We start from the raw sequence: 55,055 nt of genomic DNA, 5'->3' as shown, positions 1-55,055 counted from the left end.
CTTGACTCGTTCCGCGTTGGACTCCGAGGTCGCCTTGTCGGTCACGGTCGCCACGATATAGCCGCTGCCGTCCTCGTTCATCGCGCTCATGAAATGCTGCATGCCGGGCAGGCCAAGAATCTCTGCCTTCAACTCGTTCATCTTGGCCGTAGCCGCCTCGCGGGATCCGGGTTTCATCTTGTATGGCGTGATACGTGCGTACATCTCTCCCCCCATGTCCGGGCCGTTCTGGCCCAAGGCATCATTATACCACATTTCGCGCACGACGGCTGTTACCTCGGTCACACCGACGGCCCAACTCCCGCGGGAACAATTTCGAATTGGTTGACGTTACCTGCCCGTACCGACCGAGACAGCAACAACCCCGGAGACATCCCATGGAATATGGAATTTTTGGTCTCATCATCCTGATTGCAGACCTCTACGCCATTTACAAAACCCTCACGTCCGCCGCGTCGACCGGCGCCAAGGTGGTCTGGACGCTGGTCATCCTGATCCTGCCGGTGCTGGGCTTCCTCGCCTGGCTGCTGTTCGGCCCCAAGGGCCGCGCCGCGCACGTCTGAACGGCTGACCACTGATCGCACACGGGGCCGGTTTCGGCCCCGTTCCGCTTTGCAACCCCCGGTGCCGCGCCTATGGTGAGCCAGACCAGCAGCCGCAACAGCACAGGGGCCCCGCCGCCATGCTCACCGCCTTTGATCACGTCAACATCCGCACCGCCAATCTCGACGAGATGATCGCCTGGTATGGCGAGATCCTCGGCCTGCATCCCGGCAAACGTCCGCCCTTTTCCTTTCCCGGCGCCTGGCTCTACCTCGGCGACCGGGCCGTGGTCCATCTCGTCGGCAAGACGGCACCGCCCGACCCTGGCGATGATCTCGGCCTCGAGCATTTCGCCTTTCGGGCGCAGGGCATGGACCGCTTCACCAGGTTGCTGACCGAGCGGGGCATTGCCCACAGCATCGACCCGGTGCCCGGCATCCCGGTCACCCAGATCAACCTGCATGACCCGGACGGCAATCACATCCATATCGATTTCGATACCTCTGCCGAAACCCCGTAAACCGATCCTTAATTCTGCCCAAATCCCCTGTTAGTCGGACCAGCAAGTTTGCGAGGATATTTTCATGGCTGTCATTTCGATCGATCCAGACACATTGTCCATTGATGCCAAGGCGGCGCAGGCCGCGGGCAAAGCGGCGTCAGAGAGCTATCGCACCCGCAAACCCTATCCGCATGGCAGCTTTACCGATTTTCTGCCCGAAGAGGTGCTGGACCGGGTGATCGCCGAGCTCAAGACCCTGCCCGAGGCCGAAGACAGCTTCAATCGCCCGCAGGAAAAGCTCAAGACCTCTTACCTGCCCGAGCGTCTGCCGCCCTATACGCGGCAGCTGTTCTACGCCCTCAATTCCCGCCCCTTCGTGCGCTATCTCGAAGAGCTGACCGGCATCAACGGCCTGATCCCAGACCCGTATTTCTCGGGCGGCGGGGTGCATGTGGTGGCCAACGGCGGGCATCTCGATATCCATGCCGACTTCAATCACAACTCCAAGCTCAATCTGGAACGGCGGCTGAATATCCTGATCTATCTGAACAAGGACTGGAAAGCCGAATACGGCGGCTCCTTCGAAATCTGGAACGAGGACATGAGCCGGAAAGTCGAAAGCTATGTGCCGGAATACAACCGGATGTGTTGTTTCAATACCGGGTCCGACACCTGGCACGGCAATCCCGAAACGGTCAATCACCCGCGCGGAGAGCCGCGCATGTCGCTGGCGCTTTATTACTACACCGCCACCTGGGACCACACCAAACGCAGCCATACCACGCTGTTCCGCCCCCGCCCCGGCACCCATGACCAGGCCGACCGCGAGGTGCGCCGGCTCGAACTGTTGCAGGACATGCTGCCGCCGATCCTGTTCCGCAGGGTGATCGGCCCCTTGCGGCGGCTGGGGTTCTGAGCGCAGCCCGCTCCGCCGCGACGGCCGGCGTCAGTTGCCGTCGCCGACCTCTTGCACGATATCGATGACCTGCCGCGCCCATTCGCCGATGATCGGGATGAACTCGATCTGGCTCAGCGTCCAGATCAGCACCGACAACAGCAATGTCGCGCCGACGACGGTGCCCAGCCCCATCATCAGCCCCCGCGCCAGCGAATGCCAGAGCATGGTCCAGAACTTGTCATGAATGCGAAAGAAACGGTGGCCGTTGAGCTTTTCAACTTCCCGGCGCAAGGCTCTGATTTCACTGACGAGATCATCTGACATGTGGCGCAAGCTAGCCCGCCGACCGGGCTTTCGCCAGTGCCACGCCGTATTTTTTCCGCGTCACGCGGCGGAACACGGGCCAAAATCCTGCGCGGCGCATCATTCCTGCGGGCATTTCGCGACCGCCGTGCTAGCTTGCGCCGCATGAAGATTGCCCTTTTGCTTCGTCTGTTCTGGAGCGCGCTCGGATGCCTGGCCATCGCGCTTGGCGTATTGGGGATTTTCCTGCCGCTGCTGCCGACCACCGTGTTCCTGCTGCTCGCGGCCTTCTGCTTTGCCCGCTCGTCGCCCCGGCTGCACGCCTGGCTGGTCGAACATCCCACGCTCGGCCCGCCGATCCTCAACTGGCGCGATTACCGCGCGATTTCGCAGCGCGCCAAGGTGCTGGCCGTCTCGACCATGGGGGTGGTGCTCCTGGCCGGGCTGGTCCTCGGCCTCAGCGCCTGGCTGGTGACATTGCAGGCCGTGGTGCTCGCCGGTGCCGCGCTTTTCATCGTCACCCGGCCGACGCCGCCGATCGGCTGAGCCAACGTGAGGAGCGACCCTCAGCCGAAGGTTGCCGCAACGTCGTACATCACCGGCTCGAAGCTGCGGCAGAGGTCGTGGATCTGGCGGTTGCGCTGGCGCATCTCGTCAGAGCGCAGCATGGCAAGGAAATCCTCGCGGTTCTGCCATTGGGAGTAATTGGCAATCCGGGTCTGCGCGTCGTTCACATGCAGGCCGGCGGCGACAAAGCCGGGCTGCTTCGAGATGAAATTCTCGTAGGCGTCCTGCAACGCATCGAGCAGATCCTGACAGGTGCCGGGGGTCATCTCGAAGGTGGTGATCACGGTCTGAAGCTTGGCGTCGGCTTTGATCTCGGGCATGGGAACTCCTCCTCTGGTTCCACCCTGCCACGCGGCTGCGGCCAGTCAAAGCCCCATTGACGCCGAATTCAGACGTTGGGTTCGCCCTGCAACCCCAAGACCTTGCGCATTCCGGTCCAATAGCCCGGCAGCCGTGGCGGCCGTTGCAGATGCGGCAGTGCCTCGTCGGCCCAGCGCGGCATTTCGCGGGTCATGAAATCCCGGCCCCAGGCGAGAAAGGCCTCGCCATGCTCGGGGCGCAGGCGGCAGGCCGAACCGACCAGGCCGACCAGCGTTTCGGGCGGCAAATACCATTCGTCCTGAATGCCGGTGACGCGGCCGCGCAGCAGAGGCCCCACCCTGCGCATCAGCGCGCTTTCCGAAAAGATCAGCAGCATGCGGCCCATCTCGGGACGGGAATAATGGATCAGCGGCGGAAAGGTGTCGAAAAAGCTGGCCTGACCCCCGGCAACCGCGAAATTGCGGATCGAGGGGTGAAAACCGATGCGGGTCTCGAACTGGTCGGCATTGTTCCAGAACCGGGCGATGACCTGCCCCGCCGCCTCCATCAACTCGAGCGCCGCATCGCGCGGCGCGGCCTGCATCTGCGGCCGCATCATGCTCTCGGCCGGCAGCGCCTCCTGCACGATCACCGGCACCTCGAGATTTCCCTCGGGCAGCAGGTGAAACTCGGTTTCCGGCACCGGCACGCCGGTCTTGTGCAGCGCGGCCACATAATCGGCGTGGCACGTGGCCAGCCGCGCCATCAGCGCCCGGTCGGTCGATCCGCGATAGACCTTGATCACCCGGTCGGAAAAGGGCCCCTGCGTGGGCCGGAACGGCGCGCAGAAATAGCCCAGTTTCGAGATCGGCTGTCCGCGCGACGCGCTGTCGTCGCGGATCAGCCGGGCCAGTTCGGTCAAATCGGTCATGTGTCACCCTGCCATGTGCCCCCGCGTGATAACGCAGCCACCGCCCCTTGGCCAGCAGCGGCAGGGCGGCATTAACCGCATGTTTACCATGCTCCTGCACTCTGATCGGCGGGGAGCGTGACGCGCGAGGATCATCGATGTTTCGTCTGGCCGCCATTTTCATGATGCTGGCCGGCATGGCCACGGCGGGGGCCTGGCCACGGGACAAGGGCAGCTGGTTTCTGGCCACTTCGACCGAGATCAGCGACTTAGAGGTCGCGCGCCGCCCGGGCGAGCTGTCGATCTTCAACAATCTCTACATGGAATACGGGCTGACCCGTTCGCTCACCCTCGGGCTCGATATCGGCCATAGCGTCGGCTCCGATCCCGATTACCGGGTCTTTGTCCGGGCGCCGGTGCTCAGCCGCCAGGGCACCTATCTGTCGCTCGAGGCCAGTCTCGGGCGGGTCGACGATCTGAATTACAGCGCCATCGGCTTCGGTTACGGCCGCGGGTTCACGCTCGGGCCGAATTCCGGCTGGTTCGGCCTCGACACCCGGCTGGTTCGGGCCGAGGGGCCCGGCGCCGAACATCTGCGCCAGAGCAAGCTGGATGTCACCGCAGGGCTGACCTTTGCCGGCGGCCTTCAGGCCATGGCGCAGGTCTTTCACACCCAGATCAGCGACACGCCCTACACCAGCCTTGCCCCCAGCATCGTCATCCCGGTCGGCCGGCGGGCCAAGATCCAGGGCGGGCTGGTGTTCGATCTTCGGACCCCGGCCCTGCCCGGCGTGAAAATCGGCCTCTGGCGCGAGTTCTGACCGATCACACTGGGAATTGCCATGTGGCGCCAATTGGTTAGACTGGCACGACCTGCCAGAATGGATACGCCTCATGCCCCAGTCCTGCTGTCTGCGCTCGCTCGTCCCGCTCATTGCGGCCCTTGGCCTCTGGCTCACCCTTATCGGCCCGGCCGCGGCCTTGCAGCTCCGGCTGGTCAACGCCGACCCCGAAGGCTGCAACGCCCGCGCCACCGGCCCGATCGAGCCGGGCGACAGCGCGCGGATCGCGCGGCTCCTGCCGGGGGGCTCGGAAGGCGCCCAATATTTCGACGCCGCGCCCCGGCTCTGTTTCAACAGCGCCGGCGGCGATTTCATCGAAGCAGTCGAGATCGCCGAATACCTGCGCCACACCGGCATTTCCAGCCATGTGGCCGAGGGCGAAAGCTGTCTTGGCCCCTGTGCGCTGGCCTTTCTCGGCGGCACCCGCGCCAGTTTCGAAGGCGGGGTGGTGCGTGCCCTCGACCGCTCGATCCATGCCGCGGCCAGGCTGGGCTTTCGAGCGCCGGGGCTGGAACTGCCCGACGACGACTTGACCGAAGACGCCGTGCAACAGGCGTTTCAACAGGCACAGCAGGCCACGGCAGCGATTTTCGGCAGCCTCAACATCCTCAGCATCAGCCGCGATTTCGCGCTTGCCGTGTTTTCCGTGCCGGGCGACTACCTGCATGTCGACACCGTGGCGCGCAGCATCGATGCCGGCATCCGCGTCGAGGGCCTGCGCCCCCTGCCCGACCAGATGAGCCAGGACCAGCTGCGCGAGATCTGCGAACGGATCGGCCCCGAGATGCGCCCCGACCACTTTGACCGCCCCGAAAGCACCCGGGTGTTCCAGGCCACCGCCGGCATGATGCTTGCCCCCGCCGCCACCGGCGCGCGGCGCGGCGCCTGGCTGACCGGCTATCGGGCCGAGGGAGAGCTCTACTGGACGGTCTGCGAGGTGCGCTGGTTTCAACCGCGCTCCGGCACCGGCGGCGTTTCGGCCCGGGTGTTGCAACAGGCGGCCTGGAACGGCCAGAGCGAGGCGCCCAACGACGCCCCGCCCACCGCCGCCGAGATCGAACGGCTGACCGAACAGGCCACCGGCCCCTTCACCTTCTTCGAACCGATCGTGATCTTTCCCGGCGCCTCCAAGCTGACCGATCTGGCCGGCGACGGAGAAGAGCTTCCGCCCGCCGCCGCCAATGCGCTCTGCGCCCCGGCCGCCGAGCGTTATCAGGTGGTCAACGTCAACGAATTCGCCACCCTGCGCACCGAACCCAACTTCAGCGCCGAGATCGTCGCCGAGGCGCCCAAGGGCAGTTTCGTGGCCCCGGTCAGCCGGGACGAAGACGCCTATCTTATCACCTCCGAGAGCTGCCGCGCGGCCTGCGATCACGCAACCCGCGACGGGCTCAGCGCCACCGATTTCCAGGCCGCCGCCGACTGCCGAAATTCCAACGACGTCTGGTGGCGCATGGTGATGCCCGATGGCGCCGCCGGCTGGATGTCGGCGCGCTACCTCAGCGTGCGGTAGCGCGGCCGCCACGGTCGGGGGCGCGGCGGCGTCAGACGTCCATCCGCATGGTCACGCTGACCTTGCCGCGCACGGCGGTCTGCCAGAACAGATCGATCCGGTCATTGGCCGCGCCCTGCCGCACCTTGGTATAGGGCATACCCCATTGCGCCACATTGGCGCTGTTCTCGATCTTGTCGGTAGCGACCACCGACACCACCCCCCGCGCCTCGCCACCAAAGGCCAGCACACTCGCGCCCGAGATCTGCCAGGTCGCGGCGGCCGAGGATTGGGTATGCGAAACGGTGACCGGATTCTCGGTGGTCTTGAAGACGTTGTTGAAGGTGTTGTCGGTGAAATAGACGTTCTTCATGTTGCCGTAGTTCATGTCGGCATGGGTGGTGTCCACCTTCTCGGCCTGCTGGATCACCGCGCCGACGCCGCGAAACAGGTTACCGGTCACGTTGATGCCATTGAAGAAATGGCCGGTGCCATACGGCTTGACGACGATCCAGGCAAAGGAAGGCAGCACCTCGCCGCAGAGAAAGACGTTGTTGGTGATCGACAGCCCGGCAAAACCGAACCCGCCGGCGAAATCCGGCGCCACCTCGCGCTCGTTGGTCCATTCGATAAAGCAATTGTCGACGTAATTGCCCACCACCGTCGTGTTGCACGAGCGCAATGCCAGCACCAGCCCCGCCATGCGTACGCCATTGGGCTGACCGTCGCCCTGAAAGAAGTGATTGCCCTGCACCACCGCGTTCGAGCCGGAGAGGATGCAGAAATGCCGGAACTGGCTGGCGCGGTTGTTGCGCAGCTTGACGTCATTGGCATTGGTATTGATCGCGATCGAAATCCGGTTCTGCGCCGGTTCGCTGCCCTCGGACGACAGGAACTGGCAGCGGTCCACCAGCATCCCCTGGCAGCCATAGCCGATCGAGGTGATACCGCGTTGCCTGGGTCGGGTAAAAAAACAATCGCGCACCTGGAACACCGTGCCGGTCTTGGCCAGCATGATGCCCGAGGCCTTGTTGTTGCACTGGAACTCGATGTCCGAGAAGGAAAAGCTGGTGAGCTTTTCGAAGCCGCTGAAATCGATCAGATATTTGAACCGGGTAAAGGTCAGGGTCTGGGTTCCGGTCGCCGCCCCCATCGGCTGCGACAGGGTGATCTCGCCGGCCGAGACATTCTTGGATCGAACATAGGTTTCGCGCGCCACGCCCGCGCCGGTGATCAGCGCGCCGACCGGAATATTGGCCACATTGGCCACATTGGTCAGCTTGTCGTCATCACCTGCGGAATAGGTCGCCTGGCTGGTAAAGACATCCGGCTCCCAGACGGCATCGCCGGTGGCATAGAACTGGCCATTGGCGATGTGGCGGCGCTGGGCATAGGTGTCCTTGTTGTTCACCGCGGCCTGCATGTCGATCGGCTCGGAAATCGAAATCCGCCGCCCCCCCATGTCGAGACTTTCGTGATCGGCGTTGTTGAGCAGCGACTGAAACGCCTTCTTGAAGCCCAGCTCCTCATTGCCGAAAGCGTCTATGTAGGTGCCGAGGTCGAAATCCTTGGTCAGCGACAGCACCGCGCTCTCGGGCATGGTGACCGTGCCCTCGAAGCGGATGCGCGAATTTATCGTGACGTCGTTGTTCAGCCGATAGCTGCCGGCGGAGACCAGGATCTCGCGCCCGTCCGCCGCATCGTCGGCCGCCTCGAAGGCGGCGCTGTCATCGGTGTTGCCGTCGCCGATGGCACCGAAATCGCGCACATCCACCATGGCCAGCTGCTTGCCGTGAAAGACCGAGGTGACATCCTCGATCACCAGATCGTCGATCCGCACCAGCCCGCCGTTCGGCCCAGTCAGGTCAAGACCGAGATGCGCAAAGACCGGTGCCGTCCCCCAGATCATGTCGACGCCGGTGCGGTTGCCCGGCCCGAGGATGGCCGAAACCTCGGTGATCTCGCCGTAATTGGTCAGCGTCACCGCCGGCCCGCTCACAATCACCCCGCTCACCTGGCTGCCGTTCGACAGCGCCGGATACCCCGCGATGCGCACATTCGGCAGGTTGCCCGAGATCGCCTTGACCCGCGCCGTGACCCGCAGGTAGCAGCCCGGCAGCATCGGCGTCTGCCCCATATAGCGCAGCTTTTGCGTCGAATCGGATTTCTGGATCTCGAGACAGCCGCCGAAATCCTGATCCGACGGCACAAAGGCGGCATTGGCGGCGCTGGCATAGGTGTCATCGCCCGGCCGGCCGTTCTCGCTCGACCAGACGTCAAGCCCGGCGGCGAAGGCCGTCGGCATGAAGACCACGCCCTCGGTAATCGCTTTGTTCATGATGGTCCCTTTCCCACATCGCGCCCAGGTCGCGCATGTCACACGTCAGGGCAGGCAGGCCGCCCGCCGATGGGAAAGAGAGGTATCAACTGCGGCTTAACGCCGGCTGAGAGCACCGTGCGCCACCGGCGCAACGGCCCCCGCGTGGTCAGACCGCGATATCGGGCGCATCGAGGATCTGCACGCCGCCGATCTTCCAGCCGCTCTCGCCGGGCACCATCCGGTAGCCGAGGTAGTGCCGCTGTCCGGCCTGATCGATGATTTCGACCCTCTGCCAGAGCGCGCCGCCGATCTCGGCGAGTTCGAGGTAGGTCACCTCGCCCGGCATCCAGACCATCGGATAACCGCGCCGCGCCATCAGGCCAAAGACTTCGGGCGAGCCGAACATGCCCTTGATCGTCGGGCTGGCGTAGGAAAAGGCGCGGTCGATGTCCTGCGCCTCGAAAGCCTCGAGTTGGCCGCCAATCACGGCCTCGATCTCGGGATTTCTGGGCTGTGGTTCCTGCGCTTGCGCAGGTCCGAAGGCCAGAACGAAAGCCAGAACGGCAAGACAGTGACGCAGCATGACGGGCACCTTTCGCGGGGTTGATCCACAAAAGATAGTCCGAAACGCCTGCGCTTCAAACTGCGCCGGCCCCGAGAGGGCTCAGCCCAGCTCGCCCTTGAGGCCCTTGTCGATCAGCGCGACGGTTTCTTCGACGCCATAGAGCGCGACAAAGCCGCCGAACCGCGGGCCCTGCGAGGCACCCAAAAGCACCTCGTAGATCGCCTTGAACCAGTCGCGCAGCGGCTCGAATTCATGCACCTTGCCAACCGCAAAGACGATCGATTGCAGGAACTCCTCGTCGGCGAAATCCGCCTCCGGCAGCGGCTCGTCCTTGCCGACGATGGCGTTCTTGCGGGCAATCAGATCGCGGGCGTAATCGCCGTCCTGCAACGCTTTCGCCAGGTCTTCCAGCGCCGCCCGTTCCTGATCGGTGGGCGCGCGGAACACCTTGGCGGGCTTCACGAAATCCTGGAAATACCGCACCGCGTGACCGGCCGCCTGATCCATGCCGGGATGGGTCTCGGCGGTGGCATCGGGGGCGTATTTGCGGATGAAGCCCCAGAGCGTTTCCTTGTCCTCGGCACTCGATGCGCTGGCCAGGTTCAAGAGCATCGAGAACGAAACCACCATATCCGAGGCCGGCACCGCGCCGCCGTGAATGTGATAGACCGGATTGTTCAGCCGCTGCGCCGCATCCTGCGTGGCATAGGCGCGCAGCTGCTGGTGATACTCGTCCACCGCCTTGGGGATCACGTCAAAATACAGCCGCTTGGCGGTCTTCGGCTTGAGATACATGAAATAGCTCAGGCTCTCGGTCGAGGCATAGGTCAGCCACTCGTCAATGGAGATCCCGTTGCCCGAAGATTTCGAGATCTTCTGCCCCTGATCGTCGAGGAACAGCTCATAGGTGAAATGCTCGGGCGGGCGCTGGCCGAGAATGCGGCAGATGCCGTCATAGATCGGCGTGTTGGTCGAATGGTCCTTGCCGTACATCTCGAAATCGACGCCCAGCGCCGCCCAGCGCGCGCCGAAATCTGGCTTCCACTGCAATTTCACATTGCCGCCGGTGACCGGAAGGGTCCACTCGCGCCCGTCCTCGTCGTCAAAGGTGATCTCACCCTTGGCCGCATCCACGTGTTTCATCGGCACATAGAGCACGCGGCCGGTCTCGGGATGGATCGGCAGGAAAATCGAATAGGTCTGCCGCCGCTCTTCGCGCAGGCTCTTCAGCATCACCTTCATCACGTCGTCATAGCGTTCGCAGGCGCGCAGCAGCACCTCGTCGAACTGGCCGGAGCGGTAGAACTCGGTGGCCGAATAGAACTCGTACTCGAAGCCGAAGGTATCGAGAAACCGGCACAGCATGGCGTTGTTGTGATCGCCGAAACTATCATGCGTGCCAAAGGGATCGGGCACCGAGGTCAGCGGCTTTTGCAGATGCTCGGCCAGCGCCTCCTGGTTGGGCACATTGCCCGGCACCTTGCGCATGCCGTCGAGATCGTCGGAAAAACAGATCAGCCGCGTCGGAATGTCGGAAATCACCTCGAAGGCGCGGCGGATCATCGTCGTCCGCAGCACCTCGCCAAAGGTGCCGATATGCGGCAGACCCGAGGGACCATAGCCGGTCTCGAACAGCACATAGCCCTTTTCCGGCGGCGCCTTTTCATAGCGTTTGAGCACGCGGCGCGCTTCTTCAAAAGGCCAGGCTTTCGAGGTCATGGCGGCATCGCGCAGGTCAGACATAGTTCAGGCATCTCCGGTAGGGCCGCGCGCCCCATGCGCACAGGCCGCCTCTCCCTATTGCGGGTGGCGCGCGGGGTCAATATTCTGCACTGCAACAGGAGGCCCCAATGTCGGAAGAAATCACCCATTCGCTCAGCGCCCAAGACTGTCTTGTCGGCCTGATGATCGCCATCTCGGCCTCGGATGAGAACATCCACACCGCCCAGCTCGTCAAGATCGAGACCGCGGTCAACAATCTGCCGGTCTTTGCCGATTACGACGTCGACCGGATGAATGTCGTGGCCCGCACGGTATTCGACCTGTTCGAACAGGAAGACGGGCTCGACGCGCTGTTCGGCCTGATCCGGGAAAACCTGCCGGAACGGCTGTTCGAGACCGCTTATGCGCTGTCCTGCGACGTGGCCGCGGCCGACGGCATGCTGCACGAGGCCGAGCTGCGCCTGCTGGAAGAAATTCGTTACGAATTGAACATCGACCGGCTGCACGCCGCGGCCATCGAACGCGGCGCGCGGGCGCGGCACATGACACTCTGAGCCCGCCTAGCTGTTGACGAAAGCCTGGCCCCAGCGCTGCAACAGCCTTTGTTGCAGCTTTCTCGATCGGGCGATCCAGGCGCGTCCACCTTCCGGCCGCTCGCGCTGCGCCATGGTCAGCGCGTCGCGCCGTTCGGTATCGGCGGTAAAGATCGCAAAGGCCAGCTCGCTGCCGTCAATCGCCGTGGAATAGCCGGCCAGCGCCGAGACAAAGTTCAGTGTGCCGGTCTTGGCATCCACCTCCACCGGGTGATCGTCGATGATCTGGCGCTTCTCGTTGCGCAAGGGGATCGGCTTCAGAAGCGACCGCAGCGGCCCGGCAGTGCGCGCCGCGCGCAGCGTCAGCACCATGTCGGCCGCCGTCATCCGGCTCTGCCCGCCCAACCCGGAATGATCGACCAGGCTGACATCGGGGCTCACGCCATATTCGTCGCGCAGCCACTGCGTCATCGCCTGCGCCGAGGCCACCAGGCCATCGGCCTCCGCGCCGCGCGCCCTGGTCGCGGCAAGCCCCACGACCTCGGCGGTGAGGTTAGTGGAATACTCCAGCATGTCACTCAGGATCTCGGTGAGCGGCGCACTTGTCACCTCGGCCAGCGCGGCGCCCTCGGGCGCATCCCGCGTCACCTTCGGCGCCTTCAGAACGATGCCGTGGCTGCGCGCGAGGATCTGGAACACCTCACCGGCGTAGATCTCGGGCTTGCGCACCGGCAACCAGCGTGCGCCCTCCTTGCCCAGCGCCCCGCGGGCGACCGTCCAAGTGTCAATGCCATCCTCGTCGACGTAGGTATAGACCGGCGTGCTGCGATCCTCGACACTCATCCGGGCGACCGCAACATCGGGCCTGTGGCGACCGCTGCGGGCGTCCATGCTCACTTCGTAGCCATCGCCTGCCCGCACCCATTGAAAATACACGCGGTTGAAATTCAGGTTCAGCCCGGAAATCGCCGGGCTATAGGCCACATGCGCCGGCTGTTCGACATCGATCCTGTCTGCAAACGGCAAATAGCCGCCCCAGACCAGGAAATCACCGGTCACTTCGCGGATACCGGCCGCCTCGAGCGCCGCGGCCAAATCAGCCAGTTCGTCGGTGCCCAGCGTCGGATCGCCGCCGCCCGCAAGGATCAGATCGCCGGACAGCACGCCGTCGGAAACCGTGCCATTTGCATGGACGGTGGTGGCAAACCTGTGCTCCTCGCCCAGAGCGTCGAGCGCGTAAAGCGCGGTCACCGCTTTGGCCACGCTGGCCGGTGGCAGGCCCACATCGGCCTGGCCCTCTTCCTGCATCTGCCCGGTGCCGACATCCATCACCGCATATCCCACCTGGCCCGAGATCTTGGCCTCGCGGACCAGCTGTTCGGCGCTGGGAAAGGTCTTGACGATCGGCTTGGTGCTGCCCGGCCGGGCCACCGGCCGCAATGACCGGCTGGGTGGCGATGCCTGGGCGGCGGTGGCGACAAATCCGAGCGCCGCGCCAAGAAACATGCGTCTGGAAAATGCTTTCGTCATGCGATGATTTAACCTCAGCCCTGAATGACAGACAAGCGCGCGTTGGCGACCGATGCCGGCATTATGACGGTCCGCTCGCAGATTGCCGACACATCGTCGTGAACCGGGCAACCGCACCCCACTTGGCCGTGCCTCTGCCCGGCCCCGGCCGTCACCGCTTCGCGTCGTTGCGCCAATTGCCGGTGGCGCGGATCGCGCTGGAACTTTCGTCGCGCATCGGAACATTGACGAAACACCACGCCGGGGCCTCGGCTTCGGCTAGCCTGCGCGACTCCCGGCCACGGATACGGGCGCCGGCATAGACCCGCGCGGCCTTGGAGTTGCGCGCCCGGATGCGGTCTCCGGGCCGGGCAAGAATGCCGATCGGCACGGTCTCGACGATCCGCTGCCAATCCTGCCATTGCGGCAGTTGCACGAGGTTGTCGGCCCCCATCAGCCATACGAATTTCACACCTCGGTAATCCCGTCTCAGCGCGTCCAACGTTTCGGCGGTATATCTGGTTCCCGCCCGTGCCTCGTAATCGCTGACCTCCACCTTGGGATGCTGCATGATCCGCCGCGCGGCGGCCATGCGCTCGTCCAGCGGCGCCGGCCCATGCGCCTTGAGCGGATTGCCGGGGCTGAGCAGCCACCACACGCGATCCAGCCCGAACCGCCGGAGCGCCTCGCGGGTGATATGCACATGGCCTTGGTGCGGCGGATCGAAGGACCCGCCCAGCAATCCGATGGTCTGGCCGCGCCGCAGGGCCGGAAAAGGGGTCACCACGTCAGTCCTCTGGTCAAAACGCGCTCATGTCAGGGAAGTGACACAGGTTTGTCAATCGATTGGCCGCAGCGCATCGCCCAGGGCGACCGGTCCGGGCTGCAAGACCCGGGCCGTCATGCCGCCATGTCCGCGCACCGCCGCATAACCGCCGGGGCCGAAGGCCGCCTCCATCCGGCTGCATGGCGCACAGGGACCGGTGATCTCGAGCAGCGCCCCGCCCAGCGCCACCGCCCGCCCCCGCAGCCCGGCGAGGTTGATACCCGAGACCACGAGATTGCGCCGCAGCGCCTCCGCCGGCACCGCGTCGCGGCCGAGGAACGCCCCGATCACCGCCAGATGCTCGGCCTGGACCAGCGTGACCGCCCGTTTGCCGGCCCGCCCGTGATCGCCGGCGAGCCCGGCTTCGGTCACTTCGACGGTCTCCAGCGCCCGCATCGCGCCGCGCCGCTCCGGCCGGACGCCGATCCACTCGACCCGCCCGGTCTGCGCATATCGCGCGATCAGTTCCGCCATCCGCTCCATCTCGCCCTCCTTGCCCGCCGCACCCAGGGACGGCCGATGCGTGGCCCGGCCCTGCGCGCGGCCCGATTTCGCCAATGCCAATTGCACCTCGCCCCGTGCCCCGTTATCTAGCCCTGCAAGCAAACCAAGGGGCGAGCAATGGCGGCTTATCAGTACGTGTACCACATGGACGGCGTGTCCAAGACCTATCCGGGCGGCAAGAAATGCTTCGAGAACATCCGTCTCAGCTTTCTTCCCGGGGTCAAGATTGGTGTGGTCGGCGTCAACGGCGCCGGTAAATCCACCCTGCTCAAGATCATGGCCGGGCTCGACAAGGATTTCACCGGCGAGGCCTGGGCCGCCGAGGGCGCCAAGGTGGGATATCTGCCGCAGGAGCCCGAGCTCGACCCGTCGCTCGACGTGCGCGGCAACGTGATGCTGGGCGTGGCGGGGAAAAAGGCCATCCTCGACAAGTACAACGAGCTGGCGATGAACTACTCGGACGAGACCGCCGACGAGATGGCCGCGCTGCAAGACCAGATCGACAGCGAGAACCTCTGGGACCTGGACAGCCAGATCGACGTCGCCATGGAGGCGCTGCGCTGCCCGCCGGACGATGCCGACGTGACCACGCTGTCGGGTGGTGAAAAACGCCGCGTCGCGCTCTGCAAGCTGCTGCTGGAAGCGCCCGAGATGCTGCTGCTCGACGAACCGACCAACCACCTCGACGCCGAGACCATCGCCTGGCTGCAACAGCACCTGATCGACTACAAGGGCACGATCCTGATCGTCACCCACGACCGTTATTTCCTTGACGACATCACCGGCTGGATCCTCGAGCTCGACCGTGGCCGCGGCATCCCCTACGAGGGCAATTACTCGGCCTGGCTGGAGCAGAAGGCCAAGCGCCTGGCCCAGGAGGCCCGCGAGGACAAGGCCAAACAGAAAACGCTCGAGCGCGAGCTGGAATGGATGCGTCAGGGCGCCAAGGCGCGGCAAGCCAAGTCCAAGGCGCGGATTCAGGCGTATGAAGAGATGGCGGGCCAGTCTGAGCGCGAAAAGATCACCCGCGCCCAGATCGTCATCCCCAACGGCCCGCGCCTCGGCGGCAAGGTGATCGAGGTCGAGGGGCTGAAAAAGGCCATGGGCGACAAGCTCCTGATCGAAGACCTCACCTTTTCGCTGCCGCCCGGCGGCATCGTCGGGGTGATCGGCCCCAACGGCGCCGGCAAATCGACGCTGTTCAAGATGCTGACCGGCGCGGAAACGCCCGACGTGGGGGAAATCACCTATGGCGACACAGTCGATCTGTCTTATGTCGATCAGTCACGCGACGATCTGAAGGCAGACGACACCGTCTGGGAGGCGATCACCGGCGGCGCCGAGATCATCCAGCTGGGCGATGCCCAGGTGAACTCCCGCGCCTATTGCTCCTCGTTCAACTTCAAGGGCGGCGACCAGCAGAAGAAGGTGGGCCTGCTCTCGGGCGGGGAACGCAACCGTGTCCACATGGCGCGGCTTCTGAAAGAAGGCGGCAACGTGCTGCTGCTCGACGAACCGACCAACGACCTCGACGTCGAGACGCTGCGGGCGCTGGAAGACGCGCTGGTGGATTTCGCCGGCTGCGCGGTGGTGATTTCGCACGACCGTTTTTTCCTCGACCGGATCTGCACCCATATCCTGGCCTTCGAGGGCGAGGCGCATGTGGAATGGTTCCAGGGCAACTTCGAGGACTACGAAGAAGACAAGAAACGCCGGCTGGGCGCCGATGCGCTGGAACCGAAACGTTTGAAACACAAGAAGTTTTCGCGGTAAAAATAGAAACGTCTTTGTGGAAACGCAGGGCGCCCCCGTTTCTGTTGCGTCCACTTTTCCTTGACGGGCGCGTGTCGGAACCGCGTAGGGCGCGCATTTATTGCGCACCGCTTCGGCCAACCAAACACCGGTGCGCAGTGAATGCGCACCCTACGTGACGTCGTGACCCATCCGGCGCGCGCGATGCACCGACGAAAACGGCCAATCCAGCGGATCGGTCAACCACCCGTGCTTGACCGGGTTCATATGACAATAACCGACCGCCGCCGCGCAATCCCGTGGCCCGCGAAGGTGATGCTCCCAGAACCGCCGTTGCCAGATGCCCCGTTCCCGCCGGGCCCTGTGGCTGCTCCGACGAGACCCGAGCGGCACCTCTCGTGAAAACCGCGCCTTGATCAGGCTCCACCGGGTTGAGAATTCGCAATCCCCTGCTGGCAATGTCCAGACCGCATGCAGGTGATCCGGCAACACCACCCACGCGTCGATCCGGAATGGGCGGTCTTCCCGCGTCCTGCGCACAGCCTCGCGCAGCACCGTGATGTGGTCGGTCAGGATCGTCCCCCTCCGCTCTGCCACCGCCACGGTAAAGAATACGGTCGCGCCGGAAATCTTCGGTCGGATGTAATTCGGCATCCGCCAAGCCTGGCCCCGACCGGGTTAATGGAGGGTGAACACCCTACGGCACTTCACGCGGCCGTCCCTCGCCATCGATCGCCACGAAGGTAAAGATCGCCTCCGTCACCTTTTCGCGCCCGCCGATGCGTTCGCGGCGGACCCAGGCCTCGACGTCTATCGCCATCGAGCTCCGACCGACCCGGGTGATCTGGCAATAGACGCAGAGCACGTCGCCCACCTTGACCGGCCGGATGAATTTCATCGCGTCCACCGCAATGGTCGCCACCCTACCTTGGGCCTTTTCGCCGGCGACGATGCCCGCCGCGATGTCCATCTGGCTCAGCACCCAGCCACCGAAGATGTCGCCCGACACATTGGTATCCGCCGGCATCGCCAGCGTTCGCAGGGTCAGCTCGCCGTCCGGCCCCTCTGTCGTCTCTGTCATGTCGTCCTGCCCCTGCTGGCTGCTTTGTCGGCCAAGGCTACACCACGCCGCCGCCCCTGCCCAGCACCGGCGCGCCGGCCCCCGGTCTGCCGGCGGAACCAAAGGCCGGAACCGCGCGTTCGCCTCAGACCGGGACGGGACGCAAAGCCCCCGCCCCCTTGACCCGCCACCCCGGAGACCCGCGCCATGCTCTATACCATTCTCGTCATCCTCCTGATCCTTGCCCTGATCGGCGCGCTGCCGCGTTGGGGCCATTCCCGCAGCTGGGGCTACGGCCCCTCGGGCATCCTCGGCGTCGTGCTGGTGGTGCTGATCGTGCTGCTCTTGATGGGCCAGGTCTGAGGCCTGTCATCCTTCCGAAAGGCCGAGGCCGCCCCGGGCGGCCTCTCCCGCCCCTTTACCCCGAAGCCCTCTGCGCCTAGGCTGACCCACAGGGAGCCCGACCATGAGGACACCATATCGCATGTTCGACAATGATTACCCCCTGCTCAGCACCGCCAGTCTGACAGCGCTCATCCTGCACGCCGCCGCCAAGGGGCCGGTGACCCTCGACAGCTGTTCCGACCGGCTCGACGCGCTGTTTCGCCAGGCCGGCAAACCGCCCGGCCTGCCCGAGGACGAAAGAAGGGTCAAACTCGCCCGCCAGCTCGACCACCTGCGCATCGCGCGCATTCTCGAGGCCGGAGAAGACGGCGCCCTGCACCTGACGGATCGCGGCCGGCAGGCGTTCGAGGATTACCCCGACGGGCTCGACCAGACCGTGCTGGTGAAATACCGCGAGTTCGCCGAGCACCTGCAAAAGACGGCACATCATTCCGCCGGCATGGACCCGCGGATGGGCTCTTATGACGAAGGCTACATTGCCCGGCAGGAGGGCATCTCGTTCCAGGCCAACCCCTATTCCGAGAACACCGTCGACCATCAATCCTGGGAAAACGGCTGGATGCAGGCGCAGGAACAGGACACCCGCGCCGCGCCGCTGCGGCCGGCCTCGGAGCGCTGAGCCTCAGGGCGCCGCCAGAAGCGCCACCGCATACATGCCGAGGCCAAAGACCGTATGGCCGACGAGGCCCATCAGCCGCACCTTCCAGGGGTTCGGCGTGCGGGCGGCGGCCCACCCGAGCCCCATACCGGGCTGCAACAGGAACCAGCCGGCTCCGACGGTGACAATCGCGAAAATCCACAGCGGCAGGAAGCTCGGCGCATCCAGCCAGGCCGCGCCGGCGAGCAGCGCGAAGATCACGCCATAAGCGATCCCCACGAAATAATGCACACCCCAGCCCAGCGCCTCTTCGCGGCGCACCGGAGCAACCGCGCCGATATCGTCGTGAAAGACCTGCCCGGCCGGAAGCTGTGCCGCCCAGCGGCCGATCCGCCCCCAGGCCGGGCGCGGCTGTCCAAAGCCGCGGGCCAGAACCTCGGACCAGATGTCCATCGCCAACGTGCCGCCCAGCCCCATGACGATACCGGCCCAGATCAATTCACTCATCACTGTCACTCCTGCCTTGCGCGCCGCGACGCTCGCAGAAGCCGCCGCGACCTGCAAGAAAAAGCGACCGGCGGGTCAGCCGATCCAGTGCAGGATCTGTTCTGACTTCATCATGCCCGACTGGCGCGCCGCCTCGCGGCCCCGATGAAACCGGATCATCGTCGGAATGCCACGAATGTTGTAGGCCCCGGCCGCCTGCGCCTCGTCCTGGGTGTTCAACTTGACCAGCCGCGCCCGGGTGCCGGCCTGGCCGGCCGCGCGGTCGAACTCGGGGGCCATCATCTTGCAGGGCCCGCACCAGGGCGCCCAGAAATCCACGACCAGCGGCACCTCGTCATGGCGCGCCGCCTTTCGCAGGGTGGCCAGGTCGATCGCCACCGCCTTGCCCGGCATCAGACGGGCGCCGCAGGTGCCGCATTTCGGCCCGGCGTCAAGCCGCGCCTCGGGCACCTTGTTCACCTGTCCGCAGTCGAGGCATGTCAGTTTCCGTGCCGTCATATCACCAACCTGTCCTTGATTTCGTGCTTGCGCCTATCTGGGGGCAGCGCGCTCTGGCGGCAAGCCCCGGCCGGCCCGTGCCCGAAATTGCACCGAAGGTGCCGCATTGCCGCCCCAATTTCCGCGCCTACTTGGTCCGATCCAGAGGGACAGGAGACCGTTATGGCCAGTATCGCACTCATCTGCGGCAGTACGCTCGGGGCGTTGACCGGTCTGCTCGGCTGGCTGGTCTTCGGAATGAGCGCCACCATGGCGCTCGAGCTTTACCTCGCGCTCGGCCTGATCGTTCCCGCCGTCGCAACCCTCGCGGCCCGGCCTCGCCGGCAGAGCGAGGACGCTGCCGGCACCGGCCCCCTCACCGCCTGAGACCCAAACGTTGCCCCCGGCCCACGCCGGCCCGGAGTAACGGATTCCTGACTCCCGCTTGCCGGGGGCCTGCCATATGATTCCGTTGCTCATCGCTGGAGGGACATATGAGGATTTCACGCCGCGCCTTTTTCGGCACTGCCGCCGCTGCCCTGGCCCTGCCGTCGCTTGCCCGGGCCCAGGTCCGACTCGATCCGAAATTCGCACCGCAATATGTGCGCGTCCGGGCCGACATGGCGCCGGGCCAGATCGTGGTGTTGCAGAAATCGCGCTTTCTCTACTTCATCGAAGACCCCGGCCGAGCGCTGCGCTACGGCATCAGCGTTGGGCGCACCGGGCTGGAATTTTCGGGCACCGGCGTGATCCAGGCCAAGAAGAAATGGCCGACGTGGCGCCCCACCGACGCGATGATCGAACGCGAGCCGCAGACCTATGGCCGCTTCAAGGGCAACGATTACGTCCAGCCCGGCGAGCCGGGCAATCCGCTGGGCGCGAGGGCAATGTACCTGTTCCAGAACGGCGTGAACACCTTTGCCGCCATCCACGGCACCGACAATCTCGCCTCGATCGGCAAGGCAGCCTCGAACGGCTGTTTCCGCATGGCCAATGACCACGTGATGGATCTCTATCCGCGCATCCCCCTCGGCACCACGGTCACCGTGCTCTGATCCGGGGCGCCGCGTGGTTTCGTTTTGCCCCTTGACCATGGGCAGGCCAGCGGGGAAAGAGCGCGCATGTTGTTCGATGTTATCGTCATCGGCGCGGGCCCTGCCGGCGCCGCCGCCGCCCGCACCGCTGCCAGCGCCGGGCTGCGCACCGCCTTGGTCGACAAGGCGCGCTTTCCGCGTGACAAGCTCTGCGGCGGCGGTTTCACCGGCCGCGCGGCGCGGTACTATCGCGAAATTTTCGAGACCGATCTGCCCGAGACCTTTGACAGCAAATCTGCGGTAACCCTTTATGGTTTCGGCGAAAAGCTTGGCGTGATCGAAAATATCCCGCCGGTCTACCTGACCATGCGCCTGTCGCTCGACGCCCATCTGGTGGCGCTTGCCCTGGCCGCCGGCGCGGAGGATTTCACCGGCACGCGGATTGCCGAACTGGCGCCCGAGGCCGGCCGCGTGACGCTGGCCGATGGCACCCGGCTCGAGGCGCCGGTGGTGATCGGCGCCGATGGTGTCACCAGCGCCACCGCCCGCGCGCTTTTTGGCCGGCCGTTCGACCCGGCCCGCATCGGCTTTGCGCTCGAGGCCGAGGGCCCCGCCCTGCCCGCCGACGCCCCGCTGCGCATCGACATGGGGGCGGCGAACTGGGGTTACGGCTGGTCGTTCCCGAAAAGTGGCAGCCACACGGTGGGCGTGGGCGGCGTGCACAGCCGCAATCCCGATCTCAAGACGATCATGCGCGCCTATATGGCCGATCTGGACGTGCCGGCCGAAACCCGCGTCAAGGGCCAGTACCTGCCCTTCGGCAAGGCCCGCCGCGCACCCGGGCGCGACAACGTGCTGCTGGCCGGCGATGCCGCCTGGCTGGTCGATCCGGTCACCGGCGAAGGCATCGCCTATGCGATGAAATCCGGCCAGCTTGCCGCCCTCGCGGCGCGCGACGCGCTGGCCCGTCACGAGCCGGATGCGGCGCTGCGGCTCTACCGCCAGCGGCTGCGGCCGATTCTCACCGCCATGCGCCACGCCAACATGGTGCGCCTGCTGCTCTACTGGGGGCCGTTCAAGACCGGATTCGTCCGGGCGGTGCGCAAGTCCGGTCATCTGCGCCACGATTACATGCGGCTTCTGGGCGGCGAGATCGAATATCCCGACCTGATGCGCGCGCTGGTGCGGCGATTGCCCAACTATCTGATGCGCGCACTCGGCAGCGCGAAAGTTCAAGGCGATTCCCCTTGAAACCCTTGCGATCGCGCCGGAACTGAGCCGCCTCCGTCATCGTCTGCTCGGCCTCAGGCGGTCCGCCTCGGGCGCAGCACACCCGGGGCCGCGCCGGTGTTTCATCTCGACATCGACCGGCCCGCCTGCCCCGGCGTGACCTTGCCGACGCCCCGGCAGATTGCGAAGAATTCCCCTTGAAATGGCGCCCGCTTCCCCGCATATCTTTCTTGCGAAGTTATCTATCGACCGCTGCTCCTCTACGGCTCAGTCCTTCGATCTGCACTGACTAAGCCGACCTGCCGCAATTCCGCGGGCAGTAACACTAGGAGTAGACACATGGCCACTGGCACTGTGAAATGGTTCAACACCACCAAAGGCTTTGGTTTCATCGCACCCGACGGCGGCAGCAAAGACGTGTTCGTGCACATCTCGGCCGTTGAGCGCTCGGGCCTGACCGGCCTCGCCGACAACCAGAAAGTCACCTTCGACATCAAGCCGGGCCGTGACGGCCGCGAAGCCGCCGAGAACATCGCGCTGGCCTAAGGCTTCTGCCTCGAAGAAATGGAAAGGCCCCGCCATCCGGTGGGGCTTTTTGCTTTCCAAGCTCAGGACTCGCCCGGAACCTCCGCGATCAGCCGTTCCACATGCGGGCCGATCCCCTCGACAATCCGCGCCACACCCTCCGCATTGGGATGGATGCCGTCGCCCTGCATCAGATCCGCGGCGCCCGAGGGATCGCCCCCGTCGGGCAGCAGGATGTCAAGGAACGCCGGCGCCTCCAGCGCGCCATGCTCGGCCGCCAGATCGGCATAGATGCCGTCGAACGCCGCCTTGTAGTCGGGCCCGTAATTGCCGGGCGCCCGCATCGGCACAAGCAGCACCGGCATCTCGCGCGCCGCCGCCACCCTGAGAATCCCGTCGAGGTTGTCCCGCGACACCGCCGGATCGAGCCCGCGAAGCACGTCGTTGCCCCCCAGCGCCACGATCATCGCGTCCACCCCGGGGCTCAGGCTCCATTCAACCCGCGCCAGGCCGCCGGCGGTTGTGTCGCCCGACACGCCGCCGTTTATCAGCGTAACATCATGGCCTTGCGCCTCCAGCCAATCCTGCATCTGCGGCACAAACCCCTCATCGGCCATCAGCCCGTAGCCCTGGATCAGACTGTCGCCCAGCGCCAGGATCTCGAGTTCTTCCGCCGCCGCCGGCGCCGCCAGCGTCAAAACAATTGCGCACGCCTTGCTCAACCGCGCGCATACCCCATATGTGAAAAGCTGATACATTGCCCGAAAGGCCCTTTGCATGATTGATCCCGTCCTGTCGCTTAAAGATGTGCATCTGGCGCTCGATGGCAATGCCGGCAGGGTCGAGATCCTGCATGGTATTTCGCTTGATGTCGCCAAAGGCGCCTCGATCGGCCTCATCGGCCCCTCGGGCTCGGGCAAATCCTCGCTGCTGATGCTGATGGGCGGGCTGGAGCGCGCCACCGGCGGCAGCGTCACGGCCCTGGGCGAAGATTTCGGCGCGATGAACGAGGATGCCCTGGCGCGTTTCCGGCGCGATCACATGGGCGTGGTGTTTCAGAGCTTTCATCTGATCCCGACAATGACGGCGCTGGAAAACGTCGCCACGCCGCTGGAGCTGGCCGGCCACCGCGACGCCTTTGAGCGCGCCGAGGCCGAGCTCGAGACCGTGGGCCTCGGCCATCGCGCCGGCCATTATCCCGCACAGATGTCCGGCGGCGAACAGCAGCGGGTGGCGCTGGCCCGGGCCTCGGCGCCACGGCCGCACATCCTGCTGGCGGATGAGCCCACCGGCAACCTCGACGAGGCCAATGGCGGCGCGATCATGGATCTGCTGTTCCATCTCCGCGACCGCCATGGCGCGACACTTGTGCTGGTCACTCATGCCCCTTCGCTGGCCGCGCGTTGTGACCGCGTGGTGCGGCTGCGTGACGGACGGATCGACGCACAGGCCCGCGAGGCGGCGGAATGAGCTTCACCACGGCCGCCCGCTTTGCCCGGCGCGAACTGCGCGGAGGCCTGCGCGGCTTCCGCATCTTCCTCGCCTGCCTGGCGCTGGGTGTCGCCGCGATTGCCGGCATCGGCATGGTGCGCACCTCGATCGCTCTGGGGCTGGAGGAGAAAGGCGCCGAGCTTCTCGGCGGCGACGCCGAGCTGCGCTTCACCTACCGCTTTGCCACGCCCGAGGAACGCGCCTGGATGCAGAATCGCGCCACGGAGGTATCCGAGATCACCGATTTCCGCTCGATGGTGGTGGTCGACCGTAACGGCAGCACCGAACGCGCCCTGACCCAGGTGAAATCCGTCGACAGCGCCTATCCGCTGATCGGCGCGGTCACGCTCGAGCCGCCGATGCCGCTGGATGCGGCGCTGGCAGGCACCGGTGCCGTCATGGCCCCGGTTCTGGCCGAACGGCTGGCCCTTTCGCCTGGCGACGATTTTCAGCTCGGCACCGAGACCTTCACGCTTTCTGCCTTGATCGCGCTCGAGCCGGATGATGCCGGCGGCGGCTTTGCGCTCGGGCCCCGCACCCTGGTACGCACCGAGGCGCTGGCAAACTCCGGCCTGCTTCAGCCCGGCACGCTCTTCGAAACCCATTACCGCCTGACTTTGCCCGCCGGCACAGATCTCGACAGTTTCCAATCCGAGGCCAGAGACCGCTTCACCGAAGTCGGCGGGCGCTATCGCGACGCCCGCAACGGCGCGCCGGGGATCGCGCGCTTTGTCGACCGGTTGAGCAGCTTCCTGATCCTCGTCGGCCTGTCGGGGCTGGCGGTGGGCGGCGTCGGCGTCTCTGCGGCGGTGCGCGCCTATCTGGCCTCCAAGACCTCGGTCATCGCCACGCTGCGCACGCTGGGCGCCACGCGACAGGTGATCTTTCTCACCTACTTCCTTCAGATCGGCGCGCTGAGCCTGCTGGGCATTGCGCTGGGGCTCACCCTAGGCGCACTGGCGCCGCTGGCTCTGGGACCGCTGCTGCAAGCGCTGCTGCCGGTGCCGGCGGTCTTTGCCATCCACCCCGGCCCGTTGCTGGAGGCGGCGCTTTACGGCGGGCTCACCGCCTTGATCTTTACCCTCTGGCCGCTGGCCCGCACCGAAGAGATCCGCCCTGCCGCGCTGTTCCGCGATGCCCTGGGCAGTGCCGGCCTGCTGCCGCGCTGGCCGCATGTGCTGGTGATCCTCGCGCTGATCGCCACTCTGCTGGGCGCGGCGGCGTTGTTTTCCGGCTCGTCGATGCTGACACTCTGGACCGCCGGCGGCATCCTCGTGGCGCTCACCGTGCTGGCGCTGGCCGCCGCGCTGATCCGCTGGGCCGCCCGCCGGTCGGGCCGCGCTGCGCGCCACCGACCGGCGCTGCGCTGGGCCCTTTCGGCGATCTCCGGCGCTCAGGAAGGTGCCGCATCGACCGTGCTCTCGCTGGGGCTCGGGCTGTCGGTGCTGGCCGCGGTCGGCCAGATCGAAGGCAACATGCGTGCCGCGATCCAGACAGACCTGCCCGACGTGGCGCCCTCGTTCTTTTTCGTCGACATCCAGAAAGACCAGATGCCAGGCTTCCGCGCCCGGCTCGGCGACGACCCCGCGGTGAGCAAGGTGCAGAGCGCGCCGATGCTGCGCGGCATCATCACCCGGATCAATGGCCAACCCGCGCGCGAGGTGGCCGGCGATCATTGGGTGATCCGGGGCGACCGGGGGGTGACCTATTCCGCCGCCCTGCCCGAGGACACGACGCTCACCGCCGGCACCTGGTGGGAACCCGACTACGCCGGCCCGCCGCTGGTCAGCTTTGCCGCCGAGGAAGCGGCCGAGATCGGCCTGCATCTTGGCGACGATATCACCGTCAACATCCTGGGCCGCGACATCACCGCAACCATCGCCTCGTTTCGCGAGGTGGATTTCTCGACCGCCGGGATCGGCTTTGTGATGTCGATGAACCCGGCCGCGCTCGAGGCCGCGCCGCACAGCTTCATCTCGACGGTCTATGCCGAAGAAGCGGCCGAAGCGACGATCCTGCGCGATCTCACCTCAACCTACCCAAATATCACCGCGATCCGCGTGCGCGACGCCGTCGACCGGGTGGCCGAGATCATGGGCGGCATTGCCCAGGCCACCGCCTGGGGCGCGGCGGCAACGCTGCTGACCGGCTTCCTGGTGCTGATCGGCGCGGCGGCGGCGGGCGAACAGGCCCGCACCTACGAGGCGGCAGTGCTCAAGACCCTGGGGGCGGCCCGCGCCCGCATCCTGCAAAGCTTCGCCCTGCGCGCCGCGCTGCTCGGCGCGGCGGCAGGGCTGGTGGCACTGGGGGCCGGGGTGGCCGGGGGCTGGGCGGTGATGACCTATCTGATGGAGGTGGATTTCGCGGTGCAATGGTCCTCGGCGCTGCTGATCGTGCTGGGCGGGGTGCTGGCCACGCTGCTGGCCAGCCTCGGCTTTGCCTGGCGGCCGCTGGCGGCCCGTCCGGCGCGGGTGCTGCGGGCGCGCGAGTGAGGCGCGCCCAGAACCCCTTCAGCCGCCGCTCCACCGCCCCTGGCCCGCGCCCGTACAGGCCGAGCTGCGCCAATCCTGCACTTGATCCCCCTCCCGTGGGCTGGCACACCCTGCGCAACCCCAATGACTCGGAGTTCCCATGTCGGACAACCTGCCCATGGCCGTGCACGCGCCGCTGACGCGCGCGCAGAAAACCTCGCTTCTGAACCTCGTCCGCCGCGCCGCCAAGGCCGAGATCCTGCCGCGGTTTCGGGCGCTCGATCCGTCGGAGGTGACCGAAAAGACATCCAAGCTCGATCTCGTCACCGCCGCCGACGAAGCGGCCGAGGCGATGATCACCCGCGGGCTGCAAATGGCCTTTCCCTCGGCGGTGATCGTCGGGGAAGAGGCGGCGTCGCGCGATCCCAGGATCCTCGACGCCTTGGGCGATGCCGAACTGGGCTTCCTGATCGACCCGGTCGATGGCACCTGGAATTTCGCCCATGGGCTGTCGCTCTTCGGCACGATGGTGGCGGCGACACGGTTTGGCAAACCGGTCTATGGCATGATCTACGACCCGCTCAACGATGACGTGGTGGTGGCCGACGAGGACAGCCTCACCACCTGGACCGGCCCGCGCGGCCGCCGCCGCACGCTCTCCACCGCCGACGCAAAGCCGCTGTCGGAGATGGTCGGCTACATCCACATGAAGCTGATGCCGGCCGAGGTTCAGCCGCTGGTCGCGGCGCTTTATCCCAAGATCGGACGGCCCGACGCGCTGCGCTGTTCGGCGCATGAATACCGACTGCTGGCCGAGGGCCATTGCGATTTCGTGCTGTCGTGCAAGATGACGCCCTGGGACCATGCCGCCGGCGTGCTGCTCTGCCAGAAAGCCGGCGGGCATGTCGGTTTCCTTGACGGCCGAGAGTATTCCGCCGCCGAGAAAGAGGGTTATTTGCTCTGCGCCGGCTCCGAGGCCACCTGGAAAACCGTGGCCGACGAGCTTGGTTTCCTGCTCGGGCCGAAGCCCGAGAGCGAAACACTTTCTGACGAGGGATAGGATCAGACGCGGTGGGGTTTCCCCCACCGCGCCCTCAGACAAGCCGGGCCGACGGCGGCCTGCGGCCTTGTTCCGGGCCGTGGCCGAGCCGGCCGCTACTCCGCCGCTTCGGCATATTCCTCCATCGGCGGGCAGGTACACACTAGGTTGCGGTCGCCAAAGACGTTGTCGACGCGGTTCACCGGCGGCCAGTACTTGTCCACCCGGAAGGCGCCGGGCGGAAAACACCCTTGCTCGCGGCTGTAGGGGCGGTCCCACTCGCGCACCAGGTCTTCCATCGTATGCGGCGCGTTCTTCAGCGGGTTGTTGGCGCGGTCCATCCGGCCCTCCTCGATCTCGCGGATCTCTTCGCGGATCGCCAGCATCGCATCGCAGAACCGGTCCAGCTCGGCCTTGGTCTCGCTCTCGGTCGGTTCCACCATCAATGTCCCGGCCACCGGCCAGGACATGGTCGGCGCGTGAAAGCCGCAATCTGCCAGCCGTTTGGCGATGTCGTCGACCGTGACATCCGCGCTCTCGGCAAAGGGCCGGGTGTCGATGATGCATTCATGCGCCACCCGGTCGCCGCGCCCGCGATAGAGGATGTCATAGGCCCCTTCCAGCCGCTTGGCGATGTAATTGGCGTTCAGGATCGCCACCCGCGTCGCCTGGGTCAGCCCCTCGCCGCCCATCATCAGGATGTACGCCCAGGAGATCGGCAGGATCGAGGGCGAGCCATAAGGCGCGGCGCTCACCGGCCCCTCTTCGCCGCCCACCTCCGGGTGTCCCGGCAGATGCGGCACCAGATGCGCCTTGACGCCGATCGGCCCCATGCCGGGGCCGCCGCCGCCATGCGGGATGCAGAAGGTCTTGTGCAGGTTCAGGTGGCTGACATCGCCGCCCAGATCGCCGGGCCGTGACAGCCCCACCATGGCGTTGAGGTTGGCGCCATCGATATAGACCTGACCGCCGTGCTCATGGGTGATCTTGCAGACGTCCTGCACGGTTTCCTCGAATACCCCGTGGGTCGAGGGATAGGTGATCATGCAACCGGCCAGCGCTTCGGCATGTTTCTCTGCCTTGGCGCGGAAATCCTCGAGATCGATATCGCCGTTTCTGGCCGATTTCACCGGCACCACCTTCCAGCCGACCATCTGCGCGCTGGCCGGGTTGGTGCCATGCGCCGACATCGGGATCAGGCAGACATTGCGGTGGCCCTCGCCATTGGCGCGGTGGAAGGCCGCAATCGTCAACAGCCCGGCATATTCGCCCTGCGCGCCGGAATTGGGCTGCATCGAGAAATCGTCGTAACCGGTAATGGCACAGAGCTTTTGGCTCAGGTCACTCACCAGATGCGTATAGCCCAGCGCCTGATTGGCCGGCGCAAAGGGATGCAGCGAGGAAAACTCGCGCCAGCTCACCGGCATCATCTCGGCCGCCGAATTGAGCTTCATCGTGCAGGACCCCAGCGGGATCATTGCCCGGTCCAGCGCCAGGTCACGGTCGGCCAGCCGCCGCATGTAGCGCATCATCTCGGTCTCGGCCCGGTTCATGTGAAAGATCGGGTGGGTGAGATAATCCGAACTCCGAAGCATGTCCTCGGGCATCTTGTAGACCGGGGTGTAGTCGTCGTCCTTGCGGGTAATGCCGAAGGCGCGCCAGACCGCTTCGATGTTCGACGGCCGGGTGCATTCGTCGAGCGTGATGCCGACCCGGTATTCGCCGACGCGGCGCAGGTTCACGCCCTCGTCGCGGGCCGATTTCAGCACCGCCGATTGCAGCGTGCGCACATCGACGGTGATGGTGTCGAAATAGGCCTGCGGATCCACCTTGAAGCCGGCCTCCTCGAGCCCGCGCGCCAGCCGAACGGTCTTGCGGTGAATGCGCTGGGCAATCGCCTTGAGCCCCTCGGGCCCGTGAAACACCGCATACATGCCGGCCATGACCGCCAGCAGCGCCTGCGCGGTACAGACATTCGAGGTGGCCTTCTCGCGGCGGATATGCTGCTCGCGGGTTTGCAGCGAGAGCCGATAGGCGCGGTTGCCATGGCTGTCCACCGAGACGCCGACAATCCGCCCCGGCATGGCGCGTTTATAGGCGTCGCGACAGGCCATATAGGCGGCATGCGGCCCGCCATAGCCCATCGGCACGCCAAAGCGCTGGGTCGAGCCGACGGCGATATCGGCGCCCATCGCGCCCGGCTCTTTCAGGACCGTCAGCGCCAGCGGATCGGCGGCGACGATACCCACCGCATTGGCGGCGTGCAGCGCCTCCAACTGTTCCGTGAAATCGCGCACATGGCCATAGGTGCCCGGATATTGGAAGATCGCGCCGAAGACCGCCTCGGGGTCGAGCTTCTCGGGGTTGCCGACAATCACCTCGATGCCCAGCGGCTCGGCACGGGTCTTCATCACGGCGATGTTCTGCGGATGGCAGTCGCGGTCGACAAAGAACCCCTTGGCCTTGGATTTCGCCACCCGCTGCGCCATGGTCATCGCCTCGGCGCAGGCGGTGGATTCATCGAGCAGCGAGGCATTGGCCACCTCCAGCCCGGTGAGATCGCTCACCATGGTCTGGAAATTCAGCAGCGCTTCGAGCCGACCCTGGCTGATTTCCGGCTGGTAGGGCGTATAGGCGGTGTACCAGGCCGGGTTTTCCAGGATGTTGCGCTGGATCGCCGGCGGCGTCACCGTGCCGTGGTAGCCTTGGCCGATCATCGAGGTCAGCACCCGGTTCTTGGCCGCAACCTCGCGCATGTAGCGCAGCAGCTCGCGTTCCGACTTGGGCTTGCCGAAATTCAGCGGCGTTTCCTGACGGATCGCCTTCGGCACCGTCTCGTCGATCAGCGCGTCCAGGTCCGCCACCCCCAGCACCTCGCACATATCGGCCATTTCGGACGGCGAAGGCCCGATATGCCGCCGGTTGGCGAAATCATAAGGCAGATAATCGGTCGGTGTGAAAGTCATGCGAAGCCCCCTGCTTCATCTTGCCAAGAAATTGCCCGCCGAGGGCTGCGGCCCTTGCCCGCAACAACCGCAGCCACTCGGGCGGAAAAGCCTATCCGATAAAGGACTTGTAGGCCGCTTCATCCATGTAATCGTCCATCTGGCCAAGCTCTTCGGCCTTGATCTTGAAGAACCAGGCGTCGCCCTCGGGATCGTCGTTCACCTTGCCCGGCTCGCTGACGATGGCCTCGTTGACCTCGACGATCTCGCCGTCGATCGGGGCGAGGATGTCGCTGGCCGCCTTGACGCTCTCGATCACCACGATCTCGTCGTCCTTGTTGACCGATGTGCCGACCTCGGGCAGTTCGACAAAGACCACGTCGCCCAGCTGTTCGGCGGCATGGGCGGTGATGCCCACGGTTACCACGCCTTCGTCATCGGCCTCGAGCCATTCATGTTCTTCGGTGTATTTCATGGTCGTCTCCTGTTGGACCTATCTCTTGAAACCTTGCGCCACGAAGGGCAGCTTCGCCACCTTGACCGGCAGCCGCTTGCCGCGCACCTCGCCATAAAGCAGCGTGCCCTCGGCGGCGAGCGCTGTCGAGACATAGCCCATCGCCACCGGCCCGCCCACCGTCGGGCCAAAGCCGCCCGATGTCACCCGACCGACCGCCTCGCCACCGCTTTCCGCGGCAAATATCTCCACACCCTCGCGCATCGGCGCGCGGCCCTCGGGCCGCAGACCGACCCGGCGCTGCGCGGTGCTTTCGGCCAGATCGCCGAATATCTCGGCGGCACCGGGAAAGCCGCCTTCGCGGTCGCCACCGGGGCGGCGCACCTTCTGCATCGCCCAGACCAGCCCGGCCGAGACCGGCGTGGTGTCGGCGTCGATGTCATGGCCATAGAGGCACAGCCCGGCCTCGAGCCGCAGGCTGTCGCGGGCGCCAAGCCCGATCGCCTCCACCTCGTCATGCGCCAGCAGGGCGCGGGCCAGATCGACCGCCGCCGCCTCGGGCACCGAGATCTCGAAGCCGTCCTCGCCGGTATAGCCCGACCGCGAGATCCAGCATTCCGCGCCGGCGATCGGCAGCGTTTCGACATCCATGAACTTCATCTCGCGCACGCCCGGATGATGTTCGGCCAGCACCGCCTCGGCCGCCGGCCCCTGCAAGGCCAGCAGCGCGCGGCTGGTGATCTCCTTGACCGTCACCTCGGGCTCGAGCGCCGCGCGCATCCGCGCGATATCGGCTGCCTTGCAGGCGGCATTCACCACGACAAACAGGTGGTCGCCACGGTTGGCGATCATCAGGTCGTCTTCGATCCCGCCGTAATCATTGGTGAAAAACCCATAGCGCTGCCGGCCCTCGGCCAGCCCCAGCACATCCACCGGCACCAGCCGTTCCAGCGCGGCGCGGGCCATCTCGGGCGTCTTGGAACGCAGCACCACCTGCCCCATGTGGCTCACGTCGAACAGCCCGGCGCGGGCGCGGGTGTGCTGATGCTCTTTCAGCACGCCCAGCGGATATTGCACCGGCATCTCATAGCCGGCAAACGGCACCATCTTGGCGCCGAGGCTCACATGCAGATCATATAGCGGCGTGCGCTTCAGCGCCCCATCCTCGTCAGACACTCATCCATCTCCCGTTGCGGGCCGGAGTGTCCTTGCTCGGATACATCCCGGCATCCCCATGAACCGACCCAACAGGTCAGCCCGGCGATGCCCCATCTGTCCTTCTGCCTGAGATCGTTATCCCTTCGGCGCCCCGGACATGGCCGGGATCTCTCCAGATTTTTGCGACATCGACGGTCCTCGGGGCCTGAGAGTTTCCGGGGCGGTTGCTCCTTCGGCACCGGCATGGCCGGTTCTCCCGTCGAGTCGCGGGGACTTTATGCGAAGGGCCAAGCAATTGACAATGGTAAAAATTTCAAGCGCGCGATGGCGATGTCGGCGCAATCATGTCCATCAATGGCCTGCTGTCGCCGACCAGCATGTCCAGCATGACCCCGTCAAGCTGTTCGAAAAACGCGGTATAGGCATCGTCCAGCGCAATTCGCAATTGACGGGCGGCAACCAAAGGGAAACTGGTGTCGGCCGCGGAAAAACTGTCGGACATCGGCACCGGTGCCTCGACCGCGCGAAACACTTCGCCAATACGGATGTCGGCGGGCGCGCGCGCCAGTTCCAGCCCGCCATTCCGGCCACGGTGCGTTTCAATAAAACCGAGCTGTCCCAATTGATTGACCACTTGGGCCACATGGTTTTCAGAGGAATTGCACTGCTTTGCTATTTCGGATTTTGTCACCAATCGGTCGGAATTGGAGGCGCAATACATCAATACACGTATAGCGATATAAGTACGCTTCGTAACACGCATAGATTTAATCCCCGATAACAATATGGCGCGACCCTGCCACAAAACTCGAAAGGAGAATTTGACATCCGTCACTGCGCGGGCACCTTTATGGCATGAACGATCCATTTTTTTTCGGATACGGGTCGCTGGTCAATACCGCGACTCACGACTTTCGACAGATCCGCCTCGCCCGGGCCCGCGGATGGCGCCGCGCGTGGCGACACACCGATCTCAGACCGGTGTCGTTTCTCACCGCCGTGCCGGATAACGATTGCACCATCGACGGGGTGATCGCCGCCGTGCCGGGCGCCGACTGGCTCGCACTCGACGAACGCGAACACGCCTATGACCGGATCGCCGCCAGCCCGCAGATCGACCATGACGCGCCGCATCCGCTCGATATCGCGATATATGCCATACCGTCCGACCGTCATCGCCCGCCAAGCGACGCCAGCCCGATTCTGATGTCCTATCTGGAATGCGTGCTTCAAGGCTATCTGCATCGCTTCGGGGTTGAGGGTGTCACCGGCTTTGTCGCTACCACCGACGGCTGGGAGGCGCCGATCCTCGATGACCGCGCCATGCCGCGCTATCCGCGCCATCAGGTATTGGCCGCCGAAGAGCGCACGATGGTCCGCGATGTGCTCACCGATGCCGGGGCCCGTATCCTGATGAGCCTCGCATGATCTCGAAACTGCTGTACCTGGCCCAGCACATCTGGCGAACGCTCTGGGTTCGGGTGGTGCTGATCTCGGTCTTCTCGCTTCTGGCGCTGGCAATCGCGCCGCTGTTGACGCCCTTCATCCCGGAAAACATCCGGCTCCAGCTTGGCCGCGAGGCGGTGCTACCGGTGCTGACGATCCTGGCCAGTGGCATGCTGGCGGTGACGACCTTTTCGCTCAACGTCATGGTCTCGGCCTATCGCGCCGCCTCGTCGATGGCGACGCCGCGCGCCTATCGCCTGCTGCTCGACGACACCATCACCCAATCGGTGCTGGCCACTTTTGTCGGCGGCTTCGTCTACAGCCTGAGCGCGGTGATCCTGTTTCACGCCAAGGTCTATTCCGAAGATGCCGCCGTGGTGGTCTTTGCCTTCACCATGGTGGTCGTCACGCTGATCGTGCTGGCGATCCTGCGCTGGATCGACCACCTGTCACATCTCGGCAGTATGGATCATACGCTGCAAATCATCGAGAAACGCGCCCGCGAGTCGATGCATGCCCGCGCCCGCCGCCCCTCGCTCGGCGCGCGCCGCATGCTCGACGACGACGTCGTGCCGGACACCGCCGGCAGCATCTGTTCGCGCAAGAGCGGCTATGTCCGCTTTATCGATGTCGCGCGGCTCAACGAACTGGCCGAGGACACCGACTCCCAGGTCTTTGTCACCAGCGTGCCGGGTGAATTCGTTCTGCGCGGCTCTGTCATCGGCACGCTGTCGCGCAGCGACGCGGACCTGCGCTCACGCGCCGCCCGCGCCTTCGACATCGGCGACGTGCGCACTTTCGAGCAGGATCCGACGCTGGGGCTCACCATCCTCGCCGAAACCGGTCAGCGCGCGCTTTCGCCCGGGATCAACGATCCCGGCACCGCGATCGAGGTGCTCGGCCGGATCGAGCGGCTGCTCTGGGAGGAAGTCCCGAACGAGCCGCAATCCGAAACGGATTACACGCCGACCTTTGCCCGGGTCTCGCTGCCGGTGGTGCGGGCCCGTACCCTGCTCGATTGCGCCGTTCTGCCGATCTCGCGCGATGGCGCTGACAACCCCGACGTCACCCAGCGGATATACGAGCTGCTCAGCCGGATCTCGGCGCATCCGAATTCCGCCATGGCCAAGGCCGCCGCCGACATCCGGGATCAACTCGGCAGCCGCTAGCCGCGCGCCTGCCCCGCGCCGGTGGCGGCGCGCCAATGCTTGCGGCAGAGGCTCACATAGGTCTCGTTGCCGCCGATCTGAACCTGGGCCCCCTCGGTCAGCACCTCGCCCTGTTCGTTCTGCCGCACCACCATGGTGGCCTTCTTGCCGCAATGGCAGATGGTGCGCACCTCGCGCATCTCGTCGGCCAGCGCCAAAAGCGTGGCCGAGCCGGGAAAGAGCTGGCCCTGGAAATCCACCCGCAAGCCGTAACACATCACTGGCACCTTGAGGTCATCCACCACATGCGCCAGCTGCCAGACCTGTGCCGGTTCGAGAAACTGTGCCTCGTCGAGGAAGATACAGGCCAGCGGCCCCTCGGCCAGACGCGCCTCGACATGCGCCAGCAGGTCCTCACCCGGCGCATAGGTCACCGCGTCGCAGCCAATTCCGATGCGCGAGCCGATGCGTGCCGGGCCGGCGCGACTGTCAAGCTGCGCGGTCATCAGATAGACTTCCATGCCGCGTTCGCGATAGTTGTGCGCCGCCTGAAGCAGCAGGGTCGATTTCCCCGCGTTCATCGTGGAATAGTTAAAATAGAGCTTGGCCATGGCGCGATGCTATGCCGCGCCGCGGGGACGGAGGCAAGTGCCGGCCCCGCAGAAGCCACCGCGCAGACAAGCGGGGCGCCACGTCATCGGGCTGCCGGTTCCGCCGCCCGAACCGGCAGAGCTGTTGCGCTTTTCACATCGCCGGGGCTGCGCCTGCGGTTATGCGTCAAAGCCGATTGGGGTGTTTCATCGATGGCAAAAGCTGCTAAACCTCGTAATGGGAAAAAAGTCGGGGATTTCCCCGACTTCTGGGGCGAAGGCGGCAAAGCCAGGAGTGGGCATGGACAGTGTCGGAAGTTATCTCAAGAAGCACACCGAAGCGCTTGTAAAGGACGTGGGGATAGAGCCCGCCTGCGAGGTGACCGGCAAGTCGAAGGCGACGCTGGGCCGTTATTATTCCGAGCACGAGGAACATTCCGACCGCTTCATGCCGGTCGACGCCGTGGCCGCGCTCGAGGCGGCCGCCTCCTATCCGCATGTCACCGCCGCCTTGTCAGAGCTGCGCGGCATCACCCTGTCGTTTGACAACCGCCGCGACAACGCCGAACGCAGCGGCGGCGTGAATGCCGACGTGGTGGCGCTGAGCCAGCGCTTTGCCATGCTGATGACCGAATATTCCCAGTCGATCGAAGACGGCATCATCACCGTCAACGAGGCCAAGCGCATGCTCAAGGAGACCATCGCCCTGCAACAGGTGCTGATCGACATGAAGCTGCACCTCGAGGATGGCTCGCTCTAGGCGGTCAGCCGTCCCCAGAGATCGTATTCGCCGGCCTCGTCGACCTCGACGGTGACGATATCGCCCGGCTTCAACGCCTCGGCCCCTTCGTCGATGAACAGGTTGCCGTCGATTTCCGGTGCGTCCGCCATGGTGCGGCAGGTGGCAATGCCGTCTTCGTCGAGGTCATCGACGATCACCGGCAGGGTCTTGCCCACCTTGGCGGCGAGCCGGGCCTCGGAGATTTCCTGCGCCTTCGCCATGAACCGGTCCCAGCGTTCCTGCTTGACCTCGGGCGCCACATGATCCGGCAGATCGTTCGACCGCGCACCGGCAACATTCTCGTATTGGAAACAGCCGACCCGGTCGAGCTGCGCCTCGTCCAGCCAGTCGAGCAGATAGTCGAACTCGGCCTCGGTCTCGCCGGGGTAGCCCACGATGAAGGTCGACCGCAGGGTGATCTCGGGACAATCGGCCCGCCAGGCGGCGATCTCGTCCAGCGTCCGGGCCGAGGCGGCGGGCCGCGCCATGCGCTTCAACACCTCCGGATGGCCATGCTGAAACGGAATGTCGAGGTACGGCAGCAGGCCGTTGGCCGGATCGGCCATCAACGGGATCAGCTCGCGCACATGCGGGTAAGGATAGACGTAATGCAGCCGCACCCAGGCGCCCAGGCTGCCGAGATCCCGCGCCAACGGCAGGATCGGCGCCTTGACCTCGCGGTCCTTCCAGTCGGTGCCAAAGGCCGAGGTGTCCTGAGAGATTACCAGCAGCTCCTTGACGCCGCTCTCGACCAGCTTCTCGGCCTCGCGCAGCACCGCGCGCGCCGGCCGCGACCGCAACCGCCCGCGCATGTCGGGAATGATGCAGAACTTGCACTTGTGATTGCAGCCCTCGGAAATCTTCAGATAGCTGTAATGCCGCGGCGTCAGCGTCACCCCCGAGGCCGGCAGCAGATCGACAAACGGATCCGGATCGGGCGGCACCGCCCCATGCACCGCATCCAGCACCTGTTCGTATTGATGCGGTCCGGTGACGGCCAGAACCTTGGGATGCACCCCGGTGATATACTCGGGCTCGGCCCCGAGACAGCCGGTGACGATCACCTTGCCGTTCTCCTGCAAGGCCTCGCCGATCGCCTCCAGGCTCTCGGCCTTGGCGCTGTCGAGAAAGCCGCAGGTGTTGACGATCACAGCATCTGCGCCGGCGTAATCCGGCGAGATGCCATACCCCTCGGCGCGCAGCCGCGTCAGGATGCGCTCGCTGTCAACCAGCGCCTTGGGGCAGCCGAGCGAGACCATGCCGATGGTCGGCCCGCCCCGGCGGGCCTGCGCCTCCGGCAGGGTCATATGGGCAAGATCGGGGCGGAGGTTGGGCGGATTGGATGTCATCCGCGCGCTATAGCCGAGCGCGGCGGCCGTGGGAAGAGGCGCTACTCGCCCTGCATCTCCAGGGTCAGCGCCTGCTGCGGCACCGGCAGATCATCGATCCTGAGCGGATAAGTGGGCTTTGACAAGCGGTTGCGCACCACCCAGATCAGCCGCTCCTGCGCCCGGGTGATCGCCACATAGGCCAGACGTTTCCACAGGGGCTGGCCGGCCTCGACCCGGCCCATCCGCGCGGCGACAAAAAGATCGGGGGCAAAGACCTGCACCGAATCCCATTGCGAGCCTTGCGCCTTGTGGATCGTCACCGCTGCTCCGTGCAGAAAGGTGGCGCCCATCCGCGCGGCAAAGGGGATAAAGGGCTCTTCCTCGTCGAGCATCTCGATCTTGACGATCGAGGCGGCCGAGACCCGCGGATCCTCGGCCCCCATTACGTGCAGGCGCGAAAATCCGGGCCGCTTGCCCTCGCCCAGAAAAATCACCTGTGCGCCCTTGATCAGCCCGCGCGCCTCGAGGTCGAGCCGCTTCTTGCGGTGTTTCAAGGGCAGCTCGATACCGTCGCAGATCAACGGCTCGCCCTCGAGCAGCCGGTCCTCCGGCGCGTCATGCACTTTGCGAAAGGCGTTGATCAGTCGGATCCGCGTGGCATTGCGCCAGACCAGCACCGGCGAGCGCGCCATCAGATCCACCTCGACCCGCTGGCCCCAGACCACCCGCTCGTCGGCTCGCGCCTTATCCTCCACCATCCGCTCAAAATCGTGGAATTCGAGCTGCGGATCAGCCAGCGCATGCGCCAGATCGAGAATCGGATTGTCCGCCTCCTGACGGTGAATGCGGCGCAGCGACAGAACTTCCGGTTCGGCCAGCTTGTCGAATACCATCGTGCCGGACTGGTTGACCGGCGCCAGCTGCGCCGGATCGCCGAACATGCAGAGCGTAGGAAAAATCTCGCGCAGATCCTCGTATTGCCGGTCGTCCAGCATCGAGGCCTCGTCAACGAAACCGATGTCGAGCGGCTCGTCCCGCCGCTTCCAGCCGGTGATGAAATCCGAGCCGCGCAGCCCGGCCGCCGCCAGCGCCCCGGGGATCGAATTGTTCGACTGATAGAAGGTATGGGCTCGGTCCAGTGCCGCCTCGGTCAGCCCCTCGATCTCGGGTCGCTCGCCCTGCCCGGCCAGCCATTCGGCAATGCGCTCGTACTCGGGGTCATAGACCGGGGTATAAAGGATGCGGTGGATCGTCGTCGCCGGCACGCCGCGCATCCTGAGCACGCTGGCCGCCTTGTTGGTCGGCGCCAGAATTGCCAGCGTGCGCCGGTCCTTCTTGCGCTTGCCCTCCCAGTCGCCCGAAACGATATCGACGCCGGCCTCTTTCAGCGCCTTGTAAAGCTCGGCCAGCAGCAAGGTCTTGCCCGAGCCGGCCTTGCCGATCACCGCCAGCACGCCGGATCGCCCCTCGCGCGGCGGCGCCACATGGCCCGCGTCCAGATCCACACCCACCCCGCGCAGCGCGGCGCTGACGCGGTCAAAGGCTTCGGCCTGGTCTTCGGAAAATCTCAGCGCGGGCAAGGTCATGCGCGGACCCTACAAGCCCCGCCAAACAAGCACCAGAGCGATAGAGCCGCCGCTCCCCTGCTTCTTCCGCTCACAGCTACCGTGAAGGGCGACCGCGCGTCGGGGAACAGCGTTCCCCAAACGCTGCCCGCCTCAGGCGCTGACCGCCAGAGGTGGCGGGCCGCCAAAGGCCCGGTCGAACCAATGCGCCGATTGCGCCGGCGAAAGTCCCGCGCTCGTCGCCACCTGCGCCCGCGCGGCTTCCGAGAATTCCCAGAGCCCGACGCTGACCCGCTTCCGACCGGTGCCGGCGCTGCCCAGCACCTCGGGCGAGGCGCCGATCCGGCGATAGATCCGCACCATGCGCGCATCGAACACCCCGACAAAATGGCGCAGGCCAAAGTTACGCATGATCTCGCCGCCTGCCAGCATCAGCGCGGCCGCCACTTGCCCGCCCGCACCTTGCGACAGGCAGAAGCGGGTGCATTCCCAGATCAGCGGACTCTCGATCCGCCCGCCGCCGGTCAGATGGGAAAAATGATCGTTCACCATGGTTCGACCGGTGGTTGGCAAAAACCGCATCGAGCCGCCATGGCCACCATCGGCCGACTGCCAGAGCACGTAAAGCGGATGCTCGCCATCATAGGCATCGCGCTCCTCTCCCTGGCTATCCACCGTCACATTCCAGCCCAGCCTCCGGCCGAATTGATCGGCCCGGTCGCGGAACATCTCGTGCTGCAAGTCAGGCTCGCGGGCCAGCTGGTCGGCATAAAGGTAACGGATCATCGCGCCTCTCCTCTCGTGTCTCGAGAGAAGGCTGCGATCTCCGCCGTTAAACCTGCCGGACCAGAGCGTTGCCCGGATTAACCCTCAGACAACGATCAACCCCCGACTGAGCGCGCGGGCCACCGCATGGGTGGTGTTCAGCGCCCCGAGCTTGAAGCGCGCGGATTCGATATAGACCCGCAGCGTGTGTTCGGAAATCTCCAGCGCTTTGGCCGCCTGCGCCCGGCTGTAGCCCACCGCCAGCAGGGTCATCGCATCCACCTCTCGCGGGCTCAGCGCATGTCCCTGTTCCGGCAGGCGCCCGGGTTCGAACTCGAGCGCCTTCTGATTGAAGAAATGTGCCACCAGAATGAGATCGCGCCGCGAGGAGACGCAGAATTCCGCCCAGGCCTCGTCGTCGCAGCTGTGGCTTACGGTAAACAGCGCGAACTGCCCGTTGGGCCCCCGGATCGGGATCGAATATCCTTGGTTTCCGACGCCGTAAGCAATCGCTTCCTTCTGGAAGGCCCGCGCGGCCTTGGATGACCAGTCGAGCTGTTTCCAGTCTACCGGGTGGAACCGCTGAAAACAGCCCAGCACCACCGGATCGATCCGCAGATAGCCCTGATCGAGGTAACGTTGGACCCAGGCCGGATCATAGGTGCCGCAGCCGTATTGGTCGCCGTTGCCGTTGACCCAGTGATAAACCAGATGATTGACGCCGAATGCGTCGCGCAGCTCGGTGATGAAATCCTGTAACGCCTCAAGCGCGTCGGATTGCTCCAATCGCCTGAGCACCATGTCCAGTTTCGGCTGTGCCGCCTCGAACCCCAATGCCCGTCCCCTCCGTGCACGACGCCTGCTCGGCCATCGCAACGATGCGCGCATCGTCGAGCTGTTCGGCCAGGGCCGGCAGCCCGTTGGACAGGGCGAAGGTTTTGAGGTCGGCCAGTACGTCGAGTATCCAGTCGTGTTGCATTGTTAACTCTCATTTCGATTGGTTAACGAAGGATTAAAGCAACTCTACCACGACGCGACTTTCCAGAAAATTCACGCATTTCAACTCCCCCAAAACAGCGAGGCGGAAAATGCGAAGCACTTGAAACAAGACATGCGGGCCTCCGAACGCATTGCGGCCCGCAGCGCCCTCTGGGGGCAGCGCGGGCCGCAGCCTGGGGTTTCGGCGGGCCTCAGCCCTTCGGGCCGGCCTCCAGCGCGTCCTCGAAGGTGCGCAACCCGGTCCGGGGCGCCTGCACCAGCACCGACATATTGCCCGGCTTGTGCTCGTTGCGCCGCATCTTCATATGCGCCGCCGGCAGGTCGTTCCATTCGAAGACTTCCGACATGCAGGGATCGAGCCGCCGCTCGAGCATCAGCTTGTTGGCTGCCGCCGCCTGTTTCAGATGGGCAAAATGCGAACCCTGAAGCCGTTTCTGGTGCATCCACATGTAACGCACGTCAAAGGTCAGGTTGAAACCTGTCGTGCCGGCGCAGATCACCACCATGCCGCCCTTTTTCACCACGAAGGTCGAGACCGGAAAGGTCGCCTCGCCGGGGTGTTCAAAGACCATGTCGACGTTCACGCCCTTGCCGGTGATGTCCCAGATCGCCTTGCCGAACTTGCGCGCTTCCTTGAACCACTCGGCATATTCCGGCGTGTTCACCGTGGGCAGCTGGCCCCAGCAATTGAAATCCTTGCGGTTGAGCACGCCCTTGGCGCCGAGGCTCATGACGAAATCGCGCTTGCTCTCGTCCGAGATCACGCCGATGGCATTGGCGCCGGCGGTATTGATCAGCTGGATCGCATAAGAGCCGAGGCCGCCCGAGGCGCCCCAGACCAGCACGTTCTGGCCCGGCTTGAGGTCATGCGGCTCGTGGCCGAAGAGCATCCGGTAGGCAGTGGCCAGCGTCAGCGTGTAACAGGCCGCCTCTTCCCAGGTCAGATGCTTGGGCCGCGGCATCAGCTGCTGCGCCTGCACGTTGGTGAACTGGGCAAAGGAGCCATCCGGCGTCTCGTAGCCCCAGATCCGCTGGCTGGAGGAATACATCGGGTCGCCGCCGTTGCATTCCTCGTCGTCACCGTCGTCCTGGTTGCAGTGGATCACCACCTCGTCGCCGACCTTCCAGCGCTTGACCTTGTCACCCACTGCCCAGACGATGCCCGAGGCATCCGAGCCGGCGATGTGATACGGTGCCTTGTGGCCGTCGAACGGGCTGATCGGCTGGCCGAGCGAGGCCCAGACGCCATTATAGTTCACGCCCGCCGCCATCACGAGAACCAGCACTTCGTTGCTGTCTAGCTGCGGCACGTCGACGACTTCGAGCTGCATCGCCGTGTCCGGCTCGCCGTGGCGTTCCTTGCGGATCGCCCAAGCGTACATCTGCTTGGGCACAAAGCCCAGCGGGGGCATTTCGCCCAGTTCATACAGGTCCTTTTCAGGCGCCTCATAGGCGGCAATGCCGCCGTGCGTGTCCAGTGCCATAGGGGCCTCCTTGGTCAAATCGTGCCGCAACGCAGAATCGCGGGCTGTTTGTATGAAATACGCACGGCTGCGCAACATTGCAACACACAATGTCGCAGTTTTGTAATTTTATAACCGAGCCGATGCAGAAATTTACTGTGCAGCCGCAGAACCCGACAGTTCCAGATGGGCGATGGAATTGGCGTAGAAATGCACCGCATCGGCCTGTTCGGGCAGCATCTGATAGCCCTCGGGCGTTTCGCGGATGAGCTTGCGGGTAAGCATGCCGGCGATCCCGGCCTGCACCAGATCGCCCGTGTCCCTTGGCGCGATGCCTTCGGCGGCGGCGGTGATTTCGGCCATGCTGCGCGCCCTGCCGTCACGCAGCACCTGCGCCACCAGAGGCACCGGCAGCACCGGCATTGCTTCCGCGATCCGGCCCATCAGAAGCGCCGCCAGCGCTTCCGGCCTGCGGCCCCGCTCGCGCACGAAATCGCGCAGGCCCAGCGGCGGGCCAAAGCTCACTGCGGCGCAGCCGAACCGGCGAAAACGGCCGGTGATGCGCAGCCAGACATGCCGGCCGAGAAAGGCCAGGGCCTCGCCCAGCTTGCCGCGAAAGCGCCGCTCACCGGACTGGCCGGCGGCGATCAGCACCCGGTCCTCGAGCACCCGGTCATAATTTAGCGCCACCGGCACAAAGACCACGTCGCGCCCCTCGGCATCCCAGCCATCGACGATGTATTTCAACAGCCCCACCCGGGGCGGCGCCAGCGCGCCATCTAGGCTCAGCCCGCCCTCGGGGAACATTGCCTGATTGATGCCGCCCGCCGTCGCCATCGCCACGTAACGCGCCAGCACCCGGCGATAGAGATCGTCGCGCGACTTGCGCCGGATGAAATAGGCCCCCATCGACCGGATCAGCCCCGAGAGCGGCCAGACCCGCGCCCATTCGCCCACCGCATAGGCCAGAGCCGAACTTTCCGCCGCCAGGTAGGTGACCAGCACGTAATCCATGTTGGAGCGGTGATTGATCACGTAGACCACTGTCGCCTGTGGATCGATCTCGGCCAGCGCCCCCCTGTCGGCGCGGTTCAGCCGCACTTCGTAGAGCGAGCGCGACAACCAGCGCGCGGCCCGGATGGCAAATCCGAAATAGGCGGTGGCCGAAAACGACGGCACGATTTCGCGGGCATAGTCGCGCGCCTTCTCGAAGGCCACGTCTTCTCGCACCCCCTGTTCACGGGCATAGTCGACGATCGCCTCGGTCACCTGGGGGTCATAGACCAGCCGCTGGATCATGTCGGTCCGCCGCGCCAGCTTGAACGGATGGATCGGCCGTTCCAGCCGCTCGTTGATGCGGGTGACGACCCGTTCCATCCTGCGGCGCAGAAACCAGCGCACCGAAGGAAAGAGAAAATGCGAGGCGAAGGTGATCGTTGCGAAGGCAAGGATCAGCAAAAACAGCCATATCGGGATTTGGACAGTGCCTGACATGGCGCGACATTTGCATTTTGCTGCATTTGCGTAAACATAAGTCGCACGCCGCAACGCAGCGAATTGACAGCGCCATATTCTTTCGCTTATCACAGCCAGAACGAAACAAAGTTGCGCACCCGAATCGAGAGGCCGATATGACCGAAACCAAGACAGACCGTCCCTGGCTCATCCGTACCTATGCGGGCCACTCCACCGCCAAGGCCTCGAACGCGCTCTATCGCGGCAACCTCGCCAAGGGGCAGACCGGCCTCTCCGTGGCCTTCGACTTGCCGACCCAGACCGGATACGACAGCGATCACGTGCTGGCGCGCGGTGAAGTGGGCAAGGTCGGCGTGCCGATCTGTCATCTGGGCGACATGCGCACGCTCTTCGATCAGATCCCGTTGGAAGAGATGAACACCTCGATGACGATCAACGCCACCGCCCCCTGGCTGCTGGCACTTTATATCGCGGTGGCCGAGGAACAGGGCGCGGACACGGCGAAACTGCAAGGCACGGTGCAGAACGACCTGATCAAGGAATACCTGTCGCGCGGCACCTATATCTGCCCGCCGAAACCCAGCCTCAAGATGATCGCGGATGTGGCCGAATACTGCTACACCAACATCCCCAAGTGGAACCCGATGAACGTCTGTTCCTATCATCTGCAAGAGGCCGGCGCGACGCCCGAGCAGGAGCTGGCCTTTGCGCTTGCCACGGCAACGGCGGTGCTCGACGAGCTGAAGCCGCGCATCCCGGAAGAGGATTTCCCCACCGTCGTCGGCCGCATCTCCTTCTTCGTCAACGCCGGCATCCGCTTTGTCACCGAGATGTGCAAGATGCGCGCCTTTGTCGACCTTTGGGACGAGATCTGCGCCACCCGTTATGGCATTACCGATCCCAAGATGCGCCGCTTTCGCTATGGCGTGCAGGTCAACAGCCTCGGCCTGACGGAGCAACAGCCGGAAAACAACGTCTACCGCATCCTGATCGAGATGCTGGCGGTGACGCTTTCGAAAAAGGCCCGCGCCCGGGCGGTGCAATTGCCCGCCTGGAACGAGGCGCTGGGCCTGCCCCGCCCCTGGGATCAGCAATGGTCGATGCGAATGCAGCAGATCCTGGCCTACGAGACCGACCTGCTGGAATTCGACGATCTGTTTGACGGCAACCCGGCGGTCGATGCCAAGGTCGAGAAACTGAAGGACGGCGCCCGCCACGAGCTGGCCAATCTCGACAGCATGGGCGGCGCGGTCAGCTCGATCGAATACATGAAGTCGCGGCTGGTCGATGCCAATGCCGAACGTTTCGGCCGGATCGAAAGCAACGAGACCACGGTGGTCGGCGTCAACAAATGGACCCAGACCGAACCCTCGCCCCTGATGACCGCCGATGGCGGGATCATGGTGGTCGATCCGGCGGTGGAACAGGAGCAGATCGACCGCCTTGCCGACTGGCGCAACACCCGCGATGCCGCGGCGGTCGCGGCCGCGCTGGCCGATCTGCGCGCCACCGCGCGGGACGGCGGCAACATTGTTCCGCCATCGATCGCAGCGGCCAAAGCCGGGGTCACCACCGGCGAATGGGCGGCCGAGATGCGGCGGGCCTATGGCGAATATCGCGGCCCCACCGGCGTCTCGCCGTCACAATCCAACCGCACCGAAAACCTCGACGATCTGCGCAGCGCGGTGGGTGCGGTCAGCGACCGGCTGGGCCGCCGGCTCAAGTTCCTGGTGGGCAAGCCGGGGCTTGACGGGCATTCCAATGGCGCCGAACAGATCGCCTATCGCGCCCGCGATTGCGGCATGGACATCTCTTACGAAGGCATCCGCCTGACGCCCGAGGAAATCGTCGCCGCCGCCGAAACCGACAGGGCGCATGTGGTCGGACTCTCGATCCTCTCGGGCAGTCACATCCCGCTGGTCGAGGACCTGATGGACAGGATGCGCGCCGCCGGCCTCGGGAATGTGCCGGTGATCGTCGGCGGCATCATCCCCGACGAGGACGCCCGCAGGCTGCTGACCATGGGCGTGGCGCGGGTCTATACGCCCAAGGATTTCGAGCTCAACACCATCATGGCCGATATCGTCACCCTAGCCGATCCACAGTCGGTGGCGGCGGAATAGCCGCCGACGTCAGGCGGTTTTGCGCAGGCAGAGGCCAGGCGACAGCGGCTGGCCAATGCGGCTTTGCCAATAGCTCACGGTTTCGGGGCGGCCCAGAAGATAACCCTGGGCATCATAGATCCCAATTTCCTGAAGGGCGCGCAGTTCCTGCTCGGTCTCGACCCCTTCGGCAATCACCGAAAAGCCCATGTCGAGCGACAGCGCATGCAGGGCCCGCAGAATGCCGCGATCGCCCTGCCCCGTACCAAGACCGTGCACGAACCGGCGGTCGATCTTGACGATATCGACCTCGTATTCCTGAAGCCGCTCCAGATTGGAAAAGCCGGTGCCGAAGTCGTCAAGCGCAATGCGGATGCCATGGGCGCGCAGCTGTTGCAGCATGTCGCGCGCACGCTCGGGATTGCGGATCGCGGCACTCTCGACCAGCTCGAGCACCACCTGCGACGGGTCGAGCCCGCGGGTCAGGCTCCGGGCAAAGTGCATGTTGTCCTCGACCGAACGTTCGAGAAAGCGCGACGAGATATTGAAGGCGCAATAAAGCCGGTCATTGGCCGGGCAGAAGCTCTGGGCCACGTCGACCGAGACGCTGTCAGGCGGCGACAGCTCGCGGTGCTGGCTGCGGGTCATCATGTCGATGAATTTGGCCGGCAAGAGCACGTCGCCATCGCTGCGCACCCAGCGGATCAGCGCCTCGACCCCCACCGCGCGACCGGCCCGCGTGTCATAGATCGGCTGAACGTAATAAGTGATCTCCTCGCGCCGGATGGCCTCGGCCAGATCCTCGGCGCGCGGCCCGGTGCGGCGGGCGATCATCGTTTTCAGGGTTTCGCCTTCGGTCGCCCGCACGCAATTTCCGCCGGCCTGCTTGGCGGCATATAGCGCCTCGTCGGCATAATAGAGCGCGCCCATCATGTCCTGCCCGGGATCGACCTGCGCCACCCCGGCGCTGGCGGTGCGGCGCACGTTGACGCCGCTGACATCGACCGATGTCTCCCGCACCACCTGCACGAAGGTGCCGGCCCGCTGCACCGCTTCGGGCAACGCGATGCCTTGCAGGTAGATGCAGAATTCATCGCCGCCATGGCGAAACAGGGTCTCGGTCTCGCGGCATTCGTCGCGCAGTGCCTGGGCGATCCGGCGCAGAAATCCGTCGCCGGCGCGGTGGCCGAAACCGTCGTTGACGCTCTTGAATTCGTCGAGATCGACAAAGATCATCGCATTGGTGCCATCCTGCCGGGAGCGGGCAAAGAGCTCTCGCAGATAGCGGCGCGAGCGGGCGTCGGTCAGATCGTCGAATTCCACCATGTTGAGAAGTCGGGCGTTTTCCGCCACCAGCGCGCTGTTGCGTTCGCGCAGCGCCGCCGTCTCTTCCGCCGCCCGCTTCGATTGCCGGAGCGCAAGATAGAAAGCCGCGAGGGCCAGTCCCCCGGCGCCAAGGCCGAACACCAATGCTACGGTCGACATGACGTCATGCCTTCCCTTTTGCCCCCGAATTCAACTTTAAGGATAAGTCGCCCGTCTTCAATCGCTAATGCACATAATCCGCGCCACTTGTGATCCGAAAGCCCCGATGTCACTCTTTGTGCATCATAATTGCGCAGCGGAGTGTGCCATGACCATTCACATCGGGGCCAACCCCGGCGATATCGCAGAAACCGTGCTCATGCCGGGCGACCCCTACCGGGCGCGTTGGGCGGCAGAGACCTTTCTCGAAGATGCGGTCTGCATCAACGAGGTGCGCGGTATGCTGGGCTATACCGGCACCTGGAAAGGCCAGCGGGTCACCATCCAGGGCTCGGGCATGGGCATGGCCTCGCTGTCGATCTATGCCAACGAGCTGATCCGCGACTACGGCGCCAAGACCCTGATCCGCATCGGTTCCTGCGGCGCGATGCAGGAGGCGGTGAAGGTCCGCGACATCATCATCGCCATGACCTCGACTACGCTTTCGACGCCGTCGCGCGGCATCCTGCGCGAGCTGAACTTTGCGCCCTGCGCCGACTACGGCCTGCTGCGCGCCGCCGCCGATGCGGCCGAGGCGCGCGGCACGCCGGCCCATGTGGGCGGCATCTATTCCTCGGATGTCTTTTATGACGAGCGCCCCGACCTGAACGAGCAGATGACCCGTCACGGCATTCTCGGGGTCGAGATGGAGGCGGCCGAGCTCTACATCCTCGCGCTGCGTCACAAGGTGCGGGCGCTGGCGGTGCTGACGGTCTCGGACCACCTGCTGACCGGCGAGGCGCTGCCGTCGGAACAGCGCGAAAAGAGCTTTGGCGACATGGTCGGGATCGCGCTGGAAGCGGCCTTCAAGGGCTGAGCGGCCCACGCGGCCCCGGCGCGGCGACCTTGGCGCCGCGTCAGGGCCCTACTCGCGGATTTCGTCCGGGGCCACGCCCCAGAGCGCGCGTTTCTCGGCCCAGCCCTTGTAGCCGCCGGAACTCACCTGGCACCATTCCAGATCGCAATCACCCAGCCGCGCGATCACACCGCGCTCCAGCCGCGCCTTGACCGGCGTGCGCCCGTCGGGGCGCACATGCAGCGCCAGCAGATCAGCATCGACAATCACCGTCCGCGACCCCGAGAGCAGCGCGTAATGCACCCAGCCGCCGGCGCCTTCGCGGTCGCGCACCCGGCGCCAGTGGCCATATTCGGCCGTCACCTCGAGCGGCATGTCGCGCCGCTTGAACACCCAGTCGATGCGGTGGCTCAACGACGGGCCGCGCCGCACGTTGCCCTCGTTCGCCTTGAGCGAGACGAACCGAGGCAAAGGCAGGTTCGTCACCGGTCCGCGCGTCTCCTGCGCGGCGGCCATCCCCATCCAGAAACTCAGTATCACCGCGCCGATAGCGCCCGTTCGCGTGGCCCGCGACACCATGTCAGTCACCTTGCACTGCCTGCCAATCGTTTATTCGCCACGGGGTTCTTGTGCCTCCGCGTGCTCTGCGGCAGTGTGCCCCCAAGACGACCCCGATGGGAAGAAGGAGCCGGGAGCACATGCCATCAAAACGCCTGAGTGTTGTCGTTACGCGACGCTTGCCCGAGGTGGTAGAAACCCGGTTGACCGAACTCTTCGACGTGCGCCTGCGCGAAGCCGACACGCCGATGAGCCGGCAGGAGCTGGCCGCCGCAATGCAAGAGGCCGATGTCATAGTTCCAACCCTGTCCGACACCATTGACGCCGGGCTGATCTCAGGCGCCGGCGAGCGGCTCAAGCTGATCGCCAACTACGGCGCCGGGGTCGATCACATCGACGTCGCCACCGCACGCAGCCGGGGCGTTCTGGTCTCCAATACCCCGGGCGTCTCGGCCGAGGACACCGCCGATATGGCGATGTCGCTGATCCTCGCCGTCACCCGTCGCATTCCCGAGGGCCTCGCGCTGATGCAGACCGGCGACTGGGGCGGCTGGTCGCCTTCGGCGATGCTCGGCGGACGGGTCGGTGGCCGCCGGCTCGGCATCCTCGGCATGGGCCATATCGGCCAGGCGGTGGCCCGCCGCGCCATGGCCTTTGGCATGCAGGTGCATTACCACAACCGCCGCCGGCTGCGCCCCGAAGTGGAAGAGCGCTTCGACGCCACCTATTGGGAAAGCCTCGACCAGATGGTGGCGCGAATGGATGTGATCTCGGTCAATTGTCCGCACACCCCCTCGACCTTTCACCTGATGAACGCCCGGCGGCTCAAGCTGATGAAACCCAGCGCAGTCATCGTCAACACCTCGCGCGGCGAGGTGATCGACGAAAACGCCATGACCCGTATGCTCAAGGCGGGCGAGATCGCCGGCGCCGGGCTCGACGTCTATGAACATGGCGCCACCATCAACCCCGACCTGCGCAACATGCCCAACGTGGCGCTGCTGCCGCATATGGGTTCGGCCACGCTCGAGGGCCGGCTCGAGATGGGCGAAAAGGTGCTGCTGAACATCAAGACCTTTGCCGATGGCCATCGCCCGCCCGATCAGGTGGTGCCCGCGATGCTCTGAGCGGACCCCGGCCCCGTCCCGGCAGTTCGCCTCTCTGACAATTTCCGTGTGCCGGCGCCGCGTCCTTTGGGAGCGGCGGCGCATCTGCTATGCTGCGGCCATTGAATCAAGGGAGTTTTAACGATGACTTGTCTCATCCGCGGCCTTTGTGCCGTCTTTCTTCTTGCGAGCCTCGCCCACTTTTCCCCGGCCGAGGCGCAGGTGACCTTCAGCACCCCCGGCCTTTTCGACAAGCTGGGTGCCGGCGCCAAACCCGCCGAAGGCGAGGCGCCGACCCCGCCGATTTCGATCACCCCGCAGCCGCCCGGAGGCGACGGCACGCCGGATGTGCCCGACACGCGTGTCACGCCGCCGCCCCCGCCCCCCGCCGATGACGACCGCAAGGCCACACCGCCGCCGCCACCGCCCGCCGACCCGGTGCTGGCGATCTATATTGCCGCCGGCGGCGCCACCACGGGGCCGTTCGCTGCCGCAGAGCTCAAGCGGAAAGTCTCCAGCGGCGAGCTGACCGGTGAGACCTATGTCTGGATGGAGGGCATGACCGAATGGAAACGCGCCAAGGAGGTGGCACAGTTGCAAGACATCCTCGCCGCCGCCCCACCGCCGGCGCCGGTCACCCCCAGCTTTGACGGCGTGGCCTTTCTCACCGGCACCTGGCGTTCCGATCCGGAACAGATGCAAATGTCGGGCGTCGAAAGCGCGCGGATCACCGGCACCACGGAATACCGCCGCGACAAGACCTATGAAGGCTATGGCCAGGTCGAGATGACCGCGCGCGGCTATACCCAGCAGCTGAACTTCACTTTCGACGGCACCTACGAGATCCAGAACGCCTCCGAGACTGACTTCGTGCTGGTCCTCAAGGGGTCGGCGACCTATTTCCTCGACACCGGCCCCTTTGTCGAAACGGTGAGCGGCGCCTTTCCCCTGCGCATCGTCGACCGCAACACGCTGGTGAACGATCAGGGCACACGGGTGCACCGCATTCGCTAGCTGCCTGCCAATGGGCAACAATCGGCCATCCGGCAAGCCCGGGTGGCTCGACAGTGCCGGTGAGTGCGCTAAAACGTGGGCCAGACCCGGCCACACGCAGGATACCCATGCCCGCCCTCACCCGACGCTTCTTTCTCATGGCGCTGCCCGCCGCCGGGCTGTCTGCCTGTGCGGCCCCCGGCACCTATGGCCCGACACTGGCCACCCCCGAAGACGAACAGGCGCTGACCCGGGCGTTGCAGATGCTGGGCCCGGAGGTCGATCCGGAAGAGGCAACTCGCGCCGCAACGGTGGCCTATTCCGAGACCTGGCGGCTGGCGAAACTCTACGAGATCGAGGATCCGCCGCTGGTCCACAATTCCAAGGTCAACCTCGGGCTGAAGCCGCGGGGCCTGTGTTATCATTGGGCCGACGATCTGGAAAAGCGCCTGAAGCAGGAACGCTTCGGTTCGCTGGAACTGCACCGCGCGGTGGCCAACTGGGACAATCTTCTGCTCGAGCATTCCACCGTCATCCTGTCGCAGCGCGGCCAGTCGCTATATGACGGCATCGTGCTCGACCCCTGGCGCCTGGGCGGCACCCTGTTCTGGGTCCAGACCCTGAAGGACAGCCGCTACACCTGGACCCCGCGTGAAGAGGTATTTCGCGTCCGCCGCGAGCGCCGCGCCGCCCGCGGCTGATGACCGCCCGGGCGATAATGGGTTTACACCGGCGACCGCGACAAGGTTGAGTGGCCGGGCAGAAAACCCACGAGGCCAAGCATGTCCGACCCCACCGCCAAACTCGCGGCCCGCGCGTGGCTGCCCGAGCGCAGCGCCACGCTGATCGACAAGATCGCCGGCCGCACCGCCACCGGCGACAGCGCCGAGATCGCCAGCCGCATTACCACGCTGGCGGCGATGAACCGGCGCATCCACGAGCGCGAGTGTTTCAACCTCAACCCTGCCACCAACGTGATGAATCCCGCGGCCGAGGCGCTGTTGTCGAGCGGCATCGGCACCCGGCCCTCGCTCGGCTATCCCGGCGACAAATACGAGATGGGGCTCGAGGCGATCGAAGAGATCGAGGTGATTGCTGCCGAACTGGCCTGCGAGGTCTTTGACGCGACCCATGCCGAAATTCGCGTGCCCTCGGGCGCAATGGCCAATCTCTTTGCCTTCATGGCGTTGTGCAAGCCCGGCGACGCGGTGATCGTGCCACCGGCCGAGATCGGCGGCCATGTCACCCATCACGATAGCGGGGCCGCCGGGCTCTACGGGCTGACGATCTACGAGGCGCCGGTCGATGCCGACGGCTACACCGTCGATCTCGCGGCGCTGGCCGATCTGGCCGAGGCGGTGGAGCCGCGGCTGATCACCATCGGCGGCAGCCTCAACCTGCTGCCGCATCCGGTGCGCGAGATCCGCGCGATCGCCGATCAGACCGGCGCCCGCCTGCTGTTCGACGCCGCGCATCAATGCGGCATCATCGCCGGCGGCGCCTGGCCCAATCCGCTCGATGACGGCGCGCATCTGATCACCATGAGCACCTACAAATCGCTCGGCGGCCCGCCCGGCGGGCTGATTGTCACCCGCGACGCCGAGATCGCCCAGCGGCTGGAGCAGATCGCCTTTCCCGGTCTCACCGCCAATTTCGACGCCGCCAAATCCGCCGCTCTCGCGGTATCGCTGCTCGACTGGCGCGATCATGGCCAGGCCTATGCGGCGCAGATGGTCACCCTGGCCCGCGCCCTGGCCCGCGACATGGCTTCGGAAGGGTTGCCGGTGTTCCGCACGTCGGATGGCGCCACCCGGTCGCATCAGTTCGCCCTGCGTGCCGAAAACTTCGGCGGCGGTCAGGCGGCCTCGAAGTCCCTGCGCAAGGCCGGTTTCCTCGCCTGCGGCATCGGCCTGCCCGGCGATCCGGTCGAAGGCGACATGAACGGCTTGCGCATCGGCACGCCGGAGCTGGTGCGCTGGGGCATGACCGACGCGCACGCGCCGGAACTGGCCCGGCTTGTCGCCAGGGCGCTTACCGCCGATGCGCCGGAAACCCTGGCCGCCGATGTCGCCGCCTGGCGCGCCAGCTTCGACCGGCTGCACTTCATCCACCAGGCAGAGGCCCCGCCCCCGTCCTGAAGCACCCGCCGCGCCGGCCTCTCGCCCCTGGACACCTCAGCCCAGCCCGTGTGTCCGGTCATAGCCGTTGGCCGGCGCCGGCTCCCACCCGGCCAGCGCCTCAGGTGCCGGCGCAAAAACTTCCACCAGCAGCGGATGGCAGGCCGCCGCATCCGAGGTGTGCTCGGCCGAGCAATCGCCACCCGGACAAGCGCTCAGCGCGCCCAGCAGGTCGATCTCGGCAAAAAGTTCGAAGTGATCGCCGGGGCGCACCGGGCTGGCCTTCATGAAATACTGCCCGGTGTCGCGGGTGAAGCCGGTGCACATGAAGACATTGAGCACGTCATGCACATGCAATTCGGCATGTTCCAGCGGCAGCCCGCGGGCCTCGGCCAGCGCCCGCGTCAGGTTGGAATGGCAGCAATGATGATATTGCACCCCCGACAGAAGGTGGCCGGTATAGGGATCGCAGCGGGTGCCGATCACGTCATGCACCGCGCCGCCGAACTCGTCGATCCCGTACCAGTCCAGCGTATCCGCCACCACCGTCGCCATCGCCCGCAGATGCGGCAGCGACGACCAGAGCCTGTCGCCGGTACTCACATGGGTGCCATGCAACGCCCTTGTCTTGCCCGAAAAGAACCGCTCACCCAGATCCTGCGCATTCCACAGGTTCAGATCACCCACCTGCGGCCCCTCGACCGAGGTGATGCGCACGAACTGCCCGGCCTTCACCTCGAAACACCGTGCCTCGCGCGGCGGCACCCGCACCTCGGAGAGCTTTTCCGCACCCGCACGCGCCGCCTGTTTCAGCGCCAGTTGCGGGTCGGGCAGCGTCTCCGGCGGGTAGCAGATCACCGGCGGGACGGCGCGGCGCTCTTCGGCATCGGCGGGCATCTGGGACATCGAGAACTCCTGTCGTTTGCCGCGATCTGACAGGGCGGGCGCAGCCTTGGCAAGCCCGCAAACGGCAAACGGGGGCAACGCCGGCCGCGTCGCCCCCGTTTACTCATCAAGTCAGCAGCTCGGTTCTTGCCCCGGGGCGCTCCCGGATCAGATCGCCACCACGTCCAGCGGCGGGAAGCCGTTGAAGCCGACGCTGGCATAGGTCGAGGTATAGGCCCCGCAGGCGCGGATCATCACCTTGTCGCCGGCGCGCAGCCCGAGCGGCAGCTGCACCGGCTGTTTTTCATAGAGCACGTCGGCGCTGTCGCAGGACGGGCCGGCAAGAATGCAGGCACCCGTTGTCTCGTGGTCGCGCTCGGTGGCGAATTGATAGCGGATCGCCTCGCCTTCGGTCTCGGCCAGGCCGGAAAAACGACCAATATCGAGATAGACCCAGCGGTGCAGGTCATCGTCGGATTTCTTCGACACCAGCAGCACCTCGGCGGCGATCATACCGGCCTCGGCCACCAGGCCCCGGCCCGGCTCCGCCATGATCTCGGGCACGTCGCCGAACCGCTCCTGCACCAGACGCATGACCTCGGCGGCATAAAGCGCCGGCGCGTCGATCTCGCGGCCGTAGAACGCCGGGAAACCGCCGCCGATGTTCAACAGGGTCAACTCGTGGCCCTCGGCTTTCGCGGCATGCCAGACGGCGGCCACCTGATCGAGGATCGGCGCCCACATCGCGGCGCGACGGGTCTGGCTGCCGACGTGGAACGACAGGCCGACCGGGTTCAGCCCGTAGTCCTTGGCCATCGCGATCAGCGCCAGTGCCTTGTCGCGGCCCGAACCGAACTTGCGGGTCAGCGGCCACTCGGCCTCGGTGGCGTCGACGATGATGCGCAGGTAAACGCGGGCGCCGGGCGCATTGGCGGCGATCTTTTCGATCTCTTCCTCGGCATCGACGGCAAAGAGGTCGATCCCCTGCCCATGCGCCCAAGCGATATCCGACGCGCGTTTGATGGTGTTGCCGAAAGACAGCTGCTCGGGCGCGGCACCGGCATCGAGGCACATCTGAAGCTCGACCCGGCTGGCGGCATCGAAGTTCGAGCCCAGCGAGTGCAGCTTGCGCAGGATCTCGGGCGCCGGGTTGGCCTTGACGGCATAATGGATGCGCGCGCGGCCCAGGCCCTGCGCCAGCGCGGCGAATTGGCGGGCCACGGCCTCGGTGTCGATCACCAGCGTCGGGCGGGCAAAATCCTGCGCGCGGATATAAGCCTCGACGCGCGAAACGGCGGGCTGATCGGTGTTTGCAGTGGTGACAAAAGAGCTGTCGCGAGCGGTGAGCCCGGTTACATATGCGTTCATGGTCATCTCCAATCAGACCCGGCCATTCCGGTTTCCCGGCGCAGACCGCTCAGTTCCAAGGGAGACGTTACCGTCGCTACGTAACCGCGTGGGTGTTGCATTGCCCACCTCGACAGAGGCGCGTGCGTTGGCGTCTTGAAGCCGCATATGGAGCGGAAGCGGGATTCGATCAAGAGGAAATTTGCCCGCTCCGGGGATTTTTCCGCGCCCCGGCCTTTTGGCCGATAAGGGCGCGAAACTGCCGGTCGTCAGGCGGCCGGCGCGGCGGACGAGACCCGCGCATCAGAAGCCGGCAGCGTCTCTGGCGTGGAACAGGCCTAAGCCTGATCCAGCGCGGCCGGCGCGGGTTCTGCATCGATTTTCTCACAGGTTTTCATGCCAGTACCTTCGGCCGCGAGGCTCCGTCCCCACCTCTGAGACAAGGCCGGGACCGCCCGGCGCAGCCCCCGCGTCCGCAAGCTCGCCATGCGCCGGGAGCAGACCTAGCCGCCGCGCTCGTGCCGCCGACGCCATTCGCGGGCATAGATCGATTCTTCGCTGTGTTTGCGGCGATGCGCCAC

Annotated in this window: 58 protein-coding genes and 1 riboswitch (2 of these 59 cut by a window edge); of the genes, 26 read left to right on the top strand and 32 right to left on the bottom strand. The window is 65.4% G+C overall.

The genetic code is table 11. The annotated features are described in order from the left end of the window. Positions 1-204: the 5' portion of a hypothetical protein gene (locus PVW49_RS12125; protein ID WP_048532602.1), read on the bottom strand. 84 nt of this gene lie to the left of the window's left edge; 204 of the gene's 288 nt are visible here — the first part of the coding sequence; its start codon is at positions 202-204; its stop codon lies beyond the left edge, outside the window. A 173-nt stretch (positions 205-377) separates the two neighbouring features. Between PVW49_RS12125 and PVW49_RS12120 the strand changes: the two genes are divergently transcribed. The 3 genes from PVW49_RS12120 to PVW49_RS12110 all read left to right on the top strand — a co-directional run bounded on the left by PVW49_RS12120 (position 378) and on the right by PVW49_RS12110 (position 1,961). After that, positions 378-563, top strand: coding sequence for a PLDc N-terminal domain-containing protein (locus tag PVW49_RS12120; protein WP_048532604.1), 186 nt, complete (start codon positions 378-380; stop codon positions 561-563). A gap of 119 nt (positions 564-682) precedes the next feature. Then, a complete protein-coding gene (locus tag PVW49_RS12115; protein WP_074836417.1) occupies positions 683-1,063 on the top strand; it encodes a VOC family protein in 381 nt (126 codons plus the stop codon). Between the two features lie 64 nt (positions 1,064-1,127). Continuing rightward, positions 1,128-1,961, top strand: a complete 834-nt coding sequence (locus PVW49_RS12110; RefSeq protein ID WP_074836416.1) for a 2OG-Fe(II) oxygenase — start codon at positions 1,128-1,130, stop codon at positions 1,959-1,961. A gap of 30 nt (positions 1,962-1,991) precedes the next feature. Here PVW49_RS12110 and PVW49_RS12105 read toward each other — a convergent pair whose 3' ends face one another. Beyond that, complete coding sequence (locus tag PVW49_RS12105) at positions 1,992-2,267, bottom strand: DUF5665 domain-containing protein (RefSeq protein ID WP_048532608.1); 276 nt, start codon at positions 2,265-2,267, stop codon at positions 1,992-1,994. 144 nt (positions 2,268-2,411) lie between these two features. Here PVW49_RS12105 and PVW49_RS12100 point away from each other — a divergent pair, with 144 nt between their 5' ends. Then, complete coding sequence (locus tag PVW49_RS12100) at positions 2,412-2,792, top strand: YbaN family protein (protein ID WP_274590630.1); 381 nt, start codon at positions 2,412-2,414, stop codon at positions 2,790-2,792. A 20-nt stretch (positions 2,793-2,812) separates the two neighbouring features. Here the strand turns inward: PVW49_RS12100 and PVW49_RS12095 are convergent, their stop codons facing one another. Both PVW49_RS12095 and PVW49_RS12090 read right to left on the bottom strand, forming a co-directional pair. Continuing rightward, complete coding sequence (locus PVW49_RS12095) at positions 2,813-3,133, bottom strand: antibiotic biosynthesis monooxygenase family protein (protein WP_048532611.1); 321 nt, start codon at positions 3,131-3,133, stop codon at positions 2,813-2,815. A gap of 68 nt (positions 3,134-3,201) precedes the next feature. Beyond that, complete coding sequence (locus PVW49_RS12090; protein WP_274590629.1) at positions 3,202-4,044, bottom strand: DUF6206 family protein; 843 nt, start codon at positions 4,042-4,044, stop codon at positions 3,202-3,204. 137 nt (positions 4,045-4,181) lie between these two features. Between PVW49_RS12090 and PVW49_RS12085 the strand changes: the two genes are divergently transcribed. Continuing rightward, positions 4,182-4,844: a hypothetical protein gene (locus PVW49_RS12085; RefSeq protein WP_274590628.1), complete on the top strand. Its 663-nt coding sequence runs from the start codon at positions 4,182-4,184 to the stop codon at positions 4,842-4,844. A 73-nt stretch (positions 4,845-4,917) separates the two neighbouring features. Beyond that, on the top strand, positions 4,918-6,378 hold the full coding sequence (locus PVW49_RS12080; RefSeq protein WP_274590627.1) for a hypothetical protein: 1,461 nt from the start codon (positions 4,918-4,920) through the stop codon (positions 6,376-6,378). Between the two features lie 31 nt (positions 6,379-6,409). Here PVW49_RS12080 and PVW49_RS12075 read toward each other — a convergent pair whose 3' ends face one another. From PVW49_RS12075 to PVW49_RS12065, 3 genes are all read right to left on the bottom strand, one after another. Further along, a complete protein-coding gene (locus PVW49_RS12075) occupies positions 6,410-8,695 on the bottom strand; it encodes a glycosyl hydrolase family 28-related protein (protein WP_074836406.1) in 2,286 nt (761 codons plus the stop codon). A 148-nt stretch (positions 8,696-8,843) separates the two neighbouring features. Continuing rightward, a complete protein-coding gene (locus PVW49_RS12070) occupies positions 8,844-9,260 on the bottom strand; it encodes a DUF4864 domain-containing protein (RefSeq protein ID WP_274590626.1) in 417 nt (138 codons plus the stop codon). Between the two features lie 81 nt (positions 9,261-9,341). Continuing rightward, the gene (locus tag PVW49_RS12065; protein WP_274590625.1) at positions 9,342-10,985 is read right to left on the bottom strand and encodes a lysine--tRNA ligase; all 1,644 of its coding nucleotides are present in this window, start codon (positions 10,983-10,985) and stop codon (positions 9,342-9,344) included. Between the two features lie 107 nt (positions 10,986-11,092). Between PVW49_RS12065 and PVW49_RS12060 the strand changes: the two genes are divergently transcribed. Next, the gene (locus PVW49_RS12060; RefSeq protein ID WP_048532619.1) at positions 11,093-11,518 is read left to right on the top strand and encodes a tellurite resistance TerB family protein; all 426 of its coding nucleotides are present in this window, start codon (positions 11,093-11,095) and stop codon (positions 11,516-11,518) included. Between the two features lie 6 nt (positions 11,519-11,524). Here PVW49_RS12060 and dacB read toward each other — a convergent pair whose 3' ends face one another. The 3 genes from dacB to PVW49_RS12045 all read right to left on the bottom strand — a co-directional run bounded on the left by dacB (position 11,525) and on the right by PVW49_RS12045 (position 14,396). Beyond that, positions 11,525-13,027, bottom strand: a complete 1,503-nt coding sequence (gene dacB, locus PVW49_RS12055; RefSeq protein WP_274590624.1) for a D-alanyl-D-alanine carboxypeptidase/D-alanyl-D-alanine endopeptidase — start codon at positions 13,025-13,027, stop codon at positions 11,525-11,527. A gap of 151 nt (positions 13,028-13,178) precedes the next feature. Further along, the gene (locus PVW49_RS12050; protein ID WP_371398795.1) at positions 13,179-13,790 is read right to left on the bottom strand and encodes a nicotinate-nucleotide adenylyltransferase; all 612 of its coding nucleotides are present in this window, start codon (positions 13,788-13,790) and stop codon (positions 13,179-13,181) included. Between the two features lie 54 nt (positions 13,791-13,844). Beyond that, complete coding sequence (locus PVW49_RS12045) at positions 13,845-14,396, bottom strand: MOSC domain-containing protein (RefSeq protein ID WP_338020387.1); 552 nt, start codon at positions 14,394-14,396, stop codon at positions 13,845-13,847. Positions 14,397-14,453: 57 nt separating this feature from the next. On the opposite strand from PVW49_RS12045, the gene ettA reads away from it, so the two are divergent. Then, positions 14,454-16,109, top strand: a complete 1,656-nt coding sequence (gene ettA, locus PVW49_RS12040; RefSeq protein WP_048532622.1) for an energy-dependent translational throttle protein EttA — start codon at positions 14,454-14,456, stop codon at positions 16,107-16,109. Positions 16,110-16,259: 150 nt separating this feature from the next. Here the strand turns inward: ettA and PVW49_RS12035 are convergent, their stop codons facing one another. Both PVW49_RS12035 and yciA read right to left on the bottom strand, forming a co-directional pair. Next, the gene (locus PVW49_RS12035; RefSeq protein ID WP_274590623.1) at positions 16,260-16,742 is read right to left on the bottom strand and encodes an REP-associated tyrosine transposase; all 483 of its coding nucleotides are present in this window, start codon (positions 16,740-16,742) and stop codon (positions 16,260-16,262) included. A gap of 43 nt (positions 16,743-16,785) precedes the next feature. Next, a complete protein-coding gene (yciA, locus tag PVW49_RS12030) occupies positions 16,786-17,169 on the bottom strand; it encodes an acyl-CoA thioester hydrolase YciA (RefSeq protein ID WP_048532624.1) in 384 nt (127 codons plus the stop codon). Positions 17,170-17,355: 186 nt separating this feature from the next. Between yciA and PVW49_RS12025 the strand changes: the two genes are divergently transcribed. Beyond that, positions 17,356-17,511 (top strand): DUF3309 family protein, encoded by a 156-nt coding sequence (locus PVW49_RS12025; protein WP_048532625.1) that lies wholly within the window; start codon positions 17,356-17,358, stop codon positions 17,509-17,511. Positions 17,512-17,614: 103 nt separating this feature from the next. Further along, positions 17,615-18,172 (top strand): ribosome modulation factor, encoded by a 558-nt coding sequence (locus tag PVW49_RS12020; protein WP_244526474.1) that lies wholly within the window; start codon positions 17,615-17,617, stop codon positions 18,170-18,172. Between the two features lie 3 nt (positions 18,173-18,175). Here PVW49_RS12020 and PVW49_RS12015 read toward each other — a convergent pair whose 3' ends face one another. After that, positions 18,176-18,658 (bottom strand): DUF2938 domain-containing protein, encoded by a 483-nt coding sequence (locus PVW49_RS12015; RefSeq protein WP_048532629.1) that lies wholly within the window; start codon positions 18,656-18,658, stop codon positions 18,176-18,178. Positions 18,659-18,733: 75 nt separating this feature from the next. Further along, positions 18,734-19,156 carry a thioredoxin family protein gene (locus PVW49_RS12010; RefSeq protein WP_048532630.1) on the bottom strand — a complete coding sequence of 141 codons (423 nt, stop codon included), beginning with the start codon at positions 19,154-19,156 and terminating at the stop codon, positions 18,734-18,736. A gap of 162 nt (positions 19,157-19,318) precedes the next feature. On the opposite strand from PVW49_RS12010, the gene PVW49_RS12005 reads away from it, so the two are divergent. From PVW49_RS12005 to PVW49_RS11990, 4 genes are all read left to right on the top strand, one after another. Continuing rightward, positions 19,319-19,522 (top strand): hypothetical protein, encoded by a 204-nt coding sequence (locus PVW49_RS12005; protein WP_048532631.1) that lies wholly within the window; start codon positions 19,319-19,321, stop codon positions 19,520-19,522. A gap of 107 nt (positions 19,523-19,629) precedes the next feature. Further along, entirely contained in the window at positions 19,630-20,190 is a 561-nt protein-coding gene (locus PVW49_RS12000) for a L,D-transpeptidase (protein WP_274590622.1), read from the top strand. 66 nt (positions 20,191-20,256) lie between these two features. Then, complete coding sequence (locus tag PVW49_RS11995; protein ID WP_274565960.1) at positions 20,257-21,420, top strand: geranylgeranyl reductase family protein; 1,164 nt, start codon at positions 20,257-20,259, stop codon at positions 21,418-21,420. Between the two features lie 318 nt (positions 21,421-21,738). Beyond that, complete coding sequence (locus tag PVW49_RS11990; RefSeq protein ID WP_048532637.1) at positions 21,739-21,945, top strand: cold-shock protein; 207 nt, start codon at positions 21,739-21,741, stop codon at positions 21,943-21,945. A gap of 62 nt (positions 21,946-22,007) precedes the next feature. Here the strand turns inward: PVW49_RS11990 and PVW49_RS11985 are convergent, their stop codons facing one another. Beyond that, entirely contained in the window at positions 22,008-22,682 is a 675-nt protein-coding gene (locus PVW49_RS11985) for an arylesterase (RefSeq protein WP_274590621.1), read from the bottom strand. A 19-nt stretch (positions 22,683-22,701) separates the two neighbouring features. Here PVW49_RS11985 and PVW49_RS11980 point away from each other — a divergent pair, with 19 nt between their 5' ends. The 3 genes from PVW49_RS11980 (at position 22,702) to PVW49_RS11970 (ending at position 26,946) form a co-directional block, all read left to right on the top strand. Then, complete coding sequence (locus PVW49_RS11980) at positions 22,702-23,394, top strand: ABC transporter ATP-binding protein (protein ID WP_048532641.1); 693 nt, start codon at positions 22,702-22,704, stop codon at positions 23,392-23,394. Continuing rightward, on the top strand, positions 23,391-25,907 hold the full coding sequence (locus PVW49_RS11975) for an ABC transporter permease (protein WP_274590620.1): 2,517 nt from the start codon (positions 23,391-23,393) through the stop codon (positions 25,905-25,907). Before PVW49_RS11980 ends, PVW49_RS11975 begins: the two co-directional genes overlap by 4 nt. Positions 25,908-26,046: 139 nt before the next feature. Next, positions 26,047-26,946, top strand: coding sequence for an inositol monophosphatase family protein (locus PVW49_RS11970; protein ID WP_274590619.1), 900 nt, complete (start codon positions 26,047-26,049; stop codon positions 26,944-26,946). A 95-nt stretch (positions 26,947-27,041) separates the two neighbouring features. On the opposite strand, the gene gcvP is transcribed toward PVW49_RS11970, so the two are convergent. From gcvP to PVW49_RS11950, 4 genes are all read right to left on the bottom strand, one after another. After that, positions 27,042-29,891, bottom strand: coding sequence for an aminomethyl-transferring glycine dehydrogenase (gcvP, locus tag PVW49_RS11965; protein ID WP_274590618.1), 2,850 nt, complete (start codon positions 29,889-29,891; stop codon positions 27,042-27,044). 91 nt (positions 29,892-29,982) lie between these two features. Next, the gene (gene gcvH / locus PVW49_RS11960) at positions 29,983-30,345 is read right to left on the bottom strand and encodes a glycine cleavage system protein GcvH (protein ID WP_048532646.1); all 363 of its coding nucleotides are present in this window, start codon (positions 30,343-30,345) and stop codon (positions 29,983-29,985) included. An 18-nt stretch (positions 30,346-30,363) separates the two neighbouring features. Continuing rightward, positions 30,364-31,500, bottom strand: a complete 1,137-nt coding sequence (gene gcvT / locus PVW49_RS11955; RefSeq protein WP_274565964.1) for a glycine cleavage system aminomethyltransferase GcvT — start codon at positions 31,498-31,500, stop codon at positions 30,364-30,366. A gap of 164 nt (positions 31,501-31,664) precedes the next feature. Beyond that, positions 31,665-31,751, bottom strand: a riboswitch (glycine riboswitch). Between the two features lie 44 nt (positions 31,752-31,795). Further along, positions 31,796-32,245 (bottom strand): RrF2 family transcriptional regulator, encoded by a 450-nt coding sequence (locus PVW49_RS11950; protein ID WP_074836376.1) that lies wholly within the window; start codon positions 32,243-32,245, stop codon positions 31,796-31,798. A 92-nt stretch (positions 32,246-32,337) separates the two neighbouring features. Between PVW49_RS11950 and PVW49_RS11945 the strand changes: the two genes are divergently transcribed. Both PVW49_RS11945 and PVW49_RS11940 read left to right on the top strand, forming a co-directional pair. Next, on the top strand, positions 32,338-32,910 hold the full coding sequence (locus tag PVW49_RS11945; RefSeq protein WP_048532648.1) for a gamma-glutamylcyclotransferase: 573 nt from the start codon (positions 32,338-32,340) through the stop codon (positions 32,908-32,910). Then, positions 32,907-34,097 (top strand): DUF2254 domain-containing protein, encoded by a 1,191-nt coding sequence (locus PVW49_RS11940; protein ID WP_274590617.1) that lies wholly within the window; start codon positions 32,907-32,909, stop codon positions 34,095-34,097. The genes PVW49_RS11945 and PVW49_RS11940 overlap by 4 nt, the downstream gene beginning before the upstream one ends. Here the strand turns inward: PVW49_RS11940 and PVW49_RS11935 are convergent. Further along, positions 34,094-34,687, bottom strand: a complete 594-nt coding sequence (locus PVW49_RS11935) for a thymidine kinase (protein ID WP_274590616.1) — start codon at positions 34,685-34,687, stop codon at positions 34,094-34,096. The two genes, PVW49_RS11940 and PVW49_RS11935, sit on opposite strands and share 4 nt — an antisense overlap. A gap of 280 nt (positions 34,688-34,967) precedes the next feature. Here PVW49_RS11935 and PVW49_RS11930 point away from each other — a divergent pair, with 280 nt between their 5' ends. Further along, positions 34,968-35,426, top strand: a complete 459-nt coding sequence (locus PVW49_RS11930; RefSeq protein ID WP_048532651.1) for a hypothetical protein — start codon at positions 34,968-34,970, stop codon at positions 35,424-35,426. Here PVW49_RS11930 and rimO read toward each other — a convergent pair. The 7 genes from rimO to PVW49_RS11895 form a co-directional block, all read right to left on the bottom strand. Continuing rightward, positions 35,423-36,796, bottom strand: coding sequence for a 30S ribosomal protein S12 methylthiotransferase RimO (gene rimO / locus PVW49_RS11925; protein ID WP_274590615.1), 1,374 nt, complete (start codon positions 36,794-36,796; stop codon positions 35,423-35,425). The genes PVW49_RS11930 and rimO overlap by 4 nt on opposite strands. A gap of 41 nt (positions 36,797-36,837) precedes the next feature. Continuing rightward, positions 36,838-38,364, bottom strand: coding sequence for an ATP-dependent DNA helicase (locus PVW49_RS11920; RefSeq protein ID WP_074836368.1), 1,527 nt, complete (start codon positions 38,362-38,364; stop codon positions 36,838-36,840). A gap of 132 nt (positions 38,365-38,496) precedes the next feature. Then, a complete protein-coding gene (locus PVW49_RS11915; protein WP_274590614.1) occupies positions 38,497-39,129 on the bottom strand; it encodes an acyl-homoserine-lactone synthase in 633 nt (210 codons plus the stop codon). Positions 39,130-39,213: 84 nt separating this feature from the next. Next, a complete protein-coding gene (locus PVW49_RS11910) occupies positions 39,214-39,909 on the bottom strand; it encodes a helix-turn-helix transcriptional regulator (protein WP_048532655.1) in 696 nt (231 codons plus the stop codon). Beyond that, complete coding sequence (locus PVW49_RS11905) at positions 39,872-40,087, bottom strand: hypothetical protein (RefSeq protein WP_048532656.1); 216 nt, start codon at positions 40,085-40,087, stop codon at positions 39,872-39,874. Before PVW49_RS11905 ends, PVW49_RS11910 begins: the two co-directional genes overlap by 38 nt. Positions 40,088-40,298: 211 nt before the next feature. Next, a complete protein-coding gene (gene ccrA / locus PVW49_RS11900) occupies positions 40,299-41,591 on the bottom strand; it encodes a crotonyl-CoA carboxylase/reductase (protein WP_074836364.1) in 1,293 nt (430 codons plus the stop codon). 132 nt (positions 41,592-41,723) lie between these two features. Next, complete coding sequence (locus tag PVW49_RS11895; protein WP_074836362.1) at positions 41,724-43,064, bottom strand: 1-acyl-sn-glycerol-3-phosphate acyltransferase; 1,341 nt, start codon at positions 43,062-43,064, stop codon at positions 41,724-41,726. Between the two features lie 137 nt (positions 43,065-43,201). On the opposite strand from PVW49_RS11895, the gene PVW49_RS11890 reads away from it, so the two are divergent. After that, positions 43,202-45,169: a protein meaA gene (locus PVW49_RS11890; RefSeq protein WP_274590613.1), complete on the top strand. Its 1,968-nt coding sequence runs from the start codon at positions 43,202-43,204 to the stop codon at positions 45,167-45,169. A gap of 9 nt (positions 45,170-45,178) precedes the next feature. Here the strand turns inward: PVW49_RS11890 and PVW49_RS11885 are convergent, their stop codons facing one another. After that, positions 45,179-46,633 carry a putative bifunctional diguanylate cyclase/phosphodiesterase gene (locus PVW49_RS11885; RefSeq protein ID WP_274565968.1) on the bottom strand — a complete coding sequence of 485 codons (1,455 nt, stop codon included), beginning with the start codon at positions 46,631-46,633 and terminating at the stop codon, positions 45,179-45,181. Between the two features lie 148 nt (positions 46,634-46,781). On the opposite strand from PVW49_RS11885, the gene deoD reads away from it, so the two are divergent. Further along, positions 46,782-47,489: a purine-nucleoside phosphorylase gene (gene deoD / locus PVW49_RS11880; protein ID WP_274590612.1), complete on the top strand. Its 708-nt coding sequence runs from the start codon at positions 46,782-46,784 to the stop codon at positions 47,487-47,489. A 48-nt stretch (positions 47,490-47,537) separates the two neighbouring features. On the opposite strand, the gene PVW49_RS11875 is transcribed toward deoD, so the two are convergent. Further along, entirely contained in the window at positions 47,538-47,990 is a 453-nt protein-coding gene (locus PVW49_RS11875; RefSeq protein WP_244526479.1) for an SH3 domain-containing protein, read from the bottom strand. 176 nt (positions 47,991-48,166) lie between these two features. Between PVW49_RS11875 and PVW49_RS11870 the strand changes: the two genes are divergently transcribed. The 4 genes from PVW49_RS11870 to glyA all read left to right on the top strand — a co-directional run bounded on the left by PVW49_RS11870 (position 48,167) and on the right by glyA (position 52,263). After that, positions 48,167-49,153, top strand: coding sequence for a 2-hydroxyacid dehydrogenase (locus PVW49_RS11870; protein ID WP_048532665.1), 987 nt, complete (start codon positions 48,167-48,169; stop codon positions 49,151-49,153). 123 nt (positions 49,154-49,276) lie between these two features. Then, positions 49,277-50,146, top strand: coding sequence for a DUF4339 domain-containing protein (locus PVW49_RS11865; RefSeq protein WP_074836354.1), 870 nt, complete (start codon positions 49,277-49,279; stop codon positions 50,144-50,146). A gap of 107 nt (positions 50,147-50,253) precedes the next feature. Further along, positions 50,254-50,826: a hypothetical protein gene (locus PVW49_RS11860; RefSeq protein ID WP_074836352.1), complete on the top strand. Its 573-nt coding sequence runs from the start codon at positions 50,254-50,256 to the stop codon at positions 50,824-50,826. An 81-nt stretch (positions 50,827-50,907) separates the two neighbouring features. Beyond that, complete coding sequence (glyA, locus tag PVW49_RS11855) at positions 50,908-52,263, top strand: serine hydroxymethyltransferase (protein ID WP_074836351.1); 1,356 nt, start codon at positions 50,908-50,910, stop codon at positions 52,261-52,263. 36 nt (positions 52,264-52,299) lie between these two features. Here the strand turns inward: glyA and PVW49_RS11850 are convergent, their stop codons facing one another. The 3 genes from PVW49_RS11850 to PVW49_RS11840 all read right to left on the bottom strand — a co-directional run. Continuing rightward, positions 52,300-53,148 (bottom strand): urea carboxylase-associated family protein, encoded by an 849-nt coding sequence (locus PVW49_RS11850; RefSeq protein WP_074836349.1) that lies wholly within the window; start codon positions 53,146-53,148, stop codon positions 52,300-52,302. A gap of 147 nt (positions 53,149-53,295) precedes the next feature. Next, positions 53,296-54,495, bottom strand: coding sequence for a type III PLP-dependent enzyme (locus tag PVW49_RS11845; protein ID WP_274590611.1), 1,200 nt, complete (start codon positions 54,493-54,495; stop codon positions 53,296-53,298). A 482-nt stretch (positions 54,496-54,977) separates the two neighbouring features. After that, positions 54,978-55,055, bottom strand: partial view of a hypothetical protein gene (locus tag PVW49_RS11840; RefSeq protein ID WP_048532675.1) — the end only. 627 nt of this gene lie beyond the right edge of the window; the window shows 78 of its 705 coding nt (coding positions 628-705); its start codon lies off the right edge, out of view — the gene reads right to left on this strand; its stop codon occupies positions 54,978-54,980.

It is taken from the genome of Marinovum sp. PR37, assembly GCF_028807375.1.
Classification (GTDB): Bacteria; Pseudomonadota; Alphaproteobacteria; order Rhodobacterales; family Rhodobacteraceae; genus Marinovum; species Marinovum algicola.
The sequence above is the reverse complement of the archived record's forward strand: the minus strand, read 5'-3'. Positions and strand labels throughout refer to the sequence as shown.

Coding starts and splice junctions, on each gene's coding strand:
- PVW49_RS12120 (WP_048532604.1), top strand. CDS start 378: ATGGAATATGGAATTTTTGGTCTCATCATCCTGATTGCAGACCTCTAC.
- PVW49_RS12115 (WP_074836417.1), top strand. CDS start 683: ATGCTCACCGCCTTTGATCACGTCAACATCCGCACCGCCAATCTCGAC.
- PVW49_RS12110 (WP_074836416.1), top strand. CDS start 1,128: ATGGCTGTCATTTCGATCGATCCAGACACATTGTCCATTGATGCCAAG.
- PVW49_RS12105 (WP_048532608.1), bottom strand. CDS start 2,267: ATGTCAGATGATCTCGTCAGTGAAATCAGAGCCTTGCGCCGGGAAGTT.
- PVW49_RS12100 (WP_274590630.1), top strand. CDS start 2,412: ATGAAGATTGCCCTTTTGCTTCGTCTGTTCTGGAGCGCGCTCGGATGC.
- PVW49_RS12095 (WP_048532611.1), bottom strand. CDS start 3,133: ATGCCCGAGATCAAAGCCGACGCCAAGCTTCAGACCGTGATCACCACC.
- PVW49_RS12090 (WP_274590629.1), bottom strand. CDS start 4,044: ATGACCGATTTGACCGAACTGGCCCGGCTGATCCGCGACGACAGCGCG.
- PVW49_RS12085 (WP_274590628.1), top strand. CDS start 4,182: ATGTTTCGTCTGGCCGCCATTTTCATGATGCTGGCCGGCATGGCCACG.
- PVW49_RS12080 (WP_274590627.1), top strand. CDS start 4,918: ATGCCCCAGTCCTGCTGTCTGCGCTCGCTCGTCCCGCTCATTGCGGCC.
- PVW49_RS12075 (WP_074836406.1), bottom strand. CDS start 8,695: ATGAACAAAGCGATTACCGAGGGCGTGGTCTTCATGCCGACGGCCTTC.
- PVW49_RS12070 (WP_274590626.1), bottom strand. CDS start 9,260: ATGCTGCGTCACTGTCTTGCCGTTCTGGCTTTCGTTCTGGCCTTCGGA.
- PVW49_RS12065 (WP_274590625.1), bottom strand. CDS start 10,985: ATGTCTGACCTGCGCGATGCCGCCATGACCTCGAAAGCCTGGCCTTTT.
- PVW49_RS12060 (WP_048532619.1), top strand. CDS start 11,093: ATGTCGGAAGAAATCACCCATTCGCTCAGCGCCCAAGACTGTCTTGTC.
- dacB (WP_274590624.1), bottom strand. CDS start 13,027: ATGACGAAAGCATTTTCCAGACGCATGTTTCTTGGCGCGGCGCTCGGA.
- ettA (WP_048532622.1), top strand. CDS start 14,454: ATGGCGGCTTATCAGTACGTGTACCACATGGACGGCGTGTCCAAGACC.
- PVW49_RS12035 (WP_274590623.1), bottom strand. CDS start 16,742: ATGCCGAATTACATCCGACCGAAGATTTCCGGCGCGACCGTATTCTTT.
- yciA (WP_048532624.1), bottom strand. CDS start 17,169: ATGACAGAGACGACAGAGGGGCCGGACGGCGAGCTGACCCTGCGAACG.
- PVW49_RS12025 (WP_048532625.1), top strand. CDS start 17,356: ATGCTCTATACCATTCTCGTCATCCTCCTGATCCTTGCCCTGATCGGC.
- PVW49_RS12020 (WP_244526474.1), top strand. CDS start 17,615: ATGAGGACACCATATCGCATGTTCGACAATGATTACCCCCTGCTCAGC.
- PVW49_RS12015 (WP_048532629.1), bottom strand. CDS start 18,658: ATGAGTGAATTGATCTGGGCCGGTATCGTCATGGGGCTGGGCGGCACG.
- PVW49_RS12010 (WP_048532630.1), bottom strand. CDS start 19,156: ATGACGGCACGGAAACTGACATGCCTCGACTGCGGACAGGTGAACAAG.
- PVW49_RS12005 (WP_048532631.1), top strand. CDS start 19,319: ATGGCCAGTATCGCACTCATCTGCGGCAGTACGCTCGGGGCGTTGACC.
- PVW49_RS12000 (WP_274590622.1), top strand. CDS start 19,630: ATGAGGATTTCACGCCGCGCCTTTTTCGGCACTGCCGCCGCTGCCCTG.
- PVW49_RS11995 (WP_274565960.1), top strand. CDS start 20,257: ATGTTGTTCGATGTTATCGTCATCGGCGCGGGCCCTGCCGGCGCCGCC.
- PVW49_RS11990 (WP_048532637.1), top strand. CDS start 21,739: ATGGCCACTGGCACTGTGAAATGGTTCAACACCACCAAAGGCTTTGGT.
- PVW49_RS11985 (WP_274590621.1), bottom strand. CDS start 22,682: ATGTATCAGCTTTTCACATATGGGGTATGCGCGCGGTTGAGCAAGGCG.
- PVW49_RS11980 (WP_048532641.1), top strand. CDS start 22,702: ATGATTGATCCCGTCCTGTCGCTTAAAGATGTGCATCTGGCGCTCGAT.
- PVW49_RS11975 (WP_274590620.1), top strand. CDS start 23,391: ATGAGCTTCACCACGGCCGCCCGCTTTGCCCGGCGCGAACTGCGCGGA.
- PVW49_RS11970 (WP_274590619.1), top strand. CDS start 26,047: ATGTCGGACAACCTGCCCATGGCCGTGCACGCGCCGCTGACGCGCGCG.
- gcvP (WP_274590618.1), bottom strand. CDS start 29,891: ATGACTTTCACACCGACCGATTATCTGCCTTATGATTTCGCCAACCGG.
- gcvH (WP_048532646.1), bottom strand. CDS start 30,345: ATGAAATACACCGAAGAACATGAATGGCTCGAGGCCGATGACGAAGGC.
- PVW49_RS11950 (WP_074836376.1), bottom strand. CDS start 32,245: ATGCGTGTTACGAAGCGTACTTATATCGCTATACGTGTATTGATGTAT.
- PVW49_RS11945 (WP_048532648.1), top strand. CDS start 32,338: ATGAACGATCCATTTTTTTTCGGATACGGGTCGCTGGTCAATACCGCG.
- PVW49_RS11940 (WP_274590617.1), top strand. CDS start 32,907: ATGATCTCGAAACTGCTGTACCTGGCCCAGCACATCTGGCGAACGCTC.
- PVW49_RS11935 (WP_274590616.1), bottom strand. CDS start 34,687: ATGGCCAAGCTCTATTTTAACTATTCCACGATGAACGCGGGGAAATCG.
- PVW49_RS11930 (WP_048532651.1), top strand. CDS start 34,968: ATGGACAGTGTCGGAAGTTATCTCAAGAAGCACACCGAAGCGCTTGTA.
- rimO (WP_274590615.1), bottom strand. CDS start 36,796: ATGACATCCAATCCGCCCAACCTCCGCCCCGATCTTGCCCATATGACC.
- PVW49_RS11920 (WP_074836368.1), bottom strand. CDS start 38,364: ATGACCTTGCCCGCGCTGAGATTTTCCGAAGACCAGGCCGAAGCCTTT.
- PVW49_RS11915 (WP_274590614.1), bottom strand. CDS start 39,129: ATGATCCGTTACCTTTATGCCGACCAGCTGGCCCGCGAGCCTGACTTG.
- PVW49_RS11910 (WP_048532655.1), bottom strand. CDS start 39,909: ATGGTGCTCAGGCGATTGGAGCAATCCGACGCGCTTGAGGCGTTACAG.
- PVW49_RS11905 (WP_048532656.1), bottom strand. CDS start 40,087: ATGCAACACGACTGGATACTCGACGTACTGGCCGACCTCAAAACCTTC.
- ccrA (WP_074836364.1), bottom strand. CDS start 41,591: ATGGCACTGGACACGCACGGCGGCATTGCCGCCTATGAGGCGCCTGAA.
- PVW49_RS11895 (WP_074836362.1), bottom strand. CDS start 43,064: ATGTCAGGCACTGTCCAAATCCCGATATGGCTGTTTTTGCTGATCCTT.
- PVW49_RS11890 (WP_274590613.1), top strand. CDS start 43,202: ATGACCGAAACCAAGACAGACCGTCCCTGGCTCATCCGTACCTATGCG.
- PVW49_RS11885 (WP_274565968.1), bottom strand. CDS start 46,633: ATGTCGACCGTAGCATTGGTGTTCGGCCTTGGCGCCGGGGGACTGGCC.
- deoD (WP_274590612.1), top strand. CDS start 46,782: ATGACCATTCACATCGGGGCCAACCCCGGCGATATCGCAGAAACCGTG.
- PVW49_RS11875 (WP_244526479.1), bottom strand. CDS start 47,990: ATGGGGATGGCCGCCGCGCAGGAGACGCGCGGACCGGTGACGAACCTG.
- PVW49_RS11870 (WP_048532665.1), top strand. CDS start 48,167: ATGCCATCAAAACGCCTGAGTGTTGTCGTTACGCGACGCTTGCCCGAG.
- PVW49_RS11865 (WP_074836354.1), top strand. CDS start 49,277: ATGACTTGTCTCATCCGCGGCCTTTGTGCCGTCTTTCTTCTTGCGAGC.
- PVW49_RS11860 (WP_074836352.1), top strand. CDS start 50,254: ATGCCCGCCCTCACCCGACGCTTCTTTCTCATGGCGCTGCCCGCCGCC.
- glyA (WP_074836351.1), top strand. CDS start 50,908: ATGTCCGACCCCACCGCCAAACTCGCGGCCCGCGCGTGGCTGCCCGAG.
- PVW49_RS11850 (WP_074836349.1), bottom strand. CDS start 53,148: ATGTCCCAGATGCCCGCCGATGCCGAAGAGCGCCGCGCCGTCCCGCCG.
- PVW49_RS11845 (WP_274590611.1), bottom strand. CDS start 54,495: ATGAACGCATATGTAACCGGGCTCACCGCTCGCGACAGCTCTTTTGTC.